Below are 57214 nucleotides of genomic sequence, written 5' to 3' on the forward strand. Positions count from 1 at the left end.
AACCGACTCAAGAACTCCCGCGCGGTCGCGACCCGTTACGACAAGCGGGCCTACGTCTTCCACGGCACCGTCACCGCCGCGGCCATTCGACTTTGGCTCCGCCAGTGATCCGCCGGACAGCACCTAGGCCCCTTCCCTCCCGCTCCCTTCCCGCTCCCGCTCGCTTCCGCTCGCTTCCGCTCGCTTCCGCCTCCGTTCCGCGCGGCTCAGGCCGTCTTGACCGCCGAGATGTCGAAGAGCAGCTTGATCTTGTCGGAGACGAGCACCCCGCCGGTCTCCAGGGCGGCGTTCCAGGTCAAGCCCCACTCGGAGCGCAGCAGTTCGGAGCGGCCCTCGAAGCCGACCCGCTCCATGCCCGCCGGGTCGGTGGCGCTGCCGTTGAACTCCAGGTCGATGGTGATCTCCTTGGTGGTGCCGAGCACGGAGAGCGCCCCGGTGATCCGGTAGTCGTCGCCGCCGAGGTGCTCCGCCGAGGTCGAGCGGAAGCTCATCGTCGGGTAGGTGTCCGTGTCGAAGAAGTCCGCGCTCCGCAGGTGCTTGTCGCGGTCGGCGTTGCCGGTGCTCACGCTGGCCATCCGCACGTCCAGGGAGGCGGTCGAGCGGGTGGGGTCGGCGCCGTCGAGGACCAGGGTGCCCTCGAAGTCCTCGAAGCCGCCCTTGACGTTGGTGACCATCGCGTGGCGCGCGGCGAAGCCGATGGTGGAGTGTGCGGCGTCGAGGGTGTAGGTGCCGGTCAGCGCCGCGAGGGCGGGGGCGGCGGACTGCTCGGTCTTCTTGCGGTCGTTGCGGTCGAAGAGACCCATGGCTCAGTGCTCCTTGCGGACGCGCTCCGGCTCTCCCCGCCGAAGCTGTTCAATCTTCAACAACTATGAGACTAGGCGCATTCCGCCCTGGTTTCCACCGCCCGCGCCGCGCCACACCGGCGGCTCCGGGCGATTTCCGTTTCTCCCGCTCCCCGGCTCTGGCGACGCGCGTAGAACTCGGGCACCATCTCCCTGCGCTCCCTGCACCGCCGGCTCTGCCGTGTTCCACCGGGCACGTCTCGGGCACGTCTTCTCGCACGTCTTCAGGCACGTCTTCCATCGGGCACGTTCCTCAGAAGGGGACTTCACGTGAAGCAGCGCAGGATCCTCCGTACCGGCCTCAGTGCCGCCGCCCTCCTCGCCGGGGCGCTCGTCGCCCCCGGCTTCGGGGTCCTCGGCGGGGCCTCCGAGGCCTCGGCGGGCACCTCCGCCACCAAGATCAGCCACGCCACCGCGACCTCGATGTTCCGCAGCGTCGGGATCACCTGGTCCTCCTCGGGCGGCTGCTCGGACCGCAACACCCCGACCTGCACCTCGTTCAGCCAGCTCAACCAGGCCACCGCCAAGGGGGCGCAGACCCTCAAGAGAGCCAGCGGCTGCGCGCTGAACATCACCGGCGGCACCGAGACCGGCCACGCCAGCGGCACCTACTCGCACTGGAACGGCTACAAGCTCGACTTCGGCAAGACGAGCTGCCTGACCGGCTACATCAAGAACAACTTCGGCTACGCCGGGGTGCGCGGCGACGGGGCGCCGATGTGGAAGTCCGGCTCCGGCAACATCTACGCGGACGAGGGCAACCACTGGGACGTCCTCTACTACAACTGCGGCGGCTGCTGACCGGCCGCGGCCTGGCGCGGTGCCCCTCGCGGGCGGCGCGCCGGAGGTGCCCCGGGGGCTTCCGCGCCCCCGGGGTTCCGCTTTCGGTAGTCTTCCGACGGTCTCTCCGGGGCTGGATGCCTCCGGTCGCCGCTGTTGACACCGTCCAAAGGCTGCCGCAATCTGGCCGTCGCCGCCGGGTTACACGGCGGACATCTGCTCCGTGCATCAACCCCTACGTACCCCTAGGTGGGACGCGCTTCGGGGGAAGCGGTGCGGTCGGGTGTGACGTACTTCTCACTGCCCCGGGCTTTGTGTGATCTCCACAAGCAACCGGCCTCTGAACAGTGGGTTCAGGTCTTTCCCGGGCCGGTTCTGTTCATGGCCGCCAGGAAAACGCCCCGGAGACTGTACGGAGTCGACGGATCGGAACCGGGGCCCGGCTCCGTAAGGTCGCTGCATGACCGTTTTGGACGAGACCCCGGGTGAGCCCTCCGACGCGCGAGGGCGGGTGGCCGAGCTGCGCGCGATCCGTGCCGAGGCGCTGCGCGGTCCGAGCGACCGGGCAACCGAGGCCCAGCACGCCAAGGGCAAGTTGACGGCCCGTGAGCGCATCGAGCTGCTCCTCGACCCGGACTCCTTCCACGAGGTCGAGCAGCTGCGACGGCACCGGGCGACCGGGTTCGGGCTGGAGACCAAGAAGCCGTACACGGACGGCGTCATCACCGGCTGGGGCACGGTCGAGGGCCGGACGGTCTTCGTCTACGCCCACGACTTCCGCATCTTCGGCGGCGCTCTCGGCGAGGCGCACGCCACGAAGATCCACAAGATCATGGACATGGCCATCTCGGCCGGTGCCCCGCTGGTCTCCCTCAACGACGGCGCGGGCGCCCGGATCCAGGAGGGCGTCTCCGCGCTCGCCGGGTACGGCGGCATCTTCCAGCGCAACACCCGCGCCTCGGGCGTCATCCCGCAGATCTCGGTGATGCTCGGCCCGTGCGCGGGCGGCGCCGCCTACAGCCCCGCGCTCACCGACTTCGTCTTCATGGTCCGCGAGAGCTCGCAGATGTTCATCACCGGGCCCGACGTGGTCAAGGCGGTCACCGGCGAGGAGATCACCCAGAACGGCCTCGGCGGCGCCGATGTGCACGCCGAGACCTCCGGGGTCTGCCACTTCGCCTACGACGACGAGGAGACCTGCCTCGCCGAGGTCCGCTACCTGCTGTCGATGCTCCCGCAGAACAACCGGGAGAACCCGCCGCAGACCGGCAGCGAGGACCCGGCCGACCGGCGCTCCGACGTCCTCCTCGACCTGGTCCCCGCGGACGGCAACCGCCCGTACGACATGACCCGGGTGATCGAGGAACTCGTCGACGACGGCGAGTACCTGGAGGTCCACGAGCGCTGGGCGCGCAACATCATCTGCGCGCTCGCCCGGCTCGACGGCCAGGTCGTCGGCATCATCGCCAACCAGCCGCAGAGCCTGGCCGGGGTCCTGGACATCGAGGCCTCCGAGAAGGCTGCGCGCTTTGTCCAGATGTGCGACGCTTTCAACATTCCGATCGTTACCCTCCTCGACGTCCCCGGATTCCTTCCCGGGGTCGACCAGGAGCACGGCGGGATCATCCGGCACGGCGCCAAGCTGCTCTACGCCTACTGCAACGCGACCGTGCCGCGGATCTCGCTCATCCTGCGCAAGGCATACGGCGGTGCGTACATCGTGATGGACTCCCAGTCGATCGGCGCCGACCTGACGTACGCCTGGCCCACCAACGAGATCGCGGTGATGGGCGCCGAGGGTGCCGCCAACGTCATCTTCCGCAGGCAGATCTCCTCGGCCGAGGACCCCGAGGCCATGCGGACCCGCATGGTCAAGGAGTACAAGTCCGAGCTGATGCACCCGTACTACGCCGCCGAACGCGGACTCGTCGACGACGTCATCGATCCCGCAGAGACCCGCGAGGTGCTCATCCGCTCCCTCGCGATGCTGCGGTCCAAGCACGCGGACCTGCCGTCCCGCAAGCACGGCAACCCGCCGCAGTGACCCTGCGGCCCGTACCCGGAGACGACTCACCCATGACCACTTCTTCCGAAGCAACCGCCGCCGACACCTCCACCGCGCTCGCCGCCGCCGGCCGGCTGCTGCGCGTGGAGAAGGGCCACGCCGAGCCCGAGGAGGTCGCCGCCCTCGCCGCGATCCTGCTGGCCCGTGCCTCCTCCTTCGCCGAGCCCGCCGCCCCGGCGCACCGCGGCCGCAACAGGGCCGGCTGGCGCCGTCTGGAGCGCACCCCCGGCTTCCGCGCCCCGCACAGCTGGCAGGGCTGAGCCCACCGCCGCCGCGCGGCCGGCCCGGCCCCGCGGCGGCACCCGGCGCCCGTACGAGCACGGCGCCCGTACGCGCACCACGAAGCACCCGGACATACGAAGGCCCCGGACACCCCCGCTCTCGGCGGTGGGATCCGGGGCCTTCGTGCGTCCGGGGCCCCGCGGTCAGCGCAGTCGTGCCATGAGGGCGTGTTCGACGAGGGTGATGAGGGCGGATTTGGCGTCTGCGCGGTGGCGGGCGTCGGTGGTGATGATGGGGGTGTCGGGGCCGATCTGGAGTGCTTCGCGTACTTCGTCGGGGGTGTAGGGCTGGTGTCCGTCGAAGCCGTTGAGGGCGATGACGAAGGGGAGTCCTGAGTTCTCGAAGTAGTCGACGGCGGGGAAGCAGTCGGCGAGGCGGCGGGTGTCGACGAGGACGACGGCGCCGATGGCGCCGCGGACGAGGTCGTCCCACATGAACCAGAAGCGGTCCTGTCCGGGGGTGCCGAAGAGGTAGAGGATGAGGTCCTGGTCGAGGGTGATGCGTCCGAAGTCCATGGCCACGGTGGTGGTGGTCTTGTCTCCGGTGTGGGTGAGGTCGTCGATGCCCGCGCTGGCGGATGTCATCACTGCCTCGGTGCGCAGCGGGTTGATCTCCGAGACCGCGCCGACGAACGTGGTCTTGCCCACGCCGAAGCCACCGGCCACCACGATCTTCGCGCTGGTGGTCGAGCGGCCCTGGAGGCCTGCTCCGCCGCTAGAGCTTGCGAAGTCCACTGAGCACCCTTTCGAGCAATGTCACGTCCGGCTGGCCACCGGCGTTCTCGTCGCCGCCCGGCTGGTGGATGGCGACGAGTCCCGCCTCCGCCAGGTCGGCGACGAGAATGCGGGCCACGCCGAGGGGAATGGTCAGGAGTGCGGAGATCTCGGCCACCGACTTGATCTCACGGCACAGATTGCAGATCCGCTGATGCTCGGGCAACTGCCCCTGCATCTGGTGCGGTTGAGCGGTGGTGTGCACCAGCGCCTCGATGGCGAGCTGGTACCGGGGCCGGGTCCGCCCGCCCGTCATGGCGTACGGGCGGACCAGCGGGTTGTGCGCGGCGGGTGCCGGAGCGGGCTCCGGCGACTGCCGTTGCGGCTGCACGGGCACGATGCGGGGCGCCTGCGGCTGGTCGAAGGGCTGCTGCCCGCCGCCCGGCTGCTGCGGTGCCTGGGGACGGCGGTGGCGGGGCGCGGTGGGGGGATAGCTGAACCGGTTCTGTGAGCCGTCGCCCTCGGCGTGGCCGTACTGCTGCCACCTGCCCGAAGACGAACCCTCTGGGGGTGTTGCCACGTTCTCCTCCTCGAAAGCGCCGGATCCATCACCGTGGAGCCGCGTGCCGAAACTTTACGTGCCCGGCACGCGAAAACGCACTGCCTGTCTGTTAGTTGAGAAGGCTTCCCTGGAGCTCGGCACGCAGGTCGGGGGTCAGAACGCTGCCTGCCCGGTCGACAAGAAGTGCCATCTCGTACCCGATGAGACCGATGTCCGCTTCGGGGTGCGCGAGAACAGCGAGCGAGGAGCCGTCGGAGATGGACATGATGAAGAGGAATCCTCGCTCCATCTCCACAACTGTCTGGTTCACGCTGCCGCCCTCGAAGATGCGGGAGGCGCCCGCGGTCAGCGAGGTCAGTCCGGAGGCGACGGCCGCGAGCTGATCGGCGCGGTCGCGCGGGAACCCTTCGGACATCGCGAGAAGGAGTCCGTCGGCGGAGACCACCACCGTGTGCGACACCCCGGGGGTGTTGTCCACGAAGTTGGTGATCAACCAGTTCAGGTTCTGTGCCGCCTGGCTCATCGGGCTCACACTAACGCTCCTGGTTGTAGGTGCTGTCAGGACCACCGTGCTGATGCGGTGCGCCCTGGCCGTTCGTGTCACTACCTGCGGTGCGTCCCCGCTGGACGCCGCGGCGCAGCTTGCTGAGCCTGCCCCGTACGTCCTCGGGGTCGCGGGAGACCTGCGGTCCACCGAGCTGGGTCTGCTCCGCGGTGCCCTCGACCAGATTGGCCTTGGGGACCCGGCGGGGCAGTCCCGACGAGGTGACGCCGCCAGCCTTCGGCTGCCGGAGCTGCTCGGCGCGCTGCCACCGGTCGTCGTTGGCGGAGTGCCAGTCGTCCTGGTGGTCCCCGGCCTGCGGGGAGCCGCCCGCCTCCTCGGCGGACGGCGGTGCCGAGGACGCCTCCGGCTCACTGCGCCACTGCCGGTCGCCGCTCGGGGAGCCCGGGTTGCCGCCGGCCGTGGATCCGCGGCGGGGGAGGCCCGCCTGGGTCAGTTCGTGACCCCCGGCGGGGGCGGCGGGAGTGGAACCCCGCAGGTCGAAGCCTAGTCCCTGCGCGTCGGGAGCGGCAGACTCCGGAGCGGATCCGCTCTGCTCGGGCTGCTCGCCGGGTCCGGGCCGGGGGCCCTGGTACGCGTCCTGCGGAGCGGGCACCAGATCGGCGCCGCCCGCCTCCGCGTAGGCGACATCCGGGTAGCCGTCCTGGCTCGGGTAGAACTGCTCGTCGTACGTCGACTGCTGTCGCTCCTCGAAGGACTGCCGGGCCTCGTACGGCCCCGGCTCCTCGTAGGACCGGTGGTCCTCGTAGGAGGGGCGCTCCTGGTACGGCTGCTGCTGCTCGTACCCGCGCTGCTCCTCGTACGGCTGCCCGTTCCCGTACGGCTGCCCGTTCCCGTAGGCCTGGCCGTTCCCGTAGTGCTGCTCGTTCCCGTAGGAGAGGCCGTCCGCGTAGGGGCCCTGGTCCTGGGAGCGGGGCGGGAGGGGGAGCGCGTAGCCCGGGGCGGGGAGTTCGTGGCCGGGGCCCTGCGGGTGGCCGGTGCCGGGGCCCGGCGGGATCTGCCGGTGCGGGCCCTCGATCTCGGCGGGGCCGGACTGGGCCTCCAGGGCCGCCCGGCGCTCCTCGCGCATCAGGGAGCGGCCGACCGGGTCCAGCTCGCGCAGGTCGTCCGGGATCTCCTGGTAGCGGCTGTCGTCGAAGCCCAGTTCGGCGGCGGTGCGCAGCGGGGCGGGCTCCGAGGCGTGCTGCTCCGGGATGATCTGGGAGACGGTGAACTCGGGGTCGGCGGCGAGGTCTCCGCCGCCGCCGTGGGTGATGACCTCGGGGAGCATGACCAGCGAGGTGGTGCCCGCCTGCTCGCCCGAGGGCCGCAGCTGGACCCGGATCTGGTGCCGGTCGGAGAGCCGCCCGACCACGAACAGGCCCATCCGCTGGGAGATCGCCGCGTCCACGGTGGGCGGGTTGGCCAGCTTGTGGTTGATGTCGGCGAAGTCCTCGGCGGTCAGGCCGATGCCCTTGTCGTGGATCTCGATCATCACCCGGCCGTCCGGCAGCCGGGTCGCGGTGACCTTCACCTTGGTCTGCGGCGAGGAGAAGGAGGTCGCGTTCTCAAGCAGCTCGGCGAGCAGGTGCACCAGGTCGGTGACCGCGCGGCCGTGGATGTCCGCCTCCGGCACCCCGGCCAGCTCGATGCGCTCGTACTGCTCCACCTCGGAGGAGGCCGCGCGCAGCACGTCCACCAGCGGAACCGGCTGGTCCCAGCGGCGGCCCGGCTCCTCGCCCGCGAGGACGAGGAGGTTCTCGCCGTTGCGGCGCATCCGGGTCGCCAGGTGGTCCAGGCGGAAGAGGTTCTCCAGCTGGTCCGGGTCGGCCTCGTTGTTCTCCAGGTCGGTGATCAGGGTCAGCTGGCCCTCGATCAGCGACTGGTTGCGGCGCGAGAGGTTGGTGAAGATCGCGTTGATGTTGCCGCGCAGCAGGGCCTGCTCGGCGGCGAGCCGCACGGCCTCGCGGTGCACCTGGTCGAAGGCGCGGGCGACCTCCCCGATCTCGTCGCGGGAGGAGATCGGGATCGGCTCCACCCGGGTGTCGACCCGGCCCGGGTCGGTACGCGAGAGCTGGTCGACCATCATCGGCAGCCGCTGCTCGGCGACGCCGAAGGCGGCGGTGCGCAGGCGGCGCATCGACAGGCTCATCTGGCGGGCCATCAGTCCGGCCAGGACGAAGGCGGCGAGCAGGGCGAGCAGCACCACACCGGCGGTCACGAAGGTCGAGCGCCGGGCGTCGTCGGAGATCCCGGCCGCCTCGGCCACGGCCTTGTCGGACAGCGTGGTCTCGATCTCGCGGTAGGCGGTGAAGCGCAGCGTGTTCACGGCCCACCAGGCCTCGGGGGTGACCCCCTTCTTCGCCAGGTCGGCGCGGGCCCCGCGGGAGGTGTCCGGCAGGGCGGTGACCAGGCCGACCATCTGCGGGGTCGCGGGCGGGGCGATGTACTTCTCGCCCCGGGCCTTCGCCTCGGCGGCCTCCTCCCGGGCCAGCGACTCGCCCTCGGCGCGGATCTGCTTCTCGGCCTTCTCGTAGCGGGCCACGTCCGCGGGGGTGCCGCCGGACTTGTACTCCTCGGTGGCGATGGCCTCCAGATAGGAGTACGAGCCGAGCGAGGTGCGCTGCATCGCGAAGCCGGCGTCGTCGGGCCCGGGCTTGATCAGCAGGTGGGTGCCGATCGACCGCTGGAGCGAGGCGGCGCCCTTGGCCAGCGCGATCGCGTAGACGGTGCGGCCGTAGCTGGTGATGTTGCCGGTGCCGAGGCCCAGTTCGTTGGCGAACTCCATCAGCGGGTGCTGGATGGCGATGTAGCCCTCTTCGGTCTTCACCCCGGTCAGCTTGCTGGTGTAGGCGGCGGCGCGGAGGTCCTTGAGGTCGGGCTCGTTCTGCCGGAAGGCCTCCAGGCGGCGTTCGAGCCCCGCCTTGGAGGGCATGTTCCGGGCGGCCTTGTCGAATCCCGCGGCCGCCCGGTCGGTGGCGCCGCGGGCCGACTTGACGGCGGCGCTGTCCCGCTTGCCCTGGAGCAGCGGGGCCGCGCTGATGTCGCGCTCGTCGATCAGGGCGTTGCTGTAGGTCAGCGCGGCGCGGACCAGGACCGCGGTGTTCTCCGCGTCCTCGGCCTCCTGCCAGGTGTCGATGGAGCCCTTGACCTGGAAGCCGCCCATGACCAGGCCGACCAGGACGGGTATGAGGAGGATCGCGTTCAGCTTGGCCGGTACCCGCCAGTTGCGGGGCGAGAAGCGGCTGCCCGCGGGCGGGAGCGACTCCGGGTGCGACAGGGTCGCGGACGCCGCCGCTCCACGCGAGGGCGGGGTGAAGTTGCCCCGTGCCGAGGGCTCGGGACCGTTATTGCTTCGCCTCACTCGACCAACAACCTCTCGGCGCCGGCACCTGACCCTGTGCCGCTCTGTGCGTCTCCCGGCCCGTGAGCACGGGCCGGTTCTGCGCATTCCAGCACGTCAGACCGGGCTCTAACAAACAGTTCGACGTGCAACTTCCGAGTGGCGCAGGCCTCAGTCAAAGAGGGTGAAAAGGGGCGAGCCCCACCAAAAGGCGGGGCTCGCGTAGCTGGCCGGAGTTGAGCACATGCGAACAGTGCTCAGCTCGGTGCAATTCTCTCTCGAAACGTTATGAACACCCCGTTAACGCGTGTCGCAACCCACAGGGGCACCCGGTACGCCTACTGCAACTGCCGTACGGATCAAGGAACTTGTGCAGTACCGGGACCGGGTGCGGCCGCTGCCGGGGTGATGCCCGCTAGCGCAGTCGTGCCATGAGGGCGTGTTCGACGAGGGTGATGAGGGCGGATTTGGCGTCTGCGCGGTGGCGGGCGTCGGTGGTGATGATGGGGGTGTCGGGGCCGATCTGGAGTGCTTCGCGTACTTCGTCGGGGGTGTAGGGCTGGTGTCCGTCGAAGCCGTTGAGGGCGATGACGAAGGGGAGTCCTGAGTTCTCGAAGTAGTCGACGGCGGGGAAGCAGTCGGCGAGGCGGCGGGTGTCGACGAGGACGACGGCGCCGATGGCGCCGCGGACGAGGTCGTCCCACATGAACCAGAAGCGGTCCTGTCCGGGGGTGCCGAAGAGGTAGAGGATGAGGTCCTGGTCGAGGGTGATGCGTCCGAAGTCCATGGCCACGGTGGTGGTGGTCTTGTCTCCGGTGTGGGTGAGGTCGTCGATGCCCGCGCTGGCGGATGTCATCACTGCCTCGGTGCGCAGCGGGTTGATCTCCGAGACCGCGCCGACGAACGTGGTCTTGCCCACGCCGAAGCCACCCGCGACGACGATCTTCGCGGAGGTCGTCGAGCGACCCTGGTCAGAGCTTGCGAAGTCCACTGAGCACCCTTTCGAGCAGAGTCACGTCTGGCTGGCCACCGGCGTTCTCGTCGCCGCCCGGCTGGTGGATGGCGACGAGTCCCGCCTCCGCCAGGTCGGCGACGAGGATGCGGGCCACACCGAGGGGCATCGAGAGCAGCGCGGAGACCTCCGCCACCGACTTCACCTCGCGGCACAGGTGGCATATCCGCTGGTGTTCCGGGAGGAGTCCCATCTGCTGGGCCGGGTCGGCCGTGGTGCTGACCAGCGCCTCGATGGCGAGCTGGTAACGGGGCCGGGTCCGGCCGCCGGTCATCGCATACGGACGTACCAGCGGCTGGTCGCCCTCGGATCCGTACAGGTCCTGTTGGGCTCCGTACGGATCATGAGAGGCGGTGGGCGGGGTCATCTGGGTCCTCCGGGCGGGACAGCAAGGGGTCTGCAGTGCCGTCTGACAAAGCCGGTGGGGTGCGCTTGGCGGCCGGACGGTTGGACGGTCGGTCGGTCGTACGGACGTGACGGGAACATGAGGCGGGCAATACGGGAGCGGGGCCGTCAGTGCAGCAGGCTGCCCTGGAGCTCGGCGCGCAGGTCGGGGGTGAGTACGTTCCCGGCACGGTCGACGAGCAGCGCCATCTCGTAGCCCACCAGGCCGATGTCGCACTCCGGGTGGGCGAGGACGGCCAGTGAGGAGCCGTCCGAGATGGACATGATGAAGAGGAACCCCCGCTCCATCTCGACGACGGTCTGGTTCACGAGGCCGCCCTCGAAGATGCGCGAGGCACCCGCGGTGAGCGAGGTCAGCCCGGAGGCGACCGCCGCGAGCTGATCGGCGCGGTCACGCGGGAAGCCCTCGGACATCGCCAGAAGCAGCCCGTCGGCGGAGACGACGACGGTGTGGGACACCCCGGGGGTGTTGTCAACGAAGTTGGTGATCAACCAGTTGAGGTTCTGTGCAGCCTGGCTCATCGGACTCAACTAACGCTCCTGCTGGTGAGTGGGGCGCGGGAAACTGCCGGTCGACGGACCGCCTCCGGCCTGGCGACCCTGTTGGATGCCCCGGCGGAGATTGGTCAGCCGCCCGCGCACCTCGTCCGGCGCACGGGAAACCTGGGGACCTGCTGTCTGCTGCTGCTGGGACTCCGCGGTACCCGGCACCAGGTTGGCGCGGGGGACCCGCCGGGGCAGGCCGGAGTCGGTGACTCCGCCCGCGGAGGGCTGACGCACCCGCTCCGCCTGGCGGACCAGTTCGTCGTTCGGGGAGCTGCGCCAGCCGGTGCGGGCGCCCTCGGCCGCGCGCGGCGGACCGTCCGGGCCCTGGCCGCCGGGGGCGGACTGCTGCGGACGGCCCGGCAGGCCGCCGAGACCGGGGCGCCTGCCCTCGGGTCCGGTGCCCTGCGGACGGCCGGCACCCGGCCGCCCGGGCGGCGGGCCCGCCGGCTGCTGCGGTTCCTGGGCGGCCAGCCGCTCCCGCTCGGCGGCAGCTGCCTGCTGCCCGCGGAACCAGCTGGTCTCCAGGGTGTCGTAGAGCGGGGTACGGCCGTCGCCGGGACCGGAGGCCGGGGGCAGCGCCTCCGGCTCGCTCGGCCGCGGGACGGACGGCAGCACACCGCCGGGTCGCTGCGCGGGCGGCACGGGCGCCTCGTAACGGCCGTTCTCCGAGGGGCCCCCGGCGTCCGGACGCGGGAAGGAACCGGTGCCCTGGGGCTCGTGGCCACCGCTGTCCGGCCGCGGGTAGGAGCCGGTGTCCTCGTAGGAGGCGTTCGCGGGGCTCGGGTACGCGCCGGTGTCCTCGTACGTCTCCGCGGGCCGCGGGGAGGAACCCGTGTCCTCGCGCGGGTAGCCGCTGTCCGCACCCGGGTACTCGGCGTGCGCCGGGCTCGGGTACGAACCGGTGTCCTCGTACGGCGTCTCGGCGGGGCGCGGGTAGGAACCCGTGTCCTCGCGCGGGTAGTCCGCGGCGGGGGCCTCGTCCCGGTCGCGGCCGGGGGGCGGCGAGGCGAAGCCGCCGGGGTTCCGGCGGGCCGGGCCGCGGCCGCCGAAGACGTCGGAGCGCATGTACGGACCGGCATTCGGCTGCGGCGGGCCGCCCTCGGGCCGGCCGCCGTCCTCGTCGACACGGGGGAACTGACCGGTGGAGCCGGGGCCGTCCAGGACCGGGCGGGCGAACTCGCCCGTGGAACCGGGACCGGTCAGCTCGGGCCGGGCGAACCGGTCCGTGGAGCCCGCGCCCTGGCGGTCGTCGAGCTGCGGGAACTGGGCCGTGGAGTCGGGCTCCTCGTGGCCGCGGGGTCCGTCCTGGAGGGGGCGTCCGGCGCCGGGCCGGTCCTCGCCCCAGCCGGGGTTCGCGGGCCGGGGGCCGCCCGGCAGTTCGGGGCGCGGTCCGCCCGGCGGCGGCAGCTGCGGACGGCGGGTGCCGTCGCCGCGCTCGCCCGGGCGGGGGCCCTCGCCCTGCCGCGGACCCGGGAGTCCGGTTCCGGCGGACTGGAGCCCGGCGGGCACCGGGGAACCGGGCCTGCCCTGCTGCGGCTGCTGCGGGACCGCCGGGGCGGAGCCGGAGTCACCGGGGCGCGGTCCGCCCTGCTGGGGGCCGGTTCCCCCCGGGCCGGGGCGGGCACCGGTGGTGTCCCGGGTGGGCAGCGCGGCGCGCGCGCCGGTGCCCTGGACCTGGCCGCGGCCGGGGCCGGAACCGAGGCGGTTGCCACCGGAGTCGGAGCCGCCCGCCGACGGGGAGTTCTGCGCCTGCTGCGAGGCGACCGCGCTGCGACGGCCCGCCGCGGCCTGCGCCGCCGCCGAACCGCCCGCGCCGCCACCGGGCTTGGCGGGCATCTTCCTGCCGCCCTGCGCGACATCGACCGGGAGCATGACCAGCGCGGTCGTCCCGCCGGAGTCGGAGGGCCGCAGCTGTATCCGGATGCCGTGGCGCTGCGAGAGGCGGCCGACCACGAACAGGCCCATCCGGCGCGAGACGGAGACGTCCACGGTGGGCGGCGCGGCGAGCCGCTCGTTGATGGAGGCCAGGTCCTCGGGGGACAGGCCGATACCGGTGTCGTGGATCTCGATGAGCACCCGGCCGTCCGGCAGCGCGTGGCCGGTGACCTTCACCTTGGTCTGCGGCGAGGAGAAGGAGGTCGCGTTCTCGAGCAGCTCGGCGAGCAGGTGCACGAGGTCGTTGACGACGCGGCCCGCGACCTCGGTCGCCGGGACCGAGGACAGCTCGATGCGCTCGTACTGTTCCACCTCGGAGGCGGCGGCGCGGAGCACGTCGACCAGCGGGACCGGGCGGGTCCAGCGGCGGCCCGGCTCCTCGCCCGCGAGGACGAGGAGGTTCTCGCCGTTGCGGCGCATACGGGTCGCCAGGTGGTCCAGCTTGAAGAGCGAGGACAGCTGGTCCGGGTCGGCCTCGCGGGACTCCAGTTCGGAGATGAGCGAGAGCTGGCGCTGGATGAGGCCCTGGCTGCGGCGCGAGAGGTTGGTGAACATCGCGTTGACGTTGCCCCGCAGCAGGGCCTGCTCGGCGGCGAGCCGGACCGCCTCGCGGTGCACGTCGTCGAAGGCCGCGGCCACCTTGCCGATCTCGTCCCGGGAGTGCACACCGACCGACTCCACGGAGGTGTCCACGTCCTGCGGGTCCGACTCGGAGAGGTGCTTGACCAGCTCGGGCAGCCGGTCCTGGGCGACCTTGGTGGCGGTGTCCTGGAGGCGGCGCAGCGAGCGGATCATGGAGCGGGCCACCACGAAGGCGCCGACGAGCGAGACACCGAGCACGAGGAAGACCAGCGCACCGCTGATGATCGCTTCCTGCTCGGACTCGTTGCGCAGTTCGCGGGCCTGCTGCTCCATCTGGTTGAGCAGGGTCAGCTCGATCCTGGTCATCTGCTCGATCTTGGCGGTGTCCGCGTCCACCCAGTCCTTGTAGGACCGCTTGTCCTCGGTGCGCATCCCGTCGGGCTGCGTGAGGACGCGCTTGGCGTAGGCGTCCGCCTCCTTGATCGTCGGGCTGCCGTCCTCGATCGGCTTCAGCAGCTCCTCGACGTTGCCGCCCTGGTAGATGTTGCGGAAGGAGCTCAGCTCGTCCGCCTGGTTCTCCTGGGCGGCGTCGCCGTACTGGCGGTCGGTCTCGGAGAGGTCGCCGCGCTCGCGGTTGTTCGGCGGCAGCGCGGCGGCGATGATCGCGCGCTGCACCGAGGCGTACTCCTTGGCGGAGGAGAAAGCCGCCAGGGCGCGGGTGCGCTGGATCATGTCCGGGTTGCTGGTGGCCTGCGCCATGTCCTGCGAGAGGCTGAGCAGCTGGTCGATGAGCCTGCTGTACGCCTCGACCGTGCGGGAGGTGTTGTTGTCGTCCTTGTACGCCTCCTGCCGGATGCCGCTGAGCTTGGTCAGGCTTCCGGAGATGCGGATGACGTTGTTGCGGATCCCGTCGAGGCTGGCCGCGTTCCCGCGGTCCTGGATCTCGTGGGTGGCCTCCATGAAGGCCTGGCGCTCGCGGTCGGTGGTGTCGCGGGGGCCCTTGACGTCGAAGTCGCTGCCCTTGCCGCCGTTGGCGAGCGGACCGGCCGACTGGTCCCGCTCCTTCTGCAGGGCGCTGGCCAGCTCGGTGGCCTGCTTGGTCATCTCGGTCAGCAGGCGCATGTTGTCCAGCTGCTCGATGTCCTCCATCGACTGGTTGATGCGCATGCCGCCGAGGGTGGTCGCGGCGACCACGGGGAGGGCGAGCAGCGAGACCAGGCGGGTCGAGATGCGCCAGTTGCGCAGCAGGAGCCGGTTGCCGGTGCCGGGTGTGGCCGGGGCGGCGGAGGCGGCCGGGGCCGCGCCCTTGCCGCCGGTGCCCGTGCCGGGCCGGCCCTCGCCGGCCTTCGGGGCGCCCGCGGACGGGCTCGGGGCGTGCTGGGCCGAGGAGCCGCTCGCGCTGCGCTCCTGCTCAGCCGCGGCTTCCCCACGGCTCTGGGGAGCCTGGGGAGACCCCTTGCCATCCCTCTTGAAACGTCCCTGCACTAGCGTCGCAACCTCTGGACCAGGCGTCCTGCCGGAATACGGCGGGACGGTGTCGGTGTTCCGGGATGCCCTGCACCCCGTGGCGGTCGTGATGACCGGCCCTGATGTTCCCCCTTCCCGCAGTCACCCGGCGCGTGGTCGTGCGCGCGAGTGCGCCGGGTCGAACCCGCGGCGGTCCCGGGAATTCCAGCACAGTGCTCGATCTCCAACAAGGCCCGACGGCCAGCCTGTGACTCTCGTGACACCTGGTGAGTCCAAGGTCACGAAGGGTGCAAAGCGTTCTGGTGCACTACCCGCATTCAGGACGAAATCCCAGGCGGGCCGCGGGTGCCCCAGTCGAGATGATCAGGTGCGTAATGGAGGGTTTTCGACTCTTTGGTGCTTTCGCGGGTGCGGGTGGATGGAGCGATTCGGGCTTTTTGTCCGTTAGTTCGTGAGTAAAATCACATGCACTTCGCTGTCTGCTCCCGGTGTCCGCGGGGAATCGGATGTTTAGCCTGTGCCTTTACAGGGACGGTGAATCCGACAACCCGCGCCCCCACGGCGGTCGACGACGACCGCACGGCGGGGGCGCCGTGACGACAGGGCCAGACGGCAGATGAAGAGCATGATGTTCCGCAATATTGCCAACCCGCGGCGCACCACCCTCGCCCACCTGGAGGGAGCGGAGGGTCCGACGGCCCCCGAGCAGCCGGAACACCCGGCCGCGCTCCCCGCCCAGACCGCCAACCCCCGGCGCACCATCCTGATGACCGCCCCCGAAGCGGCGGTCGTCGCCTCCTGACCCCCGGGCCAGGACCCCTTCCGGCACTTCCGGCCCGCCCCCGGTGCGCACCCGGCACCGGGGGCGCACCGTGCCCCGGCCCCGCCGCCGGGCGGCCCGGGCGCCCCCGCGCGGAGCGATAGCCTGGAGCGTCAGACTCCGGCCAGCGGAAACAGAGGGGCACAGGCACTCCCGTGCGCATCGCCAGGTTCTCCATCGACGGCAACGTCGCGTTCGGCGCGGTCGAGGGCAGCGCCCCCGACGAACTCGTCCTCGACATCATCAAGGGCATCCCGTTCGCAGACTTCGAGCTCTCCGGTACGAAGGTCCCGCTGAGCAAGGTCCGGCTGCTGCCGCCCGTACTGCCCAACAAGGTCGTCGCCTACGGCCGCAACTACGCGGCCCACGCGAAGGAACTCGGCAACGAGACCCCCGAGGTCCCCTTCGCCTTCTTCAAGCCCTCCACCTCGGTGATCGGCCCCGGGGACGCGATCCAGTACCCGTCCTACAGCCGGGAGCTCCACCACGAGGCGGAGCTGGCGGTGGTCATCGGGCGGATGTGCCGCGAGGTGCCGCGCGAGCGGGTCAAGGACGTCGTCCTCGGCTACACCTGCGCCAACGACGTCACCGCCCGCGACATCCAGCGCACCGAGAAGCAGTGGGCCAGGGCCAAGGGCTTCGACACCGCCTGCCCGCTCGGCCCCTGGGTGGAGACCGACCTCGACCCCGCGGACCTGACGATCCAGTGCACCGTCAACGGCGCCCAGCGCCAGCTCGGCCGCACCGGCGAGATGATCCACTCCGTCGAGGACCTGGTGGTCAACATCTCCGAGGCCATGACGCTGCTCCCGGGCGACGTCATCCTCACGGGCACCCCGGAAGGGGTCGGCCCGCTCAACGTCGGCGACGAGGTCGCCGTCACCATCGAAGGCATCGGCACTCTCACCAACAAGGTGATCAAGCGTGGCTAACGCATCCTCCCCGTCCCCCGTCCGGGTCCGGTTCTGTCCCTCGCCGACCGGCAACCCCCATGTGGGCCTGGTCCGTACCGCCCTCTTCAACTGGGCCTTCGCCCGGCACCACCAGGGCACCTTCGTCTTCCGTATCGAGGACACCGACGCGGCCCGCGACTCCGAGGAGTCCTACGAGCAGCTCCTGGAGGCCATGCGCTGGCTCGGTTTCGACTGGCAGGAGGGCCCCGAGGTCGGCGGCCCGCACGCCCCGTACCGCCAGTCCCAGCGGATGGACCGCTACCGGGAGGTGGCCGACAAGCTCCTCGCGGGCGGCTACGCCTACCCCTGCTACTGCACCACCGAGGAGCTGGACGCCCGCCGCGAGGCCGCCCGCGCCGCCGGGAAGCCCTCCGGTTACGACGGCGCCTGCCGCGAGCTGACCGCGGAGCAGAAGGCCGCCTACGAGGCCGAGGGCCGCAGCGCGGTCATCCGCTTCCGGATGCCCGACGAGCCGATCACCTTCACCGACCTGGTCCGCGGCGAGCTGACCTTCACCCCGGAGAACGTCCCCGACTACGGCATCGTGCGCGCCAACGGCGCCCCGCTGTACACCCTGGTCAACCCGGTGGACGACGCCCTGATGGAGATCACCCACGTCCTGCGCGGCGAGGACCTGCTCTCCTCCACCCCCCGCCAGATCGCCCTCTACAAGGCGCTCATCGAGCTGGGCGTGGCCAAGCAGGTGCCGCTCTTCGGGCATCTGCCGTATGTGATGGGCGAGGGCAACAAGAAGCTCTCCAAGCGCGACCCGCAGTCCTCGCTCAACCTCTACCGCGAGCGCGGCTTCCTGCCCGAGGGGCTGCTCAACTACCTCTCCCTGCTCGGCTGGTCGCTCTCCGCGGACCGGGACATCTTCTCCGTCGAGGAGATGGTCGCCGCCTTCGAGATCGCGGACGTCAATCCCAACCCGGCCCGCTTCGACCTGAAGAAGGCCGAGTCGATCAACGCCGACCACATCCGGCTGCTCGACGTGAAGGACTTCGCCGCGGCCTGCGCGCCCTGGCTGAAGGCCCCCTTCGCGCCCTGGGCCCCCGAGGACTTCGACCAGGCCGCCTTCGACGCGATCGCCCCGCACGCGCAGACCCGTCTGACCGTCCTCTCCGAGATCACCCAGAACGTCGACTTCCTCTTCCTGCCCGAGCCGGTGGCGGACGAGGCCTCCTGGGCCAAGGCGATGAAGGAGGGCTCCGACGCCCTGCTGCGCACCGCCCGCGGAAAGCTGGAGGCGGCCGACTGGTCCAGCCCCGAGTCGCTGAAGTCCGCCGTCCTCGCCGCCGGTGAGGAGCACGGGCTCAAGCTCGGCAAGGCCCAGGCGCCGGTCCGGGTCGCGGTCACCGGGCGCACGGTGGGCCTGCCGCTCTTCGAGTCCCTGGAGGTGCTCGGCAAGGAGCGCACCCTGGCCCGTATCGACGCGGCGCTGGCCGAGCTCGCCGGCTAGTACGGTCCGGTTCTCCCCGGGGGCGGCGTCCATACGGGCGCCGCCCCCGCGCGCGTCCCCGGCCGCTACTGTCGGAGCAGGGCCACCCGGCGACGGGGAGCCGCGGGACGGGAGCCGGGAGACGGGGAGAGCGGGCAGTGACCATCGAAGCCGTTGTCTGGGACATCGACGACACCCTCTTCGACTACGCGGGCGCCGACACCGCGGGCATGCGGGCCCATCTCGCCGCCGAGGGCGTCCTGGACCACCACGAGTCGGCCACCGCCGCGCTCGCCGAATGGAAGCGGATCACCCAGGTCCACTGGGCCCGCTGCGAGGCGGGGGAGACCGACTTCCTCGGCCAACGCCGGGACCGCGTAAGGGAGTTCCTCGGCACCCGGCTCGACGACGGGCAGGCGGACGCCTGGTTCGAGCGGTACGTCGTGCACTACGAGGCGGCCTGGTCGCTCTTCCCCGACAGCCTGCCCGCCCTCGACGCGCTCACCGGGCACTACCGGCAGGCCGTGCTCTCCAACTCCGCGCTGCCCAACCAGGAGTACAAGCTGCGCACCCTCGGCGTCCGCGAGCGCTTCGAGGCCGTGCTGTGCGCGGTCGAACTCGGCGTCGCCAAGCCGGAGGCGGCGGCCTTCCTCGCGGTGGCCGAGGCGCTGGGCCTGCCCCCGGAGCGGATCGCCTATGTGGGCAACGAACCCGACATCGACGCCCGGGGCGCCCGGGACGCCGGAATGCTCGGCATCTGGCTCGACCGGCTCAACTCCCCCTTGCCCACGCCGTCCGGAGTCCGGCGGATCTCCACGCTCGGCGAACTTCAGGCCCTGCTCGGCGGCCATACTCGTTTTGGAGCGCCGTCCACCTTCGGGTAATGTTCTTCCTGCGCCGCCCGGAAGGGGCCCAAAGCCCGGCCGGTCGGCGTACGGATAAGCAGAAGCCCTCAGCAGGGGCTTGCGCTTTGATGGCCTATGGTGTAATTGGCAGCACGACTGATTCTGGTTCAGTTAGTCTAGGTTCGAGTCCTGGTAGGCCAGCTCGCAGAGCTCATCTGCAAAGCCCCCGTTGTGTAGCGGCCTAGCACGCCGCCCTCTCAAGGCGGTAGCGCCGGTTCGAATCCGGTCGGGGGTACAGATCCATCCCGCGGTGACAGCCGGGTAGCTCCCACTGTCCGAGCGGTGACAACACTCGGCTCCGGCCGGGTGGGATCGCCAGGGCCCCCGTTGTGTAGCGGCCTAGCACGCCGCCCTCTCAAGGCGGTAGCGCCGGTTCGAATCCGGTCGGGGGTACTGCAGGTGGTCTAGACCACCAGTGGGCTATGGTGTAATTGGCAGCACGACTGATTCTGGTTCAGTTAGTTTAGGTTCGAGTCCTGGTAGCCCAGCTCGATCGTGCACAGCACGGTCCGCGCCCCCGTTGTGTAGCGGCCTAGCACGCCGCCCTCTCAAGGCGGTAGCGCCGGTTCGAATCCGGTCGGGGGTACGCAGACGAAGGGCCCTCCGCGGTGGCGGAGGGCCCTTCGGCGTTCCCCGGCCCGGGTGCGTGCCGCCCCGGCGGGAGGCTCAATACCCGTACCGGCGGGCCGATTCCTCCTCCTGGGCCAGCCGCCGCAGGGAGAGCAGCAGTGGCTCGAAGAGCACGGCCGAGCCGACCGCGGTCTCCACCTGCTCCGCCTCCGAGTCGAGCGCCTCCAGTGCGTCCAGGTCGCGCTCCGCCAGTTCGTGCATCGCCCGGGCGTAGGGCAACAGGGTCTCGAGGTCCCCGGGGAAGCCGAGCCGGCGCAGGGTGGCGAGTCCGGCCGCCAGGGAGCGGTAGACGGGGGAGAGCGCCCCGATCTGCTGGGCGTTGGACCAGCCGAGCCGGGTCAGCAGCTCCTCCAACTCCGCGGTGGCGGCGGCGACTTCGGGGTCCTCCAGGTCCTCGGCGGGCGGATTGCCCTGGGGGAGTGCCCAGAGCGCGGCACCCAGCCGGATGGTGCGGCCGAGTGAGTCGTCGTCGACATGGCTCAGCACCTCGCGGGCGGTGGCCACCGGCACCTTGCCGATCTGGATCAGCGCGCGCACCAGGCGCAGCCGCCGCAGGTGGTGTTCGCCGTACTCGGCCTGGGTCGCGCTGATCCGGCGGCCCGGCGGGAGCAGGCCCTCGCGCAGATAGAACTTGATCGTCGCGGTGGAGACGCCGCTGTGCTCGCTCAGCTCGGAGAGTCTCATCCCTTGCGCCTCCTGATGGTGAGTGCCACTATCCAAGCATGGATAGTGGAGCTATCCAACGCCGAGCGGGAGGTCCCAGGATGTTCGCGAAACCGGTTCCGGGCCGGGTGGTGGCCGCCGCCGAGGGGGAGGTCGTCGTCCTGCTGATCGGGATGCGCATCAACCACTTCTGGGCGGTGCACCACTGGCTGCCCGTCTTCCTCGCCATGCCCCGCATGCTGCGCGAACTCTCCCGGGACAAGGAGCGCGGGCTGCTCGGCCACACCCTGCTCTCGGGCTCGCCCAGGACGTACTACGTGGTCCAGTACTGGGAGTCGAGGGAGAAGCTGTACGCCTACGCCAAGGCGCCGGACATGTTCCACCGGGCGGCCTGGGCGCGGCTCAACCGCAAGGAGAAGAAGGCCCGTCAGCACGTCGGGCTCTGGCACGAGAGCTACCTGGTGCCCGAGGGCGGCTACGAGAACATCTACTTCGACATGCCCCCGTACGGACTGGCCAAGGCCAAGGGTGTCCTGCCGATCGAGGCGCGGGGCCGCAGCGCCGCCGCCCGTCTCGCGCACCGGACACCCGGGCCGGGGGCGGCGTCCGCGCCGGAGGCGCCTGACGCCGCGGAGGCCGCGCCCGCCGCGGGGTCGGCTCATGTCCCGGAGGCCGAGCGGGGCCGGGTGCGCTGACGGCCCGCCGGGTATCCGGGGCCCGGGCCCCCGGGGGTCCTGCGCGGTGAGGGCGGCGGCCCGCGGGGGAGGCCGTCAGCCGTTGCGGCGCAGGGCCTCCGAGAGGCGGCCCGCGGCGTCGATGACTGCCTGGGCGTGCATCCGGCCCGGGTGCCGGGTCAGCCGCTCGATCGGTCCGGAGACCGAGACGGCGGCGACCACGCGGTTGGACGGTCCGCGTACCGGCGCCGAGACGGAGGCCACCCCGGGCTCGCGCTCGCCGATGGACTGGGCCCAGCCCCTGCGGCGCACCCCGGACAGCGCGGTGGCGGTGAACCGGGCGCCCTGCAGGCCCCGGTGGAGGCGCTCGGGCTCCTCCCAGGCCATCAGGATCTGGGCCGAGGAGCCGGCCTTCATCGTCAGCGTGGAGCCGACCGGCACGGTGTCGCGCAGCCCGGAGAGCCGCTCCGCCGCGGCCACGCAGATCCTCATGTCGCCCTGGCGGCGGTAGAGCTGGGCGCTCTCGCCCGTGACATCGCGCAGGTGCGTCAGCACCGGGCCCGCGGTGGCGAGCAGGCGGTCCTCGCCCGCGGCCGCGGCCAGTTCGGACAGGCGCGGGCCCAGGATGAACCTGCCCTGCATGTCCCTCGCCACCATCCGGTGGTGTTCCAGTGCCACCGCGAGGCGGTGTGCCGTGGGCCGTGCGAGCCCGGTCGCCGCGACCAGCCCGGCGAGGGTGGCCGGACCGGACTCCAGGGCGCTCAATACCAGAGCTGCCTTGTCGAGAACGCCGACGCCGCTAGAGTTGTCCATGCAACGATACTCACGTCTCACTCTGTGAAACGCAAGTTCCTTTTTCCGTGGGACTTGCCACTCTGTAGGGACAGCGGCCCGCGGACCAATCGGGCCCGGTGGGGCATGCCCGGCACTGCGGGCAGCCGACCGCGAACTCTCTAGTGGGGCCGGCGGGCCCGTGACGGACCGCCCGGCCGAAGGGAAAGCGATGGGTAGGACACTCGCGGAGAAGGTCTGGGACGACCATGTCGTCCGGCGCGCCCAGGGCGAGCCCGACCTCCTCTTCATCGATCTGCACCTGCTGCACGAGGTGACCAGCCCGCAGGCCTTCGACGGCCTGCGCCAGAACGGCCGCCCCGTCCGGCGCCTCGACCTCACCATCGCGACCGAGGACCACAACACCCCCACCCTCGACATCGACAAGCCCATCGCGGACCCGGTCTCGCGTGCCCAGCTGGAGACGCTGCGCAAGAACTGCGCGGAGTTCGGGGTGCGGCTGCATCCGCTCGGCGACGTCGAGCAGGGAGTCGTCCACGTGGTGGGCCCCCAGCTGGGACTGACCCAGCCCGGCACCACCGTGGTCTGCGGGGACTCGCACACCTCCACCCACGGGGCCTTCGGCGCGCTGGCGTTCGGCATCGGCACCTCCCAGGTCGAGCATGTGCTCGCCACCCAGACGCTGCCGATGTCCCGCCCGAAGACGATGGCCGTCACCGTGGACGGCGAACTCCCCGAGGGCGTGACCGCGAAGGACCTGATCCTCGCCATCATCGCGCGCATCGGCACCGGCGGCGGCCAGGGCTACGTACTGGAGTACCGCGGCCCGGCCGTCGAGAAGCTGTCGATGGAGGCGCGGATGACCATCTGCAACATGTCCATCGAGGCCGGCGCCCGCGCGGGCATGATCGCCCCCGACGAGACCACCTTCGACTACCTCCGCGGCCGGGCGCACGCCCCCGAGGGCGAGGAGTGGGACGCCGCCGTCGCGTACTGGAAGACCCTGCGCACCGACGAGGACGCCGAATTCGACGCCGAGGTGGTCATCGACGCCGCCGAGCTGGCCCCCTTCGTCACCTGGGGCACCAACCCGGGCCAGGGCGCGCCGCTGTCGGCGCACGTCCCCGACCCGGCTTCGTACGAGGACGCCTCGGAGCGCTTCGCCGCCGAAAAGGCCCTGGAATACATGGGGTTGACGGCCGGGCAGGCGCTGCGCGACATCAGGGTGGACACCGTCTTCGTAGGTTCCTGCACCAACGGCCGGATCGAGGACCTGCGCGCCGCCGCCGAGGTGGTCACCGGCCGCCGGGTCGCCGAGGGCGTACGGATGCTGGTGGTGCCGGGCTCGGCCCGGGTGGGCCTGCAGGCCGTGGACGAGGGTCTCGACCGGGTGTTCAAGGAGGCCGGTGCCGAATGGCGGCACGCGGGCTGCTCCATGTGCCTCGGCATGAACCCCGACCAACTCGCCCCCGGCGAGCGCTCCGCGTCCACCTCCAACCGCAACTTCGAGGGGCGGCAGGGCAAGGGCGGGCGCACCCATCTGGTCTCGCCGCAGGTCGCCGCCGCCACCGCGGTCCTCGGCCACCTGGCCTCGCCCGCCGACCTGTCCGGTGCCCCGGCCGTTCCCGAACCCTCCGGAGTCTGAACACCATGGAAGCCTTCACCACGCACACCGGGCGGGCCGTCCCGCTGCGCCGCAGCAACGTCGACACCGACCAGATCATCCCCGCGCACTGGCTGAAGAAGGTCACCCGCGACGGATTCGAGGACGGGCTCTTCGAGGCCTGGCGCAAGAACCCCGACTTCGTGCTCAACCGGCCCGTGTACCAGGGCGCCACCGTGCTGGTGGCCGGACCCGACTTCGGCACCGGCTCCTCGCGCGAGCACGCCGTCTGGGCGCTGCAGAACTACGGTTTCAAGGCTGTCGTCTCCTCCCGCTTCGCCGACATCTTCCGCGGCAACTCGCTGAAGAACGGCCTGCTCACCGTCGTACTCGACCAGAAGGTCGTGGACGCGCTGTGGGAGCTGACCGAGCAGGACCCGAACGCCCCGGTCACGGTGGACCTCCAGGACCGCCAGGTCCGCGCCGAGGGCGTCACCGCCGACTTCGAGCTGGACGAGAACGCCCGCTGGCGACTGCTCAACGGCCTCGACGACATCAGCATCACGCTCCGCAACGAGGACGACATCGCCGCCTACGAGGCCGCCCGCCCCTCGTACAAGCCGAGCACCGTGCAGCTCTAGGCGGCGCCGCACCGCCTCGCGCCCCCCTTCGTACCCCCGGCCGTCCTCGGTCGGGGGTACGCCCATTCGCGCGCTTCCCCGGCGCCCGGAGGCATCCGGGGGACCGACACGCCGGAAGGCTCAACTCCCTTGATTCGAGGGGCACAAGAGAGCTTTCGGCCCTGTTCAGAGACGGTATCCGGCTACCGCCACCACCCCGTACGGACCGGGCAGTTGCGCCCCCCGCAGGCGACAACTCGCCCCAGATGGCACAATCGGCGCATGGACCGCGACGACCAACTCGAGCTCTACGAGGCCGTGGCGGACCAACTGAAAGAAGCGCACGCAAGGGTGCGCGCACTGCAAGTCCCGGAGGGCGTACGGATGGCGCTGACCCGGAAGCTGCTGGTCATCACGGCCGTGGCCAAACACGATCTGACACAGGCGGCAAGGCGTCTGGAGCGATTGACCGCGGATCTCGACGCGGGTCGATTCCCGGAAGAGGCCTGAACGCCAAGCCCTGGGCCGCGCAACGAAGTCCACAGGAACCCCGTTGGTTGCGGCACAAGGGTGATTACACCGTTTCGTGTTTGATTTGCGGTATATATCTGCCTAACGTGCGAAAAAGCTTGGACACATTCGTTCCGGCAATGTCTCCGAAGGGGAAGACGTGAACAAGGCGCAGCTCGTAGAAACGATTGCCGACAAGGTCGGCGGGCGTCAGCAGGCCGCCGATGCTGTCGACGCCGTACTCGACGCCATCGTCCGCGCCGTTGTCGGCGGAGACCGGGTCTCGGTCACCGGCTTCGGCTCGTTCGAGAAGGTCGACCGGCCCGCCCGATACGCCCGCAACCCGCAGACCGGCGAGCGGGTTCGGGTCAAGAAGACCTCGGTGCCGCGCTTCCGCGCGGGCCAGGGATTCAAGGACCTGGTGAGCGGCTCGAAGAAGCTCCCCAAGAACGACGTCGCGGTGAAGAAGGCCCCCAAGGGCAGCCTCACCGGCGGCACCAAGACCACCGCCAAGGCCGCGGCCAAGAAGGCGACCGCCAAGAAGGCCACCGCGAAGAAGGCCACCACCGCCCGTAAGACGGCGGCGAAGAAGGCGACCGCCAAGACCACGGCGAAGAAGGCCACCGCCAAGAAGTCCGCGGCGAAGAAGTCCACGGCCAAGAAGGCGGCGACGAAGAAGTCGGCCGCCAAGAAGGCCACCGCCAAGAAGACCGCCCCCGCGAAGAAGGCGACCGCCAAGAAGGCGCCCGCCCGCAAGTCGACGGCCCGCAAGACCACTGCCAAGAAGGCGACCACTCGCCGGAAATAAGCCCACGGGCCGCTCACGCGCCGGGCCGGACTCCCTCGGGAGCCCGGCCCGCGGCGTTTTGTCACGGTGTGTGGTGAGAGGGGCGCAGGGGGTGCGGCGATCGGCCCCGGCTCCGGTCCGCGTCCCGTGCGGCGGCCCCGGAGCGGCCGGACCCCGAACGGCCCCCCGAGGCTTCGGGAATGTCCCGGGGCCGGGTCAGAAAGTCTGCAGCGTGATGAGGGTGATCCGCCGGTCCTCGCCCTCGCCGGACATCTCGATACGCACCCGCTGCCCGGACCTGAGCAGCCGCAGACCGCCCGCGTCGAAGGCGGCGGCGTCGAAGGGCACCGGCGTCCCGTCGTCGAGGAGCACACTGCCGGTGCGGGAATCGGGATCGTAGGTGTACGAGGTCGCCTGCATGGCCGCAAGCGTAGTCGAGCAGATCCCGGGGCTCATTCGGCGATCAGCAGCCGGGACGCGGCGGCCAGGGTGTGCGGGCCCACGCCCAGGGCGAAGGCCGCCCGCAGATCCTCGCCGGTGTCGACGTCCTGGCGTACCGAATCCACTTCCGAGAGCAGAATTTCGCGGGCGCCGGAAGCGAGATGGCGGGTACGGGAAGCCTCTCCGAATGCGGGCCGCAGGGAATTGCCGGGAAGGGCGCTCAGCAAAGTCGTGCCCCGCCGGGCGGCGTCCGCGACAAATGCGCGGCCGAAGGGTTCGGCGGCTTTCAGCACCCGGCCCAGTTCCGCCGGGCGAAGGGCCGGAAGGTCCGCGTTCATCGCCGCGACCGGGGCCCGGGGGCGGATCCGCCGGGCCGCCCGTACCCCTTGCCGCAGCGCCGCGTTGAGGCCGCTGCCCGGCGGATCGGGCACGATCCGGGCGCCGAGCCGGGAGAGTTCGGCCGCCGCGTGTGGGTCGTCCGTCACCACCGTGACCTCCCCGACCGGCGGGCAGTTCAGCGCCGCGGCCACCGTGTCGAGCGCGAAGGCGAGGGCGAGGCGGGGGCGGAGCCCGTCGCCCGCGAACGGCGTGAGCCTGCTCTTGCCGAGCCCGAGCGGCTTCAGTGGAATGACCAGAGTCCATTGCACCTGTAGGGTCCGTCCCTTCCTTCGCGCCCCATTGTGACCGCCCGGCCCCGTCTCCCGGGCGCCGGTGAGCGCCCGGAGCGCGGAGATGGGTGGTGTGGGCAACGACAGGGGGGCGTACGGTGTCTCTCGACAGACCGGCGGCCCGGGGCGACACTTGTGCGGCCGAGAAGCAGCTAGAGGAAGGTGTCGCGCGTGTCCCGCCGCAAAATCGGCTTCTGGTACCGCCTTGCCGCGGTCATCTGCAAACCGCCGCTGGTGGTTCTGGTCAAGCGGGACTGGCGCGGAATGCAGCACATTCCTGCCGACGGCGGTTTTATCACCGCGGTGAACCACAATTCGCTGATCGATCCGTTCCTCTACGCGCACTTTCAGTACAACTCGGGTCGCGTTCCGCGTTTCATGGCCAAGCACAGTCTTTTCGGCAAGGGAATCGCGGGCACCTTCATGCGGGGCACCGGGCAGATCCCCGTCTACCGCGAGAGCACCGACGCCCTGAGCGCCTTCCGCGCCGCCATCGCCGCGGTGGAGAGCGGGGAATGCGTGGCCTTCTACCCGGAGGGCACCCTGACCCGCGACCCCGGCCTGTGGCCGATGACCGGAAAGAGCGGGGCGGCCCGGGTCGCCCTGCAGACCAAATGCCCGGTCGTCCCGGTCGCCCAGTGGGGCGCCAACGAGGTGCTCGCCCCGTACTCCAAGAAGCCGCGGCTCTTCCCGCGCAAGACGCACCGCGTCCTCGCCGGGGAGCCGGTGGACCTCTCGCGCTTCTACGACCGGGAGATGACGCCGGAGGTCCTCAAGGAGGCCACCGAGGCCATCATGGCCGCCATCACCGCGCTCCTGGAGGACGTCCGCGGCGAGAAGGCCCCCGCCCGCGCCTACGATCCGCGCCGCGAACGCATCGAGCAGCGGCGCCGGTCCGCGGCCGCCCGGCGGCAGGCCGGGGACCTCGCGAGCGGCGCCCGGCCCGCCGACAGCGCGGACGCCGCGAAGGACGCCACGTGAGCGACACCGTCAAGGCAGCGGTCTTCGGCACCGGTTCCTGGGGTACGGCCTTCGGCATGGTGCTCGCCGACGCCGGCTGCCAGGTCACCCTGTGGGGACGGCGCCCCGAACTCGCCGCCGCCGTCAACTCCACCCGGACCAACCCCGACTACCTGCCGGGCATCGAACTCCCGGCGAACCTCGGCGCCACCACCGACGCCGCCGAGGCCGCCGCCGACGCCGACTTCACGGTGCTCGCGGTGCCCTCGCAGACGCTGCGTGCCAACCTCGCCGCCTGGCAGCCGCTGCTGCACCCCGGCACGGTGCTCGTCTCCCTGATGAAGGGCGTCGAACTCGGCTCCGCGATGCGGATGAGCGAGGTGATCGAGGACGTCACCGGCGCCGGCGCGGACCGTGTCGCCGTGGTCTCGGGGCCCAACCTCGCCCGGGAGATCGCCGCCCGGATGCCCGCCGCCGCGGTGGTGGCCTGCCGCGAGGCCGCGGTCGCCGAACGCCTCCAGCGGCACTGCCACACCCCGTACTTCCGCCCGTACACCATCACCGACGTCACCGGCTGCGAACTCGGCGGCGCGGTCAAGAACGTGATCGGCCTCGCCGTCGGCATCGCGGACGGCATGGGCCTCGGCGACAACGCCAAGGGCTCGCTCATCACCCGGGGCCTCGCCGAGACCACCCGGCTCGGGCACGCGATGGGCGCCGACCCGCTCACCTTCTCCGGGCTCGCGGGCCTCGGCGACCTGGTGGCCACCTGCTCCTCGCCGCTCTCGCGCAACCACACCTTCGGCACCAACCTCGGCAAGGGCATGACCCTGGAGGAGACCATCGCGGTCACCAAGCAGACCGCGGAGGGCGTCAAGTCCTGCGAGTCGGTGCTGGATCTGGCCCGGCGGCACGGCGTCGACATGCCCATCACGGAGACCGTCGTCGGCATCGTCCACGAGGGCAAGCCCCCGGTCGTGGCGCTGAAGGAGCTGATGGCGCGCAGCGCCAAGCCGGAGCGCCGCTGAGCACGCGCCCCCACGCGCGCCTGCCACGCGGGCCGCGCGCGCTGACGCGGGCAGTACCAGCGGGTACGCTCATCGCGATATGAGCAGCGAGAACTCCTCCCAGAGCCACGAGACCCGCAAGCCGCGCATCGCCGTCGTCTTCGGCGGCCGCAGCTCCGAGCACGGCATCTCGGTCGTCACCGCCGGTGCCATCCTGCGGGCCATCGACCGCACCAAGTACGACGTGCTGCCCATCGGCATCACACGGGACGGGCGATGGGCGCTCACCGCGGACGAACCGGACCGCATGGGCATCACCGAGCGCCGGGTGCCGAGCGTCGACCAGCTCGCCGAGTCCGCCGAGGGCGCGGTCATCCTGCCGGTCGAGCCCGCCAACCGCGAGGTGGTCTACGCCGAACCGGGCCTGGTGCCCAAGGCGCTCGGGGACGTCGACGTCGTCTTCCCGATGCTGCACGGCCCCTACGGCGAGGACGGCACCCTGCAGGGGATGCTCGACCTCGCCGGGATCCCGTACGTGGGCGCCGGTGTGCTCGCCTCGGCGGTCGGCCAGGACAAGGAGTACATGAAGCGGATCTTCCTCTCCTTCGGGCTGCCGGTCGGGCCCTACCTGGTGGTGCGGCCGCGGGAGTGGGAGCAGGACGAGGCGGGGGCGCGGGCCAGGATCGCGGAGTTCGCCGCCGACCACGGCTGGCCGCTGTTCATCAAGCCCGCCCGGGGCGGCTCCTCGATGGGCATCACCAAGGTCGACTCCTTCGAGGGCCTGGACGAGGCCGTCGCCGAGGCCCGCCGCCACGACCCCAAGTTCCTGGTCGAATCGCTGCTGCGCGGGCGGGAGATCGAGTGCGGGGTGCTCGAGTTCGAGGACGGGCCGCGGGCCAGCCTGCCCGCCGAGATCCCGCCGGTCACCTCGCACGACTTCTACGACTTCGAGGCCAAGTACATCGACTCGGCCTCCGGGATCGTGCCCGCGCCGCTCACCGAGGAGGAGACCGCCGAGGTGCGGCGCCTCGCCGTGGCCGCCTTCGAGGCGACCTCCTGCGAGGGCCTGGTGCGCGCGGACTTCTTCCTCACCGAGGACGGCTTCGTCATCAACGAGATCAATACGATGCCGGGCTTCACCCCGATCTCCATGTACCCGCGGATGTGGCAGGAGAGCGGCGTCGCCTACCCCGAACTCGTCGACCGGCTGATCCAGGCGGCGCTGAACCGCTCCACCGGGCTGCGCTAGCTCGCGAACCGCCGCCGGGCGCGCGCCCGCGGCCACCGGAACTACAGCGTGGAGGCGATCCCCTTGGGGACCGTCCTGCTGATCGGGCCGGCGAAGTCGGTGAGGGGGCCGAGGCCTTCGCCGGTGCGGCCCTCGGGCAGGGTGACCTCGACATAGGCCTTGCGCCGGGCCGTGGTGAAGCGGAAGGAGCCGTCCGGCCGCTTCTCCAGGAGCCAGCCGACGCCGTCCACCTCCACGCCGTCGGCCTTCGGATCGTCCATCTTCGCGGGGCGCTCCACCCCGCAGCGAAGTATGATCGCCGGATCGCCCCAGCCCGCGGTCAGTTCGGACCGCGGCTTCGGGTCGTTCCTCCCGTCCCCGGCGACCTCGCGCGGCAACCGCCCGCCGAGGTCCCGGCACAGCCGCGCCGCCTCGGCGCGGGGGGCGGGGACCTCGGCCTCCGTTCCCCCGTCACCGGAGGTGCAGGCCGTGGCGAGCAGCAGCAGGGCGAGGGCGGCCGGGGGGCCGGCGACGGACGGGCGGCGGGGGAGCGAGAAGTTCACCGGCCAAGCGTAGACGGGGGCTACAGATGCACGACCGGGCAGGTCAGGGTCCGGGTGATCCCGTCGACCTGCTGCACCTTCGCCACCACCAGGCGGCCCAGTTCGTCGACGGTGTCCGCCTTGGCGCGGACGATGACGTCGTAGGGGCCGGTCACATCCTCGGCCCGCACCACACCGGGGATGTCGCTGATCGTCTCGGCGACGGCCGATGCTTTACCGACCTCCGTCTGGATCAGGATGTACGCCTGTACCACGGAACCTCCAGGGCGGCCATGAGGACGCTGTGCAAGGGATCACGTACGGAAAGGGACGCCACGGTACCGCGTCGCCGTGCGCCGCGGGGAGACCCACGGCCGCGACGGCGGACTCCGGGTGCCACAGGCGCGCCGGGCTCGCCCGCCACGACCGTACCGAGCGCGCGGTGTCCCCGCGACCGCGCGCCCAGGGCCCCGGGGGACACTGGGGGCACCCGCACCACCGGACGGCGGAGAGCCGCGGCCCGGGGAAACCAGCAGACCGGTGAAAGGCAAAGGTGAGACGCGGTGAAGGGAACCGTGGGCGAGTTGGGGGAGTTCGGGCTCATCAGGGAGCTCACTTCCCGGCTCACCACCACCCCGGCGGTCCGGATCGGGCCGGGGGACGACGCCGCGGTGGTGGCCGCGCCGGACCGCAGGGTCGTGGCGAGCACGGACATCCTCCTGGAGGGACGGCACTTCCGCCGCGACTGGTCCACCGCCTACGACGTGGGCCGCAAGGCCGCCGCGCAGAACCTCGCGGACATCGCCGCGATGGGCGCCGTACCGACCGCGCTGCTGCTCGGCCTGATCGTGCCGGCCCAACTCCCCGCCACCTGGCCCTCGGAGCTGATGGACGGGCTGCGCGACGAGTGCCAGGTCGCCGGTGCCGCGGTGGTCGGCGGCGACCTGGTGCGCGGCGAGACCATCACCGTCGCCATCACCGCGCTCGGTGACCTGCGCGGCCAGGAGCCGGTGACGCGCGCGGGTGCGCGGCCCGGTGACGTGGTCGCCGTCACCGGCTGGCTCGGCTGGTCCGCGGCCGGTCACGCGGTGCTCTCCCGCGGCTTCCGCTCCCCGCGCGCCTTCGTGGAGGCCCACCGGCGCCCGGAGCCCCCGTACCACGCGGGCCCGGCGGCCGCCGCGCTCGGCGCCACCGCGATGACCGACATCAGCGACGGGCTCATCGCCGACCTCGGGCACATCGCCGAGGCCAGCAAGGTACGGATCGACATCCGCTCCGGCGCGGTCGACGTGCCCTCGCAGATGAACGACATCGGCCAGGCCGTCGGCGTGGACCCCCTGCAGTGGGTGCTCACCGGCGGCGAGGACCACGCGATCGTCGCGACCTTCCCGCCCGAGGCGAAACTGCCCGCCCGCTGGACGGTGATGGGCGAGGTGCAGAACCTCTCCGCGCTGCCGCAGGTCACGGTGGACGGCGCGCCCTGGACCCGCAAGGGCGGCTGGGACCACTTCGGGGACATCGAGTCATGAGCACCCCGCGCACCCCGGGCGGCGCCCCGCCCCGCGTGCTGACCGTCGCCGGTTCCGACTCCGGCGGCGGCGCGGGCATCCAGGCCGATCTGAAGACCATGCTGGCCCTCGGCGTGCACGGGATGAGCGTGCTGACCGCGGTCACCGCGCAGAACTCCCTCGGTGTGCACGGCGCCTGGGAACTCCCGCCGGAGGCGGTGGAGGCCCAGTACCGGGCCGTGGTCGACGACATCGGGGTGCAGGCGGTGAAGACCGGCATGCTATCCTCCGCGGTGCTGGTGGAGACCGTCGCCGGACTCCTCGCCGCGGGCACGGCCCCGGTCGTCGTCGATCCGGTGGGCGTCTCCAAGCACGGGGACCCGCTGCTCGCCGACTCGGCCCTGGACGCGGTACGCCACCGGCTGCTCCCCCTCGCGACGGTGGCCACCCCCAACCTCGACGAGGTGACCCAACTCACCGGTGTCCGGGTGGAGTCCGCCGAGGGGCTGCGCGAAGCGGCCCTGGCGGTCCTGGAGTTCGGCCCGCGCTGGGCGCTGATCAAGGGCGGTCATCTGCCGGGCGAGGCCGTCGACCTGCTCACCGACGGCACCGCCGAGCACTGGCTGCGCGCCCCCCGCCACGACAACCGGCACACCCACGGCACCGGTTGCACCCTCGCCAGCGCGCTCGCCTCGGGTCTCGCCGAGGGACTGCCGGTGCCCGAGGCCGCGGCCCGGGCCAAGGAGTACGTCACCGGGGCGCTCGCCGCCGGGTTCGCGCTGGGGGCGGGGATCGGTCCGGTGGACCACGGCTGGCGGCTCACCGGGGGCGGGGACGCCTGAGGCTCCCGGACCGGTCTACGTCCGGCGGCCGGAGCCGGTGCACCTCGGTGAGCCGATACCGGTCCGTCTCGGGGAGCACATAAGTGAAGGGCCGGCCCACCCGGAGGTGGACCGGCCCTGCACGGCAACCAGCTGAGTGGTCACGCTGCCAGACGTCAGCGCGCGACCTTGCCGGCCTTGATGCACGAGGTGCAGACGTTGAGCCGCTTCGGCGTCCCGCCGACCACGGCACGCACGCGCTGGATGTTCGGGTTCCAGCGACGCGGCGTACGGCGGTGCGAGTGCGAGATGTTGTTGCCGAAGCCCGGCCCCTTGCCGCAGACGTCGCAGTTGGCAGCCACGGGTCACTCCAAAGACTTCAGAACTTACGGTTGAACCCGGCATGCCGGGTCAGAGGTCTGAGTGGCGGTGCCAGGGGAAAAGGCCCGAAAGTATCGGGCAACCGGAGCAGCATACAACGGGTGCTCCGGTTCGACGAAATTACCATGATTGCCTCCGCCCCCCGAACCCGCCCGCAGGTGGGCCTGGGTCTACCCTGCCTCCCAGTCCACCGAGCAAGGAGGCGCGGGTGCCGCAGTTCCTCGACGCCGGCGCCGTACGTGTCTGGTGCGCGCTGGCCCTCGGCGCCCTCGGCCGGGCCCGCGAGGAGATCGACGCGATCAACGTCTATCCGGTCGCGGACGGTGACACCGGGACGAACCTCTATCTGACCCTGGAGTCCGCCGCCCAGGAGATCGAGCGGGTCTTCACCGGCGGCGGGGCCCCCGAGTCCGCCGGGGCCGGCCACCCGCTCTCCCTCGGCGAGGCGGTACGGGCGATGGCGTACGGCGCCCTGATCGGGGCGCGGGGCAATTCCGGAACCATCCTCGCGCAGCTGCTGCGGGGCATGGCCGAGGTCCTCGCCCAGGACGCCCCGGGACCGGTCGGCCGGGACCGGCCGGCGCCGCCCGGATCCGCCGGGGCACAGGCGGCGGACGTACGGGACGGGGCGGCGCCGCCCGCGGAGAGCGGGGACCGCGCCTCGGGGGAGGCCGCCGACGGGCGCCTGCTCGCGCTGGCCCTGCGCCGGGCGGCGGATTCCGCTTACCAGGCCGTCGCGCACCCGGTGGAGGGCACCGTCCTGACCGTGGCCACCGCGGCGGCACAGGCCGCGGACCGGCTCGGCGCCGAACGCGACTGCGGTGCCGTCGCCCGCGCCGCCCACGAGGGCGCCCGGACGGCGCTCGCCGCCACCCGGGGACAGCTCGCCGTGCTCGACCGCGCGGGAGTCGTCGACGCGGGCGGGCGCGGACTGGTGGCGGTGCTCGCGGCCCTGGTGGAGGCGCTGACCGGGCAGCGGCCGGATCCCGCCGGGGGCCGGGGCCAGGGGCGCGGGACGGAATCCTCGGCGGAGGCGGCCTCTTCCGCGGAGCCCGGCACCGGTGGGGGCCCTGCCGTGCGGACCGAGGCGCCGCCCGGGCCCGCGGCGCCGGAGTGCGCCGAGCCCCAGCCCGCGGCCGGGGGCGGCGGGGCCGCGGGTGACACCGGGGCCGTGGATGACGACTCAGGGTCCGCGGACGACGGCACCGGGCCCGCCTTCGAGGTGATCTATCTCCTGGAGGCGGCGGAACCGGCGGTGGCCGCGCTGCGCGAGCGGCTCGACGCCCTCGGTGACTCCCTGGTGGTGGTCGGCGGCGAGGGGCTGTGGAACGTCCATGTGCATGTGGACGACGCGGGCGCCGCGGTCGAGGCCGGGATCGAGGCGGGCCGCCCGTACCGGATCCGGATCACCCACTTCGCCGCCGGGGACGTGCACACCCGCACCGGGCGGCCGCTGCCCGCGCGGGCGCCCCGGGCCGTGGTGGCGGTGGTGCCGGGCGAGGGCCTCGCGGAGCTGTACGCCGAGGCGGGGGCGACGACGGTGCCGCTGCGCCCCGGCCACCAGCTCGCCAGCGCCGAACTCCTCGGGGCCCTGCACCGGGCGCACGCCGAGGAACTGGTTTTGCTGCCCAACGACGCCGAGCTGCGGCACACCGCCGCGGCCGCCGCCGCACAGGCCCGCGCCGAGGGGCTGCGGGTCGCCGTGATCCCGACCCGTTCCGCGGTGCAGGGGCTCGCGGCGCTCGCCGTGCACGAGCCGGAGCGCCGCTTCGACGAGGACGTGGTCCAGATGACCTCGGCCGCCGGTGCCACCCGCCACGGCGAACTGGCCCTCGCCCAGGCGCAGTCGTGGACCATGGCGGGCGTCTGCCAGGCCGGGGACGTGCTCGGCCTCATCGACGGGGACGTGGCCGTGATCGGCGACGACGTCCGGGGCATGGCGGTCACGGTGCTCGACCGGATGCTCTCGGCGGGCGGCGAGCTGGTCACCCTGGTCCTCGGCGAGGAGTTCCCGGACACCTTCGCCGAACAGCTCGAAGAGCACGTACGGGAACGGCACTTGGCGGTGGACACCGTGGTGTACCGGGGCGGCCGGGGGTCGGCGCTGCTGCTGGTCGGGGTGGAGTAGCGGCGGCTGCCGGGCGCTCAAGTGCCCCGGCTCGGCCCGGTGTTGCCCGATTCCCTTGCCGCGAGCCGGAGTTCGGCCGCCTCGGCGCGGTGCCGGGCGGCGCTGTCGGAGACCTCCTCGGCGTACTCCCGCTCGACCAGGCGGGCCCGGTCGGCCGCCACCGCGGGGCGGCCGAGGTGGTGGGCGAGCCAGCCCGCTTCGAGCAGGGCCGCGGCACGGCGTTCGCGCGCGGCCGGGCCCAGCGCGCCGAAGGCCTCGGCGGCGCGGTCCATCAGGCTCAGCGCCTCCTCGTACGCCTGCCGCGCCGCCTCCGGGGCGGGTTCGCCGTCCGGGGTGCCGGGGGCGAGGTGGGGCAGCAGACCGGCGAACTGGTGCAGGGTGTCGGCGTGTTCGGCGGCGAGACGGGTGCGGAGGGCCTCGATTTCGGTGGTTCCGGTCCCGGTTCCGGTCCCGGCCGTCCCGGCGGTTGCGGTGTCCTCGGCGGGTCCGGCAGCCTCGATGGTCTCGGCAGTCCGGGTTCTGTCGGTCGCGGCCGACTCGGCCGTTCCGGTGGCCTGGGCAGTCCCGGTTCTGTCGGTCGTGGTGGTGTCGGCGGTCGCGTTGTCCTCGGCCGTCTCGGTGGCCTCGGTGGTTCGGGTGGTTCCGGTGGTCCTGATGGTCCCGGCCTCCTCGGCATTCCGCAGTGCCGTCTCGGCCTCTCGCAGGGCGGTGGCCATCAGGGTGCGGGCGTCCTCGGGTGCGTCGAGTTCCCGGGCCAGCCAGGCGCGGGCCCGCAGGCTGCGGACCAGGCCGGGGGTGTCGCCGAGGCCGCGCCACAGCTCGGAGGCGCGGGCGTAGGCGCGGGCCGCCTCGTGGGGCAGCCCGGCCCGGCCGAGCGCCTCGCCCGCGAGGTGGGCGAGGGCCGCGTGGTCGTCCTGCTCCGGCCGGCTGCGGGCCGACTCGGCCGCCCGGAGCCAGTGTTCGGCGGCGGCACGGTGTTCGCCGAGGGCGCTGAGGCTCTCGCCGAGCCACCAGCGCGTCTGCATCACGGCGCCCTCGCCGTGGGTCTCGGCCGAGAGTTCGGTGAGGACGCCTTCGAGTACCTCGGCGGCCTCCGCGTGCCGGTTCTCGCGCAGCAGCAGCCCGCCGAGCCGGTGGCGCGCCCAGGCGCCCAGGGTGCCGCTCTCGCCCGCCTCGTCCGCCCAGTGCGCCGCCTCCAGGGCGTGCGCGGCCGCCTCGGCGCCCTGTCCCGTCCCTTCGGGTCCTCCGGTGGCGCCGAGGAGGTCGGAGAGGCGCAGGTGCACCCGGGCCCTGCCGGAAGCGGTGAGGTGGCCGCCCCCGTGCTCCAGGGCGGCCCCGGCCGCTGCCAGGGCGCCCGCCAAGTCGCCGCGCCCGCGCAGCAGATCGCTGAGCCGGATCTCGAACTCGGCCGCGAACCAGGGCACTTCGGCGCGTGTGAACCCCTCGGCCGCGGTGCGGTAGTGCGTACCGGCGGCCGTGAACTCGCCCCGGTGCTCCGCCAGTTCACCGAGCGCGGCGTGCGCCTCGGCGAGCCGGGAGGGGAGCGGGGGCTCATCGGCGTGCGCCTCGGCGAACGCGAGCAACTCCTCGGCGGCCCGCTCCGCCTCGCGGAAGGCTTCGTCGGAGGTCTGCTCCGCTTGACGGAAGGCCTCGTCTTGACGGAAGGCCTCGTCGGAGGTCTGCTCCACCTCGCGGCCGAACTCTCCGACTACGCGGCCGAACCCCTCGGCTGCCGGGGCGAACTCCCCGGCTACGGGGGCGACTTGCCCGGCTGCCGAGGCGGATTGCCCGGCGGCGAACGCGGCTTGCGCTTTCCCTTCGCCGACGGCGGCGGAGTCAGCTCGCCCAGCCTCGTCTCGCCCTGCCTTGTCTCGCCCTGCCCCGTCCTCGATCGTGGAGACGGTCTCCCTCGCGGCCCCGGGTCCTGCCACGGCCCCGGTCTCTTCCCCGGTCGCGTCCGCCCGGGCCACCCCGGCCAGCAGCACCCGTACCCGCGCGGCGAGGACCGCGGCGGTCCCCGAGGCTCCCGTGGCGCCCCGGGAGTGCAGGGCGAGGACCCGGGAGCGGGCCTCGGCCGCGGTTGCCCGGGCCTCGGGCAGGAGGCCGGTGCGGGCGAGTACCGCGGCGGCGCGGGCGCGGCAGGCCTCGGCCTCGCCGGGGTCGGCCGCCTCCTCGAAGAGGGCGGCCGCCTCGTGCAGGCGGGCCACCGCCTCGTCGGGCTCCGTCGCCGCGTCCCAGGCGCGGTGCTCGGCGATCCGGGCGCGGTCCCGGGCGCTGAGGGCGCGGTCACCGGCCTCCGCCGCCCGTGCCACCGCCGCCCAGGCTGCCACCGCCTCCGGGCGCTGGGCCGCGGTCGCCGCCCGTGCGTGGTCCAGGAGCGCGGCCAGCCGGTCCGTGGCGGCGGGGGCGTCCCCGGCACCGAGACCGTCTGCCCGCTGCCCTCCGGCACCGGGAGCGGAACCGTCACCGGGAGGGTCACCGGCACCGGGAGCGGCACCGGCGGGCGGTAGGGACGCGGCGGCGGTCGACGGGGGCTCGGCGGGCGGCAGGGACCCGGCGGTCGGCAGGTTCTCGGCGGCCGGTACCGGCGCAGGGCGCGGTACGGTCGCCGGCCGGGTCGTACGGATGCCGAGGGGCAGGCGCTCCGCGAGCGGCTGCGCGGACATGCGGGCGCGGACGCGGGCGCCGAGGTGGCCGGTGCCGTTGCGGGCGTCGAAGCGGGCGGCCAGGGCCAGGGTCTCGGCGCGGGCGTAGGCGGCGAGCCCGGCGGCCTGCCAGGTGCGGCCCGCCGGACCCGGCACCTGCTGGGAGCCGTGGCCGAGGGCGACCAGGCGGTCCATCAGGCGGGTCACCACGGCCAGGAACTCCATCCGGCTCAGCGGGTCGCCGTCGGCGGTGAAGTAGGCGGGGCGCTCGGCGAGCAGTTCCAGGGCACGGGGTTCGTTGCCGGTGAGCGCGCAGAACTCGACGTGGTCCGCGAAGGCCTCCCGCATGCTCTCCATCGGGCGCACCAGGCGCAGCCCGCGCAGATGGTTCGCGCGGGCCTCGTCCGGGCGGCCCTCGCGCAGCAGCGGCAGAAGCGAGGAGGCGAGGGCGGCGTGCGGTTCGTGGGCGCAGCTGTGCTCGCCGGACAGGACCGGTGCCCACAGGGCGAGGGCGGCGCGGTCCTCGCCCCGGTGGGCCTGCCAGGAACCCTGCTCGTGCAGTTCGCAGGCGTGGCAGTCGGCCATGTCGTCGCGGTCGGCGGCGAGCCAGGCCTCGTAGGCCCGCTGGGCGCGCGCGGTGTCGCCGATGTGGCGGGCGACGGCGTGCTCGCAGGAGCGCACCGCCCGCTCGGAGTGCCCGGCGAGCCGGTAGCGGTGCGCCATCTCGGCGAGCCACTTCTCGATGGAGGCGAGCGGGATGTGCGGCTGTTCGAGCATGCCCGCGGACATCCACTTGAAGACCCAGTGCAGGGAGTGCGCCTCGTAGGAGTCGAAGTCGGCCGGGCGCTCGTCCCACATGCGCAGCAGCCGCGCGAAGGGCACGAACATCTTGTCCTTCTCGGAGCTGTAGTTGTACGACCGCAGCTGGTGTCCGAGGGCCTCCACCACCGCGAGCGGGATGCCGAGCCGCTCGGCCTCGGCGAGCAGCTGCTCGGCGCGGGCGTTGCGGGCCGGGCCCTCCGGCTGCTCGTCGTTCTCGGCGACGGCCGCCCGCAGCTCGCCGAAGTCCATGGCCGGGGAGCCGGGCCGGGGGTGGCTCATGTGCCGTCCTGTTCCGGGGCGTGGTGGGTGGCCCATTCGAGCAGGCCGAGGAAGGAGCGGTTGAGGAGCGCCGAGTCGGCGGGGCGCAGCGGGCGCTGGGCCATCAGCAGTGCCTGGCCGTAGAGGGATTCCACCGCGGTGCCGACGAGTTCGGAGTCGCCGAGCGAACTGACGCGCCGTACCAGCGGGTTGAGGTGGTTGAGGACGAGGCGGGCGCGCGGGGCCTCGCCGCGCAGCGAGCCGAGGATGCCCGCCCAGAGCTCGTCGGCGCCCTCCGCGGCCTCCTCGCGGGCCTGTTCGTGGCGGGCGGCCCGGTCGTCCAGGTGCAGGGCGGGCACCGAGAGCGGGTGGAAGGAGCGCAGCGCCACCTCGCAGCCGAGCGCGTCGAGCCGGGCGCGGGCGGTGCCGAGGAACCCGGCGAGCGCCAGCTCCTCGGCGGGCTCGACGGGATCCAGGTGCGCGGTGACGGTGTCGGCGTCGAGTTCGGCGGCCACCGTGCCCGGGCGGACCGAGGGCAGCGCCTCGATGAGGGCGGCGTCGTAGGTGTAGCCGCCGTTGACGACGCCGATGCCCTGGGCGGCGGCGATCGGCGCGACCTGGCGGAACTCCTCCACGGTGCGGGTGAAGTGCACCACCGGGTGCCGCCCGGCGAACTCCTCCAGGCTGAGCTGCCCGTCGGTGGTCTCGAAGGGCAGCCAGGGCAGCATGGTGCGCAGCATGTCCGGGTCGTGGCGGGCCAGCGACTTCACGCCGAGGTGGTGCACGGCGAGGAAGGCGCCGAGCCGCTCGGGGTCCCCGGCCGCGAGGCGGGCGAGCCAGTCCCGCAGATGGGCGCCGAGGGCGTCCCGGACGGTGGCGAGGGTCTCGTCCTCGTACAGGGACTCGCGCGAGGCGGTGGGCCGCAGGCTGTCCGTGTCGAGGACGCAGCGCACGAAGAACGCCCAGTCCGGCAGGAGTTGCTCGGCCCGCTCGGTCAGCAGCATGCCCTTGAGGTGCACCCGGTGGCGGGCGCGCTGGGCCGGGCTGACCGCGGCGGGCAGCACATGGGCGACGCCGCGGACGCCCGCCAGCGGGATGTCCAAGACGATGCTGTCCAGCGGGGTGAAGCCGAAGACCTCCCGGCAGTGCGCGGACAGGGCGCCGCGCCGGGCGGCCGGGCTCGGGTACGAGCGGTCCCAGGGCGCGGGCAGCTCGCCGATCGGCTCCTCGCCGACCCGTACGTCGTAGGGCAGCAGGGCGCCGAAGTCCCGGGCCAGCGCGCGCACCCGGTCCTCGGTCAGCCATTCGCGGGTGTCGCCGCGGGCCACCAGGTGGACGGTGGTGCCCGGTTCGGGGCGCGCGGCCTGATCGAGGGTGCGCACGGTGTACGAGCCGTCGTCGCTCGCGGTCCACTCCACCGGGGGCGCCCCGGGCTCGCGGGCGCTGCGGCTGACCACCCGGATGCGGTCGGCGACCACGAAGCAGGCGAGCAGCCCGATGCCGAACTGCCCGAGGAACCCGGCCTGTCCCTCCCGCGCGGCCTCAAGACCGTCGGCCCGCTTGGAGCTGCGCCCGATGGTGGCGAGCAGGCTGTGCACATCCGCCTCGGTCAGGCCGATGCCGGTGTCCTCCACCCGCAGGGCGCCCTCCTCGGCGTACAGGCGCACCCGGGCCGGGGCGCCGGGCTCCTCGGCGAGGCGGGCGGTGAGGGCGTCGACGGCGTTCTGCAGCAGCTCGCGCAGATAGACCTTGGGGCTGGAGTAGAGGTGGTGGGAGAGGAGGTCCACCAGTCCGCGCAGGTCGACCTGGAAGGAGTGCGGCGACGGCGGTGTCGGCGGGGTCGGCAATGTCGAAGGGTCCATGCTCGCTTCGCCGGTGGGGGGAGGGCGGCGCGGGTCGGGCGGTTCCGGTGGGAACCGCGGGCGGCTGCGGGGGAGGGCGTCATCCTAGGCCGCCGGTCAGCCTTGTGACCAGCCGATCATCGGGTAACTGCCGTGCTGCGGAGGGTGGTCGGCCGCCCGCTCGCGGGGCGCGCGGCCGACTCCCTTGTGGTGTACGGAGGTTGGGCCGGCCCTGCCGCGGGGCGTGGCGCCTTCCGGGTGCGGGCGGGCGGCGGCCGGGTGAGGGCCGGTGCCCGGTTGCCGGGCGTTGTCGGTGCCGTGGTGTCCAATGGGGGCGTGTCCGTGCCCGAAGAAGCGCAGCCCCAGCCGCTGCGACAGCCCCTGAAGAAGGTCCTCGGCGCCGCCACCGCGAAGGTGATGGCCGAGGCACTCGACATGCACACCGCAGGCGACCTCCTGCACCACTACCCCCGGCGCTACGCCGAGCGCGGCGAGCTGACCCGCCTCGCCGAACTCCCGCTCGACGAGCACGTCACCGTGGTCGCCCAGGTCGCCACCGCCCGGATCCTCACCTTCAACTCCGGTCGCGGGCAGCGCCTGGAGGTCGTCATCACCGACGGCAGCGGACAGCTCCAGCTGGTCTTCTTCGGCCGCGGGGTGCACAAGCCGCACAAGGATCTGCTGCCGGGCACGAGGGCGATGTTCGCGGGCAAGGTCTCCGTCTTCAACCGCAAGCTGCAACTGGCGCACCCCGCCTACCAGTTGCTGCGCGGCGAGGGAGCCGAGGACGCGGTGGACAGCTGGGCGGGCGCGCTCATCCCGCTCTACCCGGCCACCGCGAAGCTGGAGTCCTGGAAGATCGCCAAGGCGGTGGACGCGGTGCTGCCCAGCGCCCAGGAGGCCCTGGACCCGCTGCCGCCCGCGCTGCGCGAGGGCCGCGGACTGCTGCCGCTGCCCGAGGCCCTGGAGAAGATCCACCGGCCGCGCACCAAGGCCGACATCGAGCAGGCCCGGGCCCGCCTCAAATGGGACGAGGCCTTCGTCCTGCAGGTGGCCCTCGCCCGCCGTCGCCACGACGAGAGCCAACTGCCCGCCGTGGCCCGGGTCCCCGGCCCGGACGGCCTCCTCGACGCCTTCGACGCCCGCCTGCCCTTCACCCTCACCGAGGGTCAGCGGACGGTCAGCGCGGAGATCTTCGCCGCCCTCGCCACCGACCACCCCATGCACCGGCTGCTCCAGGGCGAGGTCGGCTCCGGCAAGACCCTGGTCGCCCTGCGCGCCATGCTCGCCGTGGTCGACGCGGGCGGCCAGGCCGCGATGCTCGCCCCGACCGAGGTGCTCGCCCAGCAGCACCACCGCTCGATCACCGAGATGATGGGCGAGCTGGCCGAGGGCGGCACCCTCGGCGCGGCCGAGAAGTCCACCAAGGTCGTGCTGCTCACCGGCTCGATGGGCGCCGCCGCCCGCCGCCAGGCCCTGCTGGACCTGGTCACCGGCGAGGCCGGGATCGTCATCGGCACCCACGCGCTGATCGAGGACAAGGTGCGCTTCCACGACCTCGGCCTGGTCGTGGTCGACGAGCAGCACCGCTTCGGCGTGGAGCAGCGCGACGCCCTGCGCGGCAAGGGCAAGCAGCCGCCGCACCTGCTCGTCATGACGGCCACCCCCATCCCGCGCACCGTCGCCATGACCGTCTTCGGCGACCTGGAGACCTCCGTCCTGGACCAGCTCCCCGCCGGTCGCTCCCCGATCGCCAGCCATGTGGTGCCCGCCCAGGACAAGCCGCACTTCCTCGCCCGCGCCTGGGAGCGGGTCCGCGAGGAGGTCCGCCAGGGCCACCAGGCGTACGTGGTCTGCCCCCGGATCGGCGACGGCGAGGACGAGAAGGCGGCCCCCAAGGGCGGCAAGGGCGGCGCCAAGAGCAAGGAGTCCGCCGCCGAGGACCCGGAGAAGCGCCCGCCGCTCGCGGTGGTCGAGGTCGCCGCCGAGCTGTCCGCGGGCCCGCTGAAGGGCCTGCGGGTGGAGATCCTGCACGGCAGGATGGCGCCCGAGGACAAGGACGCGGTGATGCGCCGCTTCGCCGCGGGCGAGAGCGACGTCCTGGTGGCCACCACCGTGATCGAGGTCGGGGTGAACGTCCCCAACGCCACCGCCATGGTCATCATGGACGCCGACCGCTTCGGCGTCTCCCAGCTGCACCAGCTCCGCGGCCGGGTCGGCCGGGGCTCCGCGCCCGGGCTCTGCCTCCTCGTCACCGAGATGCCGGAGGCGAGCCCCGCCCGGGCCCGGCTCGGCGCGGTCGCCGCCACCCTGGACGGCTTCGAGCTCTCCCGTATCGACCTCGAACAGCGCCGCGAGGGCGATGTGCTCGGCCAGGCCCAGTCCGGGGTGCGCTCCAGCCTCAAGGTCCTCGCCGTCATCGAGGACGAGGAGATCATCGCCGAGGCGCGGCAGGAGGCGAGCGCCCTGGTCGCCGAGGACCCGGAGCTCCAGGGCTATCCCGGGCTGCGCACCGCCCTGGACGCCCTGCTCGACGAGGAGCGCGAGCAGTACCTCGACAAGGGCTGAGCGGAGGGGACAGGGGGTGGCCGCCCCGGCCCCGCCGCCTATCGTGGAAAGGCACCGCGTACGAGCCGGGACCACCCCGTACGCGGGAGAATCCGGAATCCGGCCACCCTGAACAACCCGGCCGACCCGAACACCCCGCAGAACGAGCAGCAGAACGAAGGGCTCCGATGACCCGCGTGATCGCCGGCCGGGCCGGTGGGCGCCGACTCGCCGTACCGCCGGGCAACGGCACCCGCCCGACCTCCGACCGGGCGCGTGAGGGCCTCTTCTCCACCTGGGCCTCGCTGCTCGGCGGCGGCTTCGAGGGCGAGCGCGTCCTGGACCTCTACGGCGGATCCGGCGCGGTCGGCCTGGAGGCGCTCTCCCGCGGCGCCGCGCACTGCCTGCTCGTCGAGTCCGAGGCCCGGGCGGTACGCACCCTGCGGGAGAACGTCCGCGCGCTCGGCCTGCCCGGCGCCGAGGTCAGGGCGGGCCGGGCGGAGCAGATCGCGGCGGCCCCGGCCCCCGGGGAACCGTACGGACTGGTCTTCCTGGACCCCCCCTACGCGGTGCCCGACACGGAACTGCGGGAGATCCTGATCACACTGCGCGCGGGCGGCTGGCTCACCGAGGACGCGCTGGTCACCGTGGAGCGCGCCACCCGGGGCGGCCCCTACACCTGGCCGGAGGGCTTCGAGGAACTGCGCTCCCGCCGCTACGGCGAGGGAACGTTTTGGTACGGTCGCGCCGCCGCTGTGACCGTCCCCGGACGCACAGACGCCCCATGACACCGGAGAGCGAGGGACTTCAGTTGCGCCGCGCCGTCTGTCCCGGGTCGTTCGACCCCATCACCAACGGACATCTCGACATCATCTCCCGGGCCTCCCGGCTGTACGACGTCGTGCACGTCGCGGTGATGATCAACCAGTCCAAGAAGGGCCTCTTCGAGGTCGAGGAGCGGATCGAGCTGATCCGCGAGGTCACCGCCGAGTTCGGCAACGTCGAGGTCGAGTCCTTCCACGGGCTCCTCGTGGACTTCTGCAAGCAGCGCGACATCCCGGCCATCGTGAAGGGCCTGCGCGCCGTCAGCGACTTCGACTACGAACTCCAGATGGCCCAGATGAACAACGGCCTCTCCGGAGTCGAGACGCTCTTCGTGCCGACCAACCCGACCTACAGCTTCCTCTCCTCCTCGCTGGTCAAGGAGGTCGCCAACTGGGGCGGCGACGTCGCCCACCTGGTGCCCCCGCAGGTGCTCGGCGCCCTGAACCGGCGCCTCGGCCGCACCTGAGGAGCCGGGCGGGAGCCGTCCGGTGCCTGAGGGTCCGTCAGCCGGTGTCGGCGGGCCCGCGCCAGGCCGTACAGTCGTGAGCGTCCGTCTCCCGCGACCCGGGGGCGTCCGGCTCCCGTCAAGGGACTCCCGTCAAGGCAAGAGAGTGGCGAGCACACGGTGGACGTGCAGAAGAAGCTCGACGAGATCGTCGGCGCAGTCACAGGCGCCCGGTCCATGCCCATGTCGGCCTCCTGCGTGGTCAACCGCGCCGAGCTGCTCGCGCAGCTCGAAGAGGTCCGCGCGGCGCTGCCCGGCTCGCTGGCCCAGGCGCAGGAGCTGATCGGCGACCGGGACCAGATGGTCGCCGAGGCCCGCCAGGAGGCCGAGCGCATCCTCGCCTCCGCCCGCGCCGAACGCGGCTCCCTCGTCTCCGGCACCGAGATCGCCCGGCACTCCCAGGACGAGGCCGAGCGCATCCTCGCCGAGGCCCGCCGCGAGGCCGAGGAGGTCCGCGCCGAGGCCGACGACTACGTCGACTCCAAGCTGGCCAACTTCGAGGTCGTCCTCACCAAGACCCTCGGCTCGGTCGGCCGCGGCCGCGAGAAGCTGCTCGGCGCCCAGCCCGGCGGCGAGCAGGGCTACGAGGACCCCGACTACGCCGAGGCCCCCGAGCGCAGCCAGGACCCCGAGACGCTGCGGCAGCGCGCCGACGCCTATGTGGACGTGAAGCTCGGCGCCTTCGAGGCGGTGCTCGCCAAGACCCTGGAGGCGGTGGGCCGCGGCCGCCAGAAGCTGCACGGCCGGGTCGCCACCGACGAGCTCGCCGCCCTCGCGGAGCTGGGCGCCGAGGGCGGCCACACCACCGACTCGGACTACCTCGCGGGCCTCGCGGGACCCGTCGCCGCGCCGGCCGTGCCCGCACCGGCCGCCCCCGCCGCCCCCGAGCAGCTCGCGGCGGTCCCGCCGCCCCCGTCCCAGACGCCCTTCGCCCAGCCCGAGCAGCCGTCCTACGCCCCTGCCGGGCAGGAGGCCGCCGCCCAGGCCGGGGCCTACGCCGCCCAGGACCCGTACGGCTACCAGCAGCAGGATCCCTACGGCGGCTACCAGCAGCCCTACGCCCAGCCGGATGCCTACGGCTACCCGCAGCAGCAGGATCCCTACGCCCAGGGCGGCTACCCGCCCGCGCCCTATCCGCAGGACCCGCTCCAGGGCCAGGACCCGCTCGGCCAGGGCTACGACCCGGCCGCCTACGACCCCGGGCACGGCTACCCGCAGAGCCGCCATCCCCAGGCCCCGCAGGAGCCCACCGCCCTGGACGAGACCAGCCTCTTCGACACCGGGATGATCTCGGCGGAGCAGCTGCGCCGGTACGAACAGGGCCGCTGAACCCGGGCCCCCGGCCGCCGGACCGGCCGCCGCCGACCGCCCCGAGCGTGCTCGGGGAGCCCGGATTGGGCCGTGGGCGAAAGGTCAAGTATCCTGGCTCTTCGGTCACGCGCGCGTCGCGCCGTGCGCCGATCACCGCTGTACGAGGCTCGCCCGTTCCGACGGGCCTGGGCCGTGCGGCACCCCACCGAGTTCTGAGGACCGACAGCAGGAATGGCCGCGAACGCCCGCCTTGACCACCGCAACCCGCTCGTGTTCGACACACATGAGCTGGGCCGGCGTCCCGGCGCGCTCCAGCGTCTTGACCGGACCGTCGACGCCCCGGGAGGTGAGGCGCCCTTCGGTATCCAGGGCGTCGTACAGGTGCCGGAAGGCGCCCCGGTGGAACTCGACCTCCGTCTGGAGTCCGTCATGGAAGGTGTGCTCGTCACCGGCACCGCCCGTGCCACGGCCGAGGCGGAGTGCGTAAGGTGTCTGGAGCCGCTCGGACTCGACGTCGAAGCGGACTTCCAGGAGATGTTCTCGTACCCTGACGCCGACGAGCGGGGCCGTGGGATCGCACGATCCGAACCGGACCCGGCCGAGGACGAGGAGGACGAGGACAGGCTCTTCCTCGAGGACGGCATGTTCGACCTCGAACCCGTGCTGCGGGATGCGGTGGTGCTCGCACTGCCGATGCAGCCGGTGTGCCGGGAGGACTGCCCGGGACTGTGCTCCGAGTGCGGAGTCAGGCTCGCGGACGACCCGGACCACCACCACGACGCCGTCGACATCCGTTGGGCGGCACTGCAGGGACTCGCCGGAACCACCCGGGACGGCGAGAAGGACGAGATGAGCGGTGAGGGGCCCGAGTCGGGACCCGCCGCCGAGAAGCAGGAGAAGTAGCCGTGGCTGTTCCGAAGCGGAAGATGTCGCGCAGCAACACGCGCCACCGCCGGTCGCAGTGGAAGGCTGCGGTCCCCACCCTGGTCGCGTGCGAGCGCTGCCGTGAGCCCAAGCAGCAGCACATCGCCTGCCCCGCTTGCGGCACCTACAACAAGCGCCAGGTCCTCGAGGTCTGAGCGGCTGGTGAGAGGCACAGTGTCGGAAACCCGGGAAACCCGGAAGAACGCCCCGCGCTCCGGTGGGAGCGCAGCGGCGGACACGGCCTCGTCCCACACGCTTCTGGAAGGGCGGCTCGGCTATCGGCTCGAGTCCGCCCTTCTGGTGCGCGCGCTGACCCACCGTTCCTACGCGTACGAGAACGGCGGCCTGCCCACCAACGAGCGCCTGGAGTTCCTCGGGGACTCCGTGCTCGGCCTGGTGGTCACGGACACGCTGTACCGCACCCACCCCGATCTGCCCGAGGGCCAACTGGCCAAGCTGCGGGCCGCGGTGGTCAACTCGCGTGCGCTGGCGGAGGTGGGCCGCGGGCTCGAACTCGGTTCCTTCATCCGGCTCGGCCGCGGTGAAGAGGGCACGGGCGGCCGGGACAAGGCCTCCATCCTCGCCGACACCCTCGAAGCGGTGATCGGCGCGGTCTACCTCGACCAGGGACTCGACGCGGCGGCGGAGCTGGTGCACCGGCTCTTCGACCCGCTGATCGAGAAGTCCTCCAACCTCGGTGCCGGACTGGACTGGAAGACCAGCCTCCAGGAACTCACCGCGACCGAGGGGCTCGGCGTGCCCGAGTACCTGGTCTCGGAGACCGGCCCCGACCACGAGAAGACCTTCACAGCTGCCGCCCGCGTCGGAGGCGTCTCGTACGGCACCGGCACTGGCCGCAGCAAGAAGGAAGCAGAGCAGCAGGCTGCCGAGTCGGCCTGGCGCGCCATCCGCGCCGACGCCGACGCACAGGCGAAGGCGGCGGCCGCCGAGGCCGCCGAGGGGCAGCAGCCCCCGTCCGGGGCCGGCTCCCCGGCACCGGGCTCCGCCCCGGCCTGAGCCGGACGAAACGCAGGTGCCCGCGCCCCGGTCCGCCGGGGAGCGGGCACTCTCGTCTGCGGCCCACCCGGTGAAGGACCTGCGGCCCACCCCGCGAAGGACCGCGGCCCGCCCCGCGAAGGAGAAGAGAGTGCCCGAGCTGCCCGAGGTCGAGGTCGTACGCCGCGGACTCGCGCGCTGGGTGGCCCACCGCCCGGTGGCGAGCGCCGAGGTGCTGCACCCGCGGGCGGTACGCCGCCACCTCGCGGGCGGCGAGGACTTCGCCCGCCGCCTCGGCGGGGTCACCTTCGCCACCCCGCACCGGCGCGGCAAGTACCTGTGGCTGCCGGTCGAGGACGCCGGCTTCTCCGTACTGGCCCACCTCGGCATGAGCGGACAGCTCCTGGTGAAGACCGAGGCGGCCCCCGACGAGAAGCACCTGCGGATCCGCATCCGCTTCGCCGACGCGCTCGGCACCGAGCTCCGCTTCGTCGACCAGCGCACCTTCGGCGGCCTCTCGCTGCACGAGAACACCGCGGAGGGACTTCCCGAGGTCATCGCCCACATCGCCCGCGACCCGCTGGACCCGGACTTCGACGAGGAGTCCTTCCACACCGCGCTGCGCCGCCGCCGCACCACCGTCAAACGCGCCCTGCTCGACCAGTCCCTGATCAGTGGCGTCGGCAACATCTACGCGGACGAGGCCCTGTGGCGCGCCAGGCTCCACTACGACCGGCCGACCGCCACCCTCACCCGCCCCAAGTCGGCCGAACTCCTCGGCCACGTACGGGAGGTGATGACCGCCGCGCTCGGCGTCGGCGGCACCAGCTTCGACAGCCTCTACGTCAATGTGAACGGCGAGTCCGGCTACTTCGACCGCTCGCTCGACGCCTACGGCCGCGAGGACGAACCCTGCCGCCGCTGCGGCACCCCGATGCGCCGCCGCCCCTGGATGAACCGCTCCAGCTACTTCTGCCCGCGCTGCCAGCGGGCACCACGGGCGGTACCCGCTTGAGGGGTTGGGCGGCTGGTACGTGAAGTACCTTCGTTCGGCGGTGAGTTGACGGCCCTGGCTGAGGGGGCGTCAATTCCCTTGCGTCACACGGTGGTCAGCACATCCCCGAAACCGCGCCCGATGCCGGGGACGTGCCGCTCAGTACCCGAAGTCCTGGGTCCACCAAGGCCCGCCGTCGCCGAAGTGGGCGCCGACGCCGAGCCGGGTGAACTCGCAGTTGAGGATGTTGGCGCGGTGGCCCTCGCTGTTCATCCAGGAGTCCATGACCGCCTCGGCGTCCGCCTGGCCACGGGCTATGTTCTCGCCGCCGAGCCCGGATATGCCCGCCTGTTCGGCGCGGTCCCAGGGGGTGTCGCCGTCCGGGTCGGTGTGGTCGAAGAAGTCCCTGGCGTCCATGTCCTTGCTGAAGTTCTCGGCGAGGGCGGCCAGTTCGGCGTCCGGCTTGACGGGGGAGCAGCCCGCCGCGGCCCGCTCCTCGTTCACCAGGTTGAGCACCTGGGTCTCCGGGTTCCCGCCGGGGGAGGGGGAGGCCGGGGGCTCGCCGGTGCGTGTCGGCCGGGGCGCGGCGGTGGTCTTCTCCGGGGCCGTGGTCTTGTGCGGGGTCGCCGTCCTGCCGGGGGCGGTGGACTTCTCGGGGGTGGCCGTCCGCTCGGGGCGCGGGCTCTTCTTCGGCTCGGCGCTCTCGCGGCCGCTCCGCTCCGGGCGCGGCTCGGGCTTGCCGGAACCCTTGGCCGGGGAGGTCGGGCTGGCCGGATTGTCCGAGGGGCTCGCGGATCCGGTGCCGGCCCGCGCCCACGGCGGGAGCTCGGCGCCGGTCTGGGTGCGCAGGCCCGAGGGGCTCCGGTCGGCGCGTACCGTCTCGTGGCCGCCGTCCGAGGTGAGGTGGAGGCTGTCGGCGGGGAGCACACCGGTGGCCAGGGCCACCACGCCCGCCGCGACCGCGGCGGAGGCACCCAGCACTCCCGTACGCATGGGCACGGAGCCCTTCTTCCGATGGCGTCCCATACTCCGGCCTTTCTCCTCCAGCGCCCCCCTTGAGGGGAATTCACCCAATCGAGTGAGACTTATTGGAGGGGGACGGTACCCCATGGGGGGCGGTACGGGTGTGCTCCGAGAGCGGCCGGACGGTTAGCGTGCAGCCATGACGGAAGAAGTCCGGCTCACCGCCTGGGTGCGGGGCCGCGTGCAGGGCGTGGGTTTCCGCTGGTTCACCAGGGCGCGGGCGCTGGAGATCGGCGGGCTGAGTGGCTTTGCTCTCAACCTGGACGACGGCCGGGTCCAGGTGGTCGCCGAGGGCCCCCGTGAAGGCTGCGAAAACCTGCTCGACTGGCTCCGCGCGGGCGACACACCCGGGAAGGTCACGGGCGTCACTGAGATCTGGGACACCCCGCGGGGCGGTTACGAGAGCTTCGCGATTCGCTGAGGGGAAGCCGCCGGGAAGCGGTCTGAGGCCCCGCCGGGGCGCTCCCGCCGACCGCGGCGCGCAGAAATTCCCAGGTGATTGCCGAAAGGGTCTTGCCCGGCGGCGCGCCGCGAGCAAAAATGATCTCCACGCGCCCGCCGTGCAGAGGGTTGCGCCCGGCAAGCGGTGCCGCACATTCCGTGCGCTGACACCCCGGCCGCCCGCCGATACGGGCCGTGATCGTGTTGACCGTCAAACTTTTTGGTGAGACTCTGGAAGTCCCCGCGCACCTTGGTCGTTCGGCATGTGACAAGAGCCCGCAACAACGAGCATGCCGAGGCCGGGGCAGCGATTTCCCTCACGACCACGACCCCACCGCATCGGTCGGTCACTCATTGTGGAGGACCATCCATCATGGCAAAGGCGCTTCTCGGTTACGTCGGCGGCTCCGACCCGCGACTCCTCGCCGAGATGCGAAGGCTCCAGCAGCGTGTCCAGGATCTGGAATCCGAGCTCGGACGGATCCAGGCCGAGAACGACGCGCTGGCGGCTGCCGCATCGCACGGCGACCCGCTCCTCGAGGGCATCGACGTATCCCAGGCCGAGCCTGCGCTCACCTGACGATCCCTGCTCACCCACTACCGTGATCGGGCTGCCGTCTGGGCAGCCCCTCGCTCGAAACCGCAAGGGACGCTTCGGCGTCCCTTCTGCTTTGTGTCCGGCCCCCGTTCGCGCCGGACGGCTCCCCGGGCCCCTTTCGACACCTGTCATGTGCCCTCCACCTAGGACAGTGAAACCGCGTGTTCACCCGCTGAGACACCGCAGGCAGGCGCCTCGACGCGCGGCGGCGGCTTCGAGCGGGCGGCGGTGCCGCGGCGGACCGGGCAGGTAGAGTCCAGCGGCGTGCACCTCAAGGCCCTGACCCTGCGCGGCTTCAAATCCTTCGCCTCGGCCACGACGCTGAGATTCGAGCCGGGCATCACCTGCGTCGTCGGACCGAACGGTTCCGGCAAGTCGAACGTCGTCGACGCGCTGAGCTGGGTCATGGGCGAACAGGGCGCCAAGTCCCTGCGCGGCGGCAAGATGGAGGACGTCATCTTCGCCGGCACCACCGGGCGCCCCCCGCTCGGCCGCGCCGAGGTCTCGCTCACCATCGACAACTCCGACGGCGCCCTGCCCATCGAGTACGCCGAGGTCACCATTACGCGGATCATGTTCCGCAACGGCGGCAGCGAGTACCAGATCAACGGCGACACCTGCCGCCTCCTCGACATCCAGGAACTCCTCTCCGACTCCGGCATCGGCCGCGAGATGCACGTCATCGTCGGCCAGGGCCAGCTCGACTCCGTACTGCACGCCGATCCGATGGGCCGCCGCGCCTTCATCGAGGAGGCCGCGGGTGTCCTCAAGCACCGCAAGCGCAAGGAGAAGGCGCTGCGGAAGCTGGACGCGATGGGGGCCAACCTCGCCCGGGTGCAGGACCTCACCGACGAACTCCGCCGCCAGCTCAAGCCGCTCGGGCGGCAGGCCGCCGTCGCCCGCCGGGCCGCCGTCATCCAGGCCGATCTGCGCGACGCCCGCCTGCGGCTGCTCGCCGACGACCTCGTCGGCCTCCAGGAGGCGCTGCGCACCGAGGTCGCCGACGAGGCCGCCCTCAAGGAGAGCAAGGAGGCCACCGAGGCCGAGCTGAAGGCCGCGCTGCACCGCGAGGGCCGGTTGGAGGACGAGGTCCGGCGCCTGGCCCCGCGGCTCCAGCAGGCCCAGCAGACCTGGTACGAACTCTCCCAGCTCGCCGAGCGGGTGCGCGGCACCGTCAGCCTCGCCGACGCCCGGGTCAAGAGCGCCACCGGCGCGCCCCCCGAGGAGCGCCGCGGCCGGGATCCGGAGGACCTGGAGCGCGAGGCCGCCCGGATCCGCGAGCAGGAGGCCGAACTCGAAGCCGCCCTGGAGGCCGCGGAGCGCGCCCTGGAGGACACCGTCTCCCACCGCGCCGAGCTGGAACGCGAACTCGCCGCCGAGGAACGCCGCCTGAAGGACCTCGCCCGCGCCATCGCCGACCGCAGGGAGGGCCTGGCCCGGCTCAACGCGCAGGCGGGGGCGGCCCGTTCACGCGCCGCCTCGGCCCAGCAGGAGATCGAGCGGCTGGCCGCCGCCCGCGACGAGGCGCAGCAGCGCGCGGTCACCGCCCAGGAGGAGTACGAGCAGCTGCAGGCCGAGGTCGACGGGCTCGACGCCGACGACACCGAACTCGCCGCCCGGCACGAGGGCGCCAAGCAGGCGCTCGCCGAGGCCGAGTCCGCGCTCTCGGCCGCGCGGGAGGCCGCCGCCGAGGCCGACCGCTCCCGGGCCGCGCTCGCCGCCCGGCACGAGACGCTCGCCCTCGGACTGCGCCGAAAGGACGGCACCGGCGCCCTCCTCGACGCCAAGGACCAGCTCACCGGCGTCCTCGGCCCCGCCGCCGGGCTGCTGAGCGTCAGCCCCGGCCATGAGGTGCCGCTGGCCGCCGCGCTCGGCGCCGCCGCCGACGCGATCGCGGTGGCCACTCCCGCGAGCGCCGCCGACGCCCTGCGGCTGCTGCGCAAACAGGACGCGGGCCGCGCCGCCCTGCTGCTCGCCGACGCCGCGGGACCCGCCGGCACCGCCCGCGTCGAAGGCCTCGCCTACGCCGCCGACCTGGTCCGCGCCCCGGCCGAACTGCTGCCCGCGGTACGGCGGTTGCTCGCCGGACTGGTCGTCGTACCCACCCTGGAGGATGCCGAGGACCTGGTCCGCGCCCACCCGGAACTGACCGCGGTGACCGCCGAAGGCGACCTGCTCGGCGCGCACTTCGCCCAGGGCGGCTCCGCCGGAGCACCGAGCCTGCTGGAGGTGCAGGCCTCCGTGGACGAGGCCGCGGCCCGCCTGGAGGAGCTGGCCGTACGGTGCGAGGAACTGGCCGCGGCGAAGGAGCGCGCGGTCGAGGGGCGCCGGGCCGCCGCGGCGCTCGTCGAGGAGCTGGGCGAGCGCAGGCGCGCCGCCGACCGCGAGAAGTCCGCCGTGGCCAAGGAGCTCGGCCGGCTCGGCGGTCAGGCCCGGGGCGCCGCGGGCGAGGCCGAGCGCGCGGCCGCCGCCGCGGACCGGGCGCAGGAGGCCTACGAGCGGGCGGCCACCGAGGCCGAGGAGCTGGCCGAGCGCCTTGCCGTGGCCGAGGAGACCTCCCCCTTCGGCGAGGACGAGGAGCCCGACACCGCCCACCGGGACCGGCTCGCCGCCGACGGGGCCAACGCCCGGCAGACCGAGATGGAGGCGCGGCTCCAGGTCCGTACCCACGAGGAGCGGGTCAAGGGGCTCGCCGGGCGGGCCGACGGCCTGGACCGCGCCGCGCGCGCCGAACGGGAGGCGCGGGCCAGGGCCGAGCAGCGCAGGGCCCGGATGCGGCACGAGGCCGAGGTCGCCGGGGCGGTCGCCTCCGGCGCGCGGCAGCTGCTCGCCCATGTCGAGGTCTCGCTGGCCCGCGCCGAGGCCGAGCGGGCGCTCGCCGAGCGGGCCAAGGGCGCCCGGGAGCAGGAGCTCGCCACCGCCCGCGGCCGGGGCCGCGACCTGAAGTCCGCGCTGGACAAGCTCACCGACTCGGTGCACCGCGGCGAGGTCCTCGGCGCCGAGAAGCGGATGCGGATCGAGCAGCTGGAGACCAAGGCCCTGGAGGAGCTGGGCGTCGAACCGGCGGGCCTGGTCGCGGAGTACGGCCCCGGGCAGCCGGTGCCGCCCTCCCCGCCCGCCGAGGGCGAGGAGCTGCCCGAGGACCCGGAGCACCCGCGCAACCGGCCCCGGCCCTTCGTCCGCGCCGAGCAGGAGAAGCGGCTGCGGTCCGCCGAGCGCGCCTACCAGCAGCTCGGCAAGGTGAACCCGCTGGCCCTGGAGGAGTTCGCGGCCCTGGAGGAGCGGCACCAGTTCCTCTCCGAGCAGCTGGAGGACCTGAAGAAGACCCGGGCCGACCTGCTGCAGGTGATCAAGGAGGTCGACGAGCGGGTGGAGCAGGTCTTCACCGAGGCCTACCGGGACACCGCGCGCGAGTTCGAGGGCGTCTTCTCACGGCTCTTCCCGGGCGGCGAGGGCCGGCTGATCCTCACCGACCCGGAGAACATGCTCACCACCGGTGTCGACGTCGAGGCCCGGCCGCCGGGGAAGAAGGTCAAGCGGCTCTCCCTGCTCTCCGGCGGCGAGCGCTCGCTGACCGCGGTGGCGATGCTGGTGTCGATCTTCAAGGCGCGGCCGAGTCCCTTCTACGTGATGGACGAGGTCGAGGCGGCGCTCGACGACACCAACCTGCAGCGCCTGATCCGCATCATGCAGGAGCTCCAGGAGGCCTCCCAGCTCATCGTGATCACGCACCAGAAGCGCACGATGGAGGTCGCCGATGCCCTCTACGGGGTGTCGATGCAGGGCGACGGTGTCTCCAAGGTGATCAGCCAGCGGCTGCGCTGAACCCCCGGCGCCACTCTTTGAGCCCATCATCTCTTCGACACATGAACACTTCCCGTCCCTTTACGGCGGCTTTCTTTCCCGAACCCACCCCTTGACGTAAAAACTTGAAGACATAAGGTCTCCTGCGTACCTCATCCCTTCAGGTGGTGGGCGCAGGGAACTTGTGCACCACTGGAAGGGTTCATCCCCCACGCCGTGGCGCGGGCCGCGGCCAGAGGAGTACCACGTGACCAGCACCTCGCAGGCCTCGCAGTCGGGGGCCGGCAGTCAAGGAGGGTCCGAGCACCTCGGACACGTCATCTTCATCGCCGCCGCGGCGGCGATGGGCGGTTTCCTCTTCGGTTACGACAGCTCCGTCATCAACGGTGCCGTGGAAGCCATCCGCGACCGCTACGACATCGGCTCCGGCACCCTGGCCCAGGTCATCGCGATCGCCCTGATCGGCTGTGCGATCGGCGCCGCCACCGCGGGCCGGATCGCCGACCGGATCGGCCGTATCCGCTGCATGCAGATCTCCGCCGTCCTGTTCACGGTGAGCGCGGTCGGCTCGGCGCTGCCCTTCGCGCTCTGGGACCTCGCGATGTGGCGCATCATCGGCGGCTTCGCGATCGGCATGGCCTCCGTCATCGGCCCCGCCTACATCGCCGAGGTGGCGCCGCCCGCCTACCGCGGCCGCCTCGGCTCCTTCCAGCAGGCCGCCATCGTCATCGGCATCGCCGTCTCGCAGCTCGTCAACTGGGGCATCCTGAACGCCGCCGACGGCGACCAGCGCGGCGAGCTGATGGGCCTGGAGGCCTGGCAGGTGATGCTCGGCGTGATGGTCATCCCCTCCGTCCTGTACGGGCTGCTGTCCTTCGCGATCCCCGAGTCCCCGCGCTTCCTCATCTCGGCGGGCCGGGACCAGAAGGCGCGTGAGGTGCTCGCCGAGGTCGAGGGCGAGGGCAGCGACCTCGACGGGCGGCTCGCCGAGATCCGTACCGCCATGCACCGCGAGCACAAGTCCACTTTCAAGGACCTGCTCGGCGGCGGGGGCTTCTTCTTCAAGCCGATCGTCTGGGTCGGCATCGGGCTCTCCGCCTTCCAGCAACTGGTCGGCATCAACGTCGCCTTCTACTACTCCTCGACGCTGTGGCAGTCCGTGGGCGTCAACCCGAGCGACTCCTTCTTCTACTCGTTCACCACCTCGATCATCAACATCATCGGCACCGTGATCGCGATGATCTTCGTCGACCGGGTCGGCCGCAGGCCGCTCGCCCTGATCGGCTCGGTCGGCATGGTGATCGGTCTCGCCCTGGAGGCCTGGGCCTTCTCCTACGACCTGGTGGACGGCAAACTGCCCGCGACCCAGGGCTGGGTCGCCCTGATCGCGGCCCACTGGTTCGTCCTCTTCTTCGCCCTGTCCTGGGGCGTGGTGGTCTGGGTCTTCCTCGGCGAGATGTTCCCGAACCGGATCCGGGCGGCCGCCCTCGGCGTCGCCGCCTCCGCGCAGTGGATCGCCAACTGGGCCATCACCGCGAGCTTCCCCTCGCTCGCCGACTGGAACCTCTCCGCCACGTACGTCATCTACTGCGTGTTCGCCGCGCTCTCCATCCCCTTCGTGCTCAAGTTCGTGAAGGAGACCAAGGGCAAGACCCTGGAGGAGATGGGCTAGCGACCCCGTCTCTCGTCCCCTCCCGGGGACCGCTCCCGCCACCCCGCCGCGCACCCGCGCCGCGGGGTGGCGACGCTCCGCGGCGGCGGGGCACACACGGGCCGGGAGCCCATGGCCGATACTGGGTGGCGTTATGGAAACCGTCATCCTTGCTGTAGTCATCGCCGTCGTCGTGCTCGGCGCACTCGGCGGGCTCGTCGTCGGCAGCCGCCGGAAGAAGCAGCTGCCCCCGCCCGAGGCGCCCCCCACCACCCCCGACCTCACCGCCCCGCCCACCGAACCGCAGGTCGGCGACGAGTCCGGCACCGCGGCCCCCGAAGCCCGCCGCACCGTCGAGGAGGTCGGGCTGCCCGAAGGCGCCGAGCCCTCGCCGGACCTCGTCGAGGCCGAGGCGCCCACCCCGATCGAGGTGCCCGAGCCGAGCGAGGGCCGCCTGGTGCGGCTGCGTGCCCGGCTCTCCCGCTCCCAGAACGCCCTCGGCAAGGGGCTGCTCACGCTCCTGTCCCGGGAGCACCTGGACGAGGACACCTGGGAGGAGATCGAGGACACCCTGCTCACCGCGGACGTCGGTGTCGCCGCGACCACCGAACTCGTCGACCGGCTGCGCGAACGCGTCCGGGTCCTCGGCACCCGCACCCCCGCCGAGCTGCGCACCCTGCTGCGCGAGGAACTGCTCGCCCTGGTCGGCCCGGACCTGGACCGCACCGTGCACACCGAGTCGCCGCTGGACACCCCGGGCATCGTGATGGTCGTCGGCGTGAACGGCACCGGCAAGACCACCACCACCGGCAAGCTCGCCCGGGTCCTGGTGGCCGACGGCAAGATCGTGCTGCTCGGCGCCGCCGACACCTTCC

Annotated in this window: 50 protein-coding genes, 5 tRNA genes and 1 pseudogene (1 of these 56 cut by a window edge); 37 read left to right on the forward strand and 19 right to left on the reverse strand. The window is 72.5% G+C overall.

The genetic code is table 11. The features are described from left to right. Positions 1–108: pseudogene (locus tag HFV08_RS13185) on the forward strand (IS5/IS1182 family transposase); the annotation flags it as partial. Positions 109–206: 98 nt separating this feature from the next. Here the strand turns inward: HFV08_RS13185 and HFV08_RS13190 are convergent. Next, positions 207–803, reverse strand: coding sequence for a YceI family protein (locus HFV08_RS13190; RefSeq protein WP_168539134.1), 597 nt, complete (start codon positions 801–803; stop codon positions 207–209). A 309-nt stretch (positions 804–1112) separates the two neighbouring features. On the opposite strand from HFV08_RS13190, the gene HFV08_RS13195 reads away from it, so the two are divergent. The 3 genes from HFV08_RS13195 (at position 1113) to HFV08_RS13205 (ending at position 3947) form a co-directional block, all read left to right on the forward strand. After that, a complete protein-coding gene (locus HFV08_RS13195) occupies positions 1113–1643 on the forward strand; it encodes a hypothetical protein (protein WP_312885587.1) in 531 nt (176 codons plus the stop codon). Positions 1644–2082: 439 nt separating this feature from the next. Then, positions 2083–3666 carry an acyl-CoA carboxylase subunit beta gene (locus tag HFV08_RS13200; RefSeq protein WP_168539136.1) on the forward strand — a complete coding sequence of 528 codons (1584 nt, stop codon included), beginning with the start codon at positions 2083–2085 and terminating at the stop codon, positions 3664–3666. Positions 3667–3698: 32 nt separating this feature from the next. Then, positions 3699–3947 (forward strand): acyl-CoA carboxylase epsilon subunit, encoded by a 249-nt coding sequence (locus tag HFV08_RS13205; RefSeq protein WP_168539138.1) that lies wholly within the window; start codon positions 3699–3701, stop codon positions 3945–3947. A gap of 165 nt (positions 3948–4112) precedes the next feature. On the opposite strand, the gene HFV08_RS13210 is transcribed toward HFV08_RS13205, so the two are convergent. From HFV08_RS13210 to HFV08_RS13245, 8 genes are all read right to left on the reverse strand, one after another. Further along, positions 4113–4703 carry a GTP-binding protein gene (locus HFV08_RS13210; RefSeq protein WP_078844788.1) on the reverse strand — a complete coding sequence of 197 codons (591 nt, stop codon included), beginning with the start codon at positions 4701–4703 and terminating at the stop codon, positions 4113–4115. After that, positions 4684–5262: a DUF742 domain-containing protein gene (locus tag HFV08_RS13215; RefSeq protein WP_040247895.1), complete on the reverse strand. Its 579-nt coding sequence runs from the start codon at positions 5260–5262 to the stop codon at positions 4684–4686. Before HFV08_RS13215 ends, HFV08_RS13210 begins: the two co-directional genes overlap by 20 nt. Before the next feature lie 91 nt (positions 5263–5353). Further along, a complete protein-coding gene (locus HFV08_RS13220) occupies positions 5354–5767 on the reverse strand; it encodes a roadblock/LC7 domain-containing protein (protein WP_039658182.1) in 414 nt (137 codons plus the stop codon). A 10-nt stretch (positions 5768–5777) separates the two neighbouring features. Then, complete coding sequence (locus HFV08_RS13225; protein WP_168539140.1) at positions 5778–9149, reverse strand: nitrate- and nitrite sensing domain-containing protein; 3372 nt, start codon at positions 9147–9149, stop codon at positions 5778–5780. Between the two features lie 394 nt (positions 9150–9543). Next, positions 9544–10119, reverse strand: a complete 576-nt coding sequence (locus HFV08_RS13230) for a GTP-binding protein (RefSeq protein WP_040247890.1) — start codon at positions 10117–10119, stop codon at positions 9544–9546. Further along, complete coding sequence (locus tag HFV08_RS13235) at positions 10100–10507, reverse strand: DUF742 domain-containing protein (RefSeq protein ID WP_040247888.1); 408 nt, start codon at positions 10505–10507, stop codon at positions 10100–10102. Before HFV08_RS13235 ends, HFV08_RS13230 begins: the two co-directional genes overlap by 20 nt. Positions 10508–10653: 146 nt before the next feature. Further along, the gene (locus tag HFV08_RS13240) at positions 10654–11067 is read right to left on the reverse strand and encodes a roadblock/LC7 domain-containing protein (protein WP_040247885.1); all 414 of its coding nucleotides are present in this window, start codon (positions 11065–11067) and stop codon (positions 10654–10656) included. Positions 11068–11076: 9 nt separating this feature from the next. Further along, positions 11077–15093, reverse strand: coding sequence for a sensor histidine kinase (locus tag HFV08_RS13245; RefSeq protein WP_168539142.1), 4017 nt, complete (start codon positions 15091–15093; stop codon positions 11077–11079). Positions 15094–15691: 598 nt separating this feature from the next. On the opposite strand from HFV08_RS13245, the gene HFV08_RS13250 reads away from it, so the two are divergent. The 9 genes from HFV08_RS13250 to HFV08_RS13290 all read left to right on the forward strand — a co-directional run bounded on the left by HFV08_RS13250 (position 15692) and on the right by HFV08_RS13290 (position 19777). Then, positions 15692–15877, forward strand: coding sequence for a hypothetical protein (locus tag HFV08_RS13250; RefSeq protein ID WP_040247881.1), 186 nt, complete (start codon positions 15692–15694; stop codon positions 15875–15877). 173 nt (positions 15878–16050) lie between these two features. Next, on the forward strand, positions 16051–16827 hold the full coding sequence (locus HFV08_RS13255) for a fumarylacetoacetate hydrolase family protein (protein WP_168539144.1): 777 nt from the start codon (positions 16051–16053) through the stop codon (positions 16825–16827). After that, positions 16820–18307 (forward strand): glutamate--tRNA ligase, encoded by a 1488-nt coding sequence (gltX, locus tag HFV08_RS13260; RefSeq protein ID WP_168539146.1) that lies wholly within the window; start codon positions 16820–16822, stop codon positions 18305–18307. Before HFV08_RS13255 ends, gltX begins: the two co-directional genes overlap by 8 nt. A 137-nt stretch (positions 18308–18444) precedes the next feature. Beyond that, entirely contained in the window at positions 18445–19170 is a 726-nt protein-coding gene (locus HFV08_RS13265) for an HAD family hydrolase (protein ID WP_168539148.1), read from the forward strand. A 90-nt stretch (positions 19171–19260) separates the two neighbouring features. Then, a tRNA-Gln gene (locus HFV08_RS13270) sits at positions 19261–19332 on the forward strand. Positions 19333–19353: 21 nt separating this feature from the next. Beyond that, a tRNA-Glu gene (locus tag HFV08_RS13275) sits at positions 19354–19426 on the forward strand. An 85-nt stretch (positions 19427–19511) separates the two neighbouring features. After that, positions 19512–19584: transfer RNA gene (locus tag HFV08_RS13280), tRNA-Glu, on the forward strand. Positions 19585–19607: 23 nt separating this feature from the next. Then, positions 19608–19679: transfer RNA gene (locus HFV08_RS13285), tRNA-Gln, on the forward strand. A 25-nt stretch (positions 19680–19704) separates the two neighbouring features. Then, positions 19705–19777 (forward strand) — tRNA-Glu (locus HFV08_RS13290). An 80-nt stretch (positions 19778–19857) separates the two neighbouring features. Here the strand turns inward: HFV08_RS13290 and HFV08_RS13295 are convergent. After that, entirely contained in the window at positions 19858–20505 is a 648-nt protein-coding gene (locus HFV08_RS13295; protein ID WP_168539150.1) for a MerR family transcriptional regulator, read from the reverse strand. A gap of 80 nt (positions 20506–20585) precedes the next feature. Between HFV08_RS13295 and HFV08_RS13300 the strand changes: the two genes are divergently transcribed. Continuing rightward, a complete protein-coding gene (locus tag HFV08_RS13300) occupies positions 20586–21179 on the forward strand; it encodes a DUF4188 domain-containing protein (protein ID WP_168539152.1) in 594 nt (197 codons plus the stop codon). A 75-nt stretch (positions 21180–21254) separates the two neighbouring features. Here HFV08_RS13300 and ndgR read toward each other — a convergent pair whose 3' ends face one another. Beyond that, positions 21255–21971, reverse strand: coding sequence for an IclR family transcriptional regulator NdgR (ndgR, locus tag HFV08_RS13305; RefSeq protein WP_040247869.1), 717 nt, complete (start codon positions 21969–21971; stop codon positions 21255–21257). A gap of 190 nt (positions 21972–22161) precedes the next feature. Here ndgR and leuC point away from each other — a divergent pair, with 190 nt between their 5' ends. The 4 genes from leuC to HFV08_RS13325 all read left to right on the forward strand — a co-directional run bounded on the left by leuC (position 22162) and on the right by HFV08_RS13325 (position 25491). After that, the gene (gene leuC / locus HFV08_RS13310; protein ID WP_168539154.1) at positions 22162–23595 is read left to right on the forward strand and encodes a 3-isopropylmalate dehydratase large subunit; all 1434 of its coding nucleotides are present in this window, start codon (positions 22162–22164) and stop codon (positions 23593–23595) included. A gap of 5 nt (positions 23596–23600) precedes the next feature. Then, positions 23601–24194 (forward strand): 3-isopropylmalate dehydratase small subunit, encoded by a 594-nt coding sequence (gene leuD, locus HFV08_RS13315; RefSeq protein WP_168539156.1) that lies wholly within the window; start codon positions 23601–23603, stop codon positions 24192–24194. Positions 24195–24455: 261 nt separating this feature from the next. Then, positions 24456–24683, forward strand: a complete 228-nt coding sequence (locus tag HFV08_RS13320) for an SCO5555 family protein (RefSeq protein WP_168539158.1) — start codon at positions 24456–24458, stop codon at positions 24681–24683. Between the two features lie 160 nt (positions 24684–24843). After that, positions 24844–25491 carry an HU family DNA-binding protein gene (locus HFV08_RS13325; protein WP_168539160.1) on the forward strand — a complete coding sequence of 216 codons (648 nt, stop codon included), beginning with the start codon at positions 24844–24846 and terminating at the stop codon, positions 25489–25491. A gap of 195 nt (positions 25492–25686) precedes the next feature. Here the strand turns inward: HFV08_RS13325 and HFV08_RS13330 are convergent, their stop codons facing one another. Continuing rightward, the gene (locus HFV08_RS13330; protein ID WP_168539162.1) at positions 25687–25890 is read right to left on the reverse strand and encodes a hypothetical protein; all 204 of its coding nucleotides are present in this window, start codon (positions 25888–25890) and stop codon (positions 25687–25689) included. 32 nt (positions 25891–25922) lie between these two features. Next, positions 25923–26558 carry a 2-phospho-L-lactate guanylyltransferase gene (gene cofC, locus HFV08_RS13335; RefSeq protein WP_168539164.1) on the reverse strand — a complete coding sequence of 212 codons (636 nt, stop codon included), beginning with the start codon at positions 26556–26558 and terminating at the stop codon, positions 25923–25925. A 192-nt stretch (positions 26559–26750) separates the two neighbouring features. Here cofC and HFV08_RS13340 point away from each other — a divergent pair, with 192 nt between their 5' ends. The 3 genes from HFV08_RS13340 (at position 26751) to HFV08_RS13350 (ending at position 29795) form a co-directional block, all read left to right on the forward strand. Beyond that, entirely contained in the window at positions 26751–27560 is an 810-nt protein-coding gene (locus HFV08_RS13340; RefSeq protein ID WP_168539166.1) for a lysophospholipid acyltransferase family protein, read from the forward strand. Then, positions 27557–28567, forward strand: a complete 1011-nt coding sequence (locus HFV08_RS13345; RefSeq protein WP_168539168.1) for an NAD(P)H-dependent glycerol-3-phosphate dehydrogenase — start codon at positions 27557–27559, stop codon at positions 28565–28567. The genes HFV08_RS13340 and HFV08_RS13345 overlap by 4 nt, the downstream gene beginning before the upstream one ends. A gap of 79 nt (positions 28568–28646) precedes the next feature. Beyond that, a complete protein-coding gene (locus tag HFV08_RS13350) occupies positions 28647–29795 on the forward strand; it encodes a D-alanine--D-alanine ligase family protein (RefSeq protein WP_168539170.1) in 1149 nt (382 codons plus the stop codon). 41 nt (positions 29796–29836) lie between these two features. Here HFV08_RS13350 and HFV08_RS13355 read toward each other — a convergent pair whose 3' ends face one another. Continuing rightward, positions 29837–30337 (reverse strand): DUF3515 domain-containing protein, encoded by a 501-nt coding sequence (locus HFV08_RS13355; RefSeq protein WP_168539172.1) that lies wholly within the window; start codon positions 30335–30337, stop codon positions 29837–29839. A 20-nt stretch (positions 30338–30357) separates the two neighbouring features. Continuing rightward, entirely contained in the window at positions 30358–30591 is a 234-nt protein-coding gene (locus tag HFV08_RS13360; protein ID WP_168539174.1) for an Lrp/AsnC family transcriptional regulator, read from the reverse strand. A gap of 288 nt (positions 30592–30879) precedes the next feature. Here HFV08_RS13360 and HFV08_RS13365 point away from each other — a divergent pair, with 288 nt between their 5' ends. Next, positions 30880–31845, forward strand: coding sequence for a thiamine-phosphate kinase (locus tag HFV08_RS13365; protein ID WP_168539176.1), 966 nt, complete (start codon positions 30880–30882; stop codon positions 31843–31845). Beyond that, positions 31842–32666 carry a bifunctional hydroxymethylpyrimidine kinase/phosphomethylpyrimidine kinase gene (gene thiD, locus HFV08_RS13370; protein WP_168539178.1) on the forward strand — a complete coding sequence of 275 codons (825 nt, stop codon included), beginning with the start codon at positions 31842–31844 and terminating at the stop codon, positions 32664–32666. Before HFV08_RS13365 ends, thiD begins: the two co-directional genes overlap by 4 nt. A 155-nt stretch (positions 32667–32821) precedes the next feature. Here thiD and rpmB read toward each other — a convergent pair whose 3' ends face one another. Beyond that, entirely contained in the window at positions 32822–33007 is a 186-nt protein-coding gene (rpmB, locus tag HFV08_RS13375; RefSeq protein ID WP_040247828.1) for a 50S ribosomal protein L28, read from the reverse strand. 227 nt (positions 33008–33234) lie between these two features. On the opposite strand from rpmB, the gene HFV08_RS13380 reads away from it, so the two are divergent. After that, the gene (locus HFV08_RS13380; protein WP_312885591.1) at positions 33235–35154 is read left to right on the forward strand and encodes a fatty acid kinase ATP-binding subunit FakA; all 1920 of its coding nucleotides are present in this window, start codon (positions 33235–33237) and stop codon (positions 35152–35154) included. A gap of 17 nt (positions 35155–35171) precedes the next feature. On the opposite strand, the gene HFV08_RS13385 is transcribed toward HFV08_RS13380, so the two are convergent. Together HFV08_RS13385 and HFV08_RS13390 are read right to left on the reverse strand one after the other, a co-directional pair. Continuing rightward, on the reverse strand, positions 35172–38900 hold the full coding sequence (locus tag HFV08_RS13385) for an ATP-binding protein (RefSeq protein WP_168539182.1): 3729 nt from the start codon (positions 38898–38900) through the stop codon (positions 35172–35174). Then, positions 38897–40741 (reverse strand): HSP90 family protein, encoded by a 1845-nt coding sequence (locus HFV08_RS13390; RefSeq protein WP_168539184.1) that lies wholly within the window; start codon positions 40739–40741, stop codon positions 38897–38899. Before HFV08_RS13390 ends, HFV08_RS13385 begins: the two co-directional genes overlap by 4 nt. Before the next feature lie 315 nt (positions 40742–41056). Between HFV08_RS13390 and recG the strand changes: the two genes are divergently transcribed. The 8 genes from recG (at position 41057) to mutM (ending at position 48843) form a co-directional block, all read left to right on the forward strand. Further along, entirely contained in the window at positions 41057–43288 is a 2232-nt protein-coding gene (gene recG / locus HFV08_RS13395) for an ATP-dependent DNA helicase RecG (RefSeq protein WP_312885592.1), read from the forward strand. A gap of 167 nt (positions 43289–43455) precedes the next feature. Next, the gene (gene rsmD, locus HFV08_RS13400) at positions 43456–44055 is read left to right on the forward strand and encodes a 16S rRNA (guanine(966)-N(2))-methyltransferase RsmD (protein ID WP_168539186.1); all 600 of its coding nucleotides are present in this window, start codon (positions 43456–43458) and stop codon (positions 44053–44055) included. A 23-nt stretch (positions 44056–44078) separates the two neighbouring features. Beyond that, positions 44079–44558 (forward strand): pantetheine-phosphate adenylyltransferase, encoded by a 480-nt coding sequence (gene coaD, locus HFV08_RS13405; RefSeq protein ID WP_210430278.1) that lies wholly within the window; start codon positions 44079–44081, stop codon positions 44556–44558. A gap of 159 nt (positions 44559–44717) precedes the next feature. Continuing rightward, entirely contained in the window at positions 44718–45926 is a 1209-nt protein-coding gene (locus HFV08_RS13410) for an ATP synthase F0 subunit B (RefSeq protein ID WP_168539190.1), read from the forward strand. Positions 45927–46139: 213 nt separating this feature from the next. Then, positions 46140–46811 (forward strand): YceD family protein, encoded by a 672-nt coding sequence (locus HFV08_RS13415; RefSeq protein ID WP_168539192.1) that lies wholly within the window; start codon positions 46140–46142, stop codon positions 46809–46811. A gap of 2 nt (positions 46812–46813) precedes the next feature. Next, positions 46814–46987, forward strand: coding sequence for a 50S ribosomal protein L32 (gene rpmF / locus HFV08_RS13420; protein ID WP_040247813.1), 174 nt, complete (start codon positions 46814–46816; stop codon positions 46985–46987). A 7-nt stretch (positions 46988–46994) separates the two neighbouring features. Further along, entirely contained in the window at positions 46995–47849 is an 855-nt protein-coding gene (gene rnc / locus HFV08_RS13425; protein WP_376770621.1) for a ribonuclease III, read from the forward strand. A 130-nt stretch (positions 47850–47979) separates the two neighbouring features. After that, entirely contained in the window at positions 47980–48843 is an 864-nt protein-coding gene (gene mutM, locus HFV08_RS13430; protein ID WP_168539196.1) for a bifunctional DNA-formamidopyrimidine glycosylase/DNA-(apurinic or apyrimidinic site) lyase, read from the forward strand. Positions 48844–48981: 138 nt separating this feature from the next. Here the strand turns inward: mutM and HFV08_RS13435 are convergent, their stop codons facing one another. Next, positions 48982–49815, reverse strand: a complete 834-nt coding sequence (locus tag HFV08_RS13435; protein ID WP_246341740.1) for a CAP domain-containing protein — start codon at positions 49813–49815, stop codon at positions 48982–48984. 169 nt (positions 49816–49984) lie between these two features. On the opposite strand from HFV08_RS13435, the gene HFV08_RS13440 reads away from it, so the two are divergent. The 5 genes from HFV08_RS13440 to ftsY all read left to right on the forward strand — a co-directional run. Next, a complete protein-coding gene (locus tag HFV08_RS13440; RefSeq protein ID WP_168539200.1) occupies positions 49985–50266 on the forward strand; it encodes an acylphosphatase in 282 nt (93 codons plus the stop codon). A 393-nt stretch (positions 50267–50659) separates the two neighbouring features. Beyond that, positions 50660–50866: a hypothetical protein gene (locus HFV08_RS13445; RefSeq protein WP_040247803.1), complete on the forward strand. Its 207-nt coding sequence runs from the start codon at positions 50660–50662 to the stop codon at positions 50864–50866. A gap of 282 nt (positions 50867–51148) precedes the next feature. After that, positions 51149–54709, forward strand: a complete 3561-nt coding sequence (smc, locus tag HFV08_RS13450) for a chromosome segregation protein SMC (protein WP_168539202.1) — start codon at positions 51149–51151, stop codon at positions 54707–54709. A 226-nt stretch (positions 54710–54935) separates the two neighbouring features. Continuing rightward, complete coding sequence (locus HFV08_RS13455) at positions 54936–56360, forward strand: sugar porter family MFS transporter (protein ID WP_168539204.1); 1425 nt, start codon at positions 54936–54938, stop codon at positions 56358–56360. Positions 56361–56493: 133 nt separating this feature from the next. Continuing rightward, positions 56494–57214, forward strand: the 5' portion of a protein-coding gene (gene ftsY, locus HFV08_RS13460) for a signal recognition particle-docking protein FtsY (RefSeq protein ID WP_168539206.1). 485 nt of this gene lie beyond the right edge of the window; the window shows 721 of its 1206 coding nt (coding positions 1–721); the start codon lies at positions 56494–56496; the stop codon falls past the right edge of the window.

This window comes from Streptomyces physcomitrii, assembly GCF_012273655.1.
GTDB lineage: Bacteria > Actinomycetota > Actinomycetes > Streptomycetales > Streptomycetaceae > Streptomyces > Streptomyces physcomitrii.

Bases quoted from the DNA above. Each gene is read 5' to 3' on its own strand.
- HFV08_RS13190 (WP_168539134.1), bottom strand. From the start codon at position 803: ATGGGTCTCTTCGACCGCAACGACCGCAAGAAGACCGAGCAGTCCGCC.
- HFV08_RS13200 (WP_168539136.1), top strand. From the start codon at position 2,083: ATGACCGTTTTGGACGAGACCCCGGGTGAGCCCTCCGACGCGCGAGGG.
- HFV08_RS13205 (WP_168539138.1), top strand. From the start codon at position 3,699: ATGACCACTTCTTCCGAAGCAACCGCCGCCGACACCTCCACCGCGCTC.
- HFV08_RS13220 (WP_039658182.1), bottom strand. From the start codon at position 5,767: ATGAGCCAGGCGGCACAGAACCTGAACTGGTTGATCACCAACTTCGTG.
- HFV08_RS13235 (WP_040247888.1), bottom strand. From the start codon at position 10,507: ATGACCCCGCCCACCGCCTCTCATGATCCGTACGGAGCCCAACAGGAC.
- HFV08_RS13240 (WP_040247885.1), bottom strand. From the start codon at position 11,067: ATGAGCCAGGCTGCACAGAACCTCAACTGGTTGATCACCAACTTCGTT.
- HFV08_RS13250 (WP_040247881.1), top strand. From the start codon at position 15,692: ATGAAGAGCATGATGTTCCGCAATATTGCCAACCCGCGGCGCACCACC.
- HFV08_RS13295 (WP_168539150.1), bottom strand. From the start codon at position 20,505: ATGAGACTCTCCGAGCTGAGCGAGCACAGCGGCGTCTCCACCGCGACG.
- HFV08_RS13300 (WP_168539152.1), top strand. From the start codon at position 20,586: ATGTTCGCGAAACCGGTTCCGGGCCGGGTGGTGGCCGCCGCCGAGGGG.
- ndgR (WP_040247869.1), bottom strand. From the start codon at position 21,971: ATGGACAACTCTAGCGGCGTCGGCGTTCTCGACAAGGCAGCTCTGGTA.
- leuC (WP_168539154.1), top strand. From the start codon at position 22,162: ATGGGTAGGACACTCGCGGAGAAGGTCTGGGACGACCATGTCGTCCGG.
- leuD (WP_168539156.1), top strand. From the start codon at position 23,601: ATGGAAGCCTTCACCACGCACACCGGGCGGGCCGTCCCGCTGCGCCGC.
- HFV08_RS13320 (WP_168539158.1), top strand. From the start codon at position 24,456: ATGGACCGCGACGACCAACTCGAGCTCTACGAGGCCGTGGCGGACCAA.
- HFV08_RS13330 (WP_168539162.1), bottom strand. From the start codon at position 25,890: ATGCAGGCGACCTCGTACACCTACGATCCCGATTCCCGCACCGGCAGT.
- HFV08_RS13350 (WP_168539170.1), top strand. From the start codon at position 28,647: ATGAGCAGCGAGAACTCCTCCCAGAGCCACGAGACCCGCAAGCCGCGC.
- thiD (WP_168539178.1), top strand. From the start codon at position 31,842: ATGAGCACCCCGCGCACCCCGGGCGGCGCCCCGCCCCGCGTGCTGACC.
- HFV08_RS13385 (WP_168539182.1), bottom strand. From the start codon at position 38,900: ATGAGCCACCCCCGGCCCGGCTCCCCGGCCATGGACTTCGGCGAGCTG.
- HFV08_RS13390 (WP_168539184.1), bottom strand. From the start codon at position 40,741: ATGGACCCTTCGACATTGCCGACCCCGCCGACACCGCCGTCGCCGCAC.
- rsmD (WP_168539186.1), top strand. From the start codon at position 43,456: ATGACCCGCGTGATCGCCGGCCGGGCCGGTGGGCGCCGACTCGCCGTA.
- HFV08_RS13415 (WP_168539192.1), top strand. From the start codon at position 46,140: ATGGCCGCGAACGCCCGCCTTGACCACCGCAACCCGCTCGTGTTCGAC.
- HFV08_RS13435 (WP_246341740.1), bottom strand. From the start codon at position 49,815: ATGCGTACGGGAGTGCTGGGTGCCTCCGCCGCGGTCGCGGCGGGCGTG.
- HFV08_RS13440 (WP_168539200.1), top strand. From the start codon at position 49,985: ATGACGGAAGAAGTCCGGCTCACCGCCTGGGTGCGGGGCCGCGTGCAG.
- HFV08_RS13445 (WP_040247803.1), top strand. From the start codon at position 50,660: ATGGCAAAGGCGCTTCTCGGTTACGTCGGCGGCTCCGACCCGCGACTC.